Consider the following 47,980-nt stretch of genomic DNA (forward strand, 5'->3'; position numbering starts at 1 on the left):
AAAGAACTCGCTTCGCTCAGACACCTTTTTCCTGGCAGAAAAAATAACCCCACCCCCCAAATCGGCTTTTCGAGCCCTTGCAGAAGCCTGCCCGGGGAAACTAACGGGTTAGGCCACGGCTGATTCCTTGTTGGTGGCAGGGATTTCCACGCGGACGTTGTTGCCGTCCAACAAGACCGGGTACGTTTTCACGGCTACCGCCTCGTCTTCCAAGCACTGACCGGTTTCCAGGTTGAAGTGCTGTTTGTACAGCGGTGAAGCCACCACCGGCTGCCCTTTCAGATCCCCGGTAATCCCCCGCGCCAGCACGTTCTTACCGGTAAACGGATCGGTATGACTGATCGCAAACAACGCCGGCAACCGATGCGGCAGATAAAACACCGCCACCGGCCCGTCTTCCGTCCAGACCGCAACGCCGGACTCGGGCACAAGGTCATCAACGGTACAAACAACGTCCCAGGAAGTGCGTGCTTTCATAACGTTCTCCAATGTTGTTCAGGTTCGCCAAAGGCGTTAACTCGTAATGTGATAAGCATTTAACCAGCGATAACGGGTGATTCAATGAGCGTGGGGGTCGATATTTTTTCCCGCCAGGAAAAAGGTGTCCGAGCGCAGCGAGTTCTTTTTCCCAAGGGAAAAAATATAGACCCCCGCGCTCCACCCCAAGCCACCAGTCCTAAGCAGGCTCCCCCTCAAGCAGAGGCCGACGCTGCTCCCGTTCGGTAGTCCACTCCTGAACCGGATCCTTCTTCTCCGGAGCATTCACAAACTCCCGGAACCGCTTCCGCTTCTCAGGATCCTCAACCGCCGTCTTCCACTCGCACTGATAGGTATCCACCAGATCCGCCATGTGATGCTCCAGCTCCTGACCAATACCCAGGCTGTCCTCCAGGACCACCTGCTTCAGATAGTCCAGGCCACCTTCCAGGTTCTCCATCCACACACTGGTGCGTTGCAGACGGTCCGCGGTGCGCACGTAGAACATCAACACCCGGTCGATAGCGCTGATCAGTTCCTCGTCGGACAAATCCGTGGCAAACAAATCCGCGTGGCGCGGACGCATGCCGCCGTTGCCGCATACGTACAGGTTCCAGCCGTTCTCGGTGGCGATCACGCCGATGTCCTTACTCTGGGCTTCCGCACATTCGCGGGTGCAGCCGGACACCGCCATCTTGAGCTTATGGGGGGAACGCAGGCCCTTGTAGCGGTTCTCCAGAAAAATCGCCATGTCCACACTGTCCTGCACGCCGTAGCGGCACCAGGTGCTGCCGACGCAGGACTTCACCGTACGCAGGGACTTGCCGTAGGCGTGGCCGGTTTCGAAGCCGGCGGCGATGAGTTTTTCCCAGATTTCGGGCAGTTCGCTCAGGGTGGCGCCGAACAGGTCCACCCGTTGACCGCCCGTGATCTTGGTGTACAGGTTGTATTCCTTGGCCACTTCACCCAGCACAATCAGCTTGTCCGGGGTGATTTCGCCGCCCGGCACCCGAGGCACGATGGAGTAGGTACCGTTCTTCTGCATATTGGCCATGAAGGTATCGTTGGTGTCCTGCAGGGGCACGTGGTCGGTGGCCAGGATGTGCTCGTTCCAGCAGGTGGCAAGGATGGACGCGACGGCCGGTTTGCAGATATCGCAGCCATGACCCTTGCCGTGATCACGGATCAATGTCCGGAAGGTGCGGATGCCATTGACCTTCACGATATTGAACAGGTCCTGGCGGCTGTACGGGAAGTGCTCACAGATGTCCTTGCTGACTTCCACGCCGCGTTTTTCCAGTTCGCTGTCCACCACGTTTTTCAGCAGTGCCGCGCAGCCACCACAGCCGGTGCTGGCCTTGGTTTCTGCCTTAACACCAGCAAGGTCGGTACAGCCGGCATCGATCACGCCGCAGATATCGCCCTTGGACACGTTGTGGCAGGAGCAGATCGAGGCGGTTTCCGGCAGGGCATCCGGGCCCAGCGCGGGAGCACCGCCCTGGTTTTCCGGCAGAATCAGGGTCTCCGGGTTCTCCGGCAGCTCAATGCCGTTCAACGCATATTGCAGCAGGGTGTCGTAGTGGCTGTTGTCGCCCACCAGGATGGCGCCCAGCAGGGTCTTGCCATCTGCGCTGATCACCATGCGGCGGTAGTGGCCGGCCTGCTCATCGTTAAAGCGAATGTTGCGGGCGCCCGGCGTCTGGGCATGGGCATCGCCGATCGAGCCGACATCCACACCCAACAGCTTGAGCTTGGTGCTCATGTCGGCGCCGGTAAAGGCGGCCTCACGGTCACCATTCAGCACGGAGGCCAGGGTGCGGGCCATGGTGTAGCCCGGTGCCACCAGGCCAAAAATCTTCTCACTCCACAGCGCGCACTCGCCAATGGCGTGGATGTGGGGGTCGGAGGTGGTGCACTGGTCGTTGATGACAATGCCACCGCGTTCACCCATGGCCAGTTCGCTGGAACGGGCCAGGGCGTCCTGGGGGCGGATGCCGGCGGAGAACACGATCAGGTCGGTTTCCAAATGGGTATCGTCACTGAAATTCATCCGCAGGCGGGCTTCTTCGCCTTCAACGATTTCAGTGGTGGCTTTCTCAGTATGAACCTGCACCCCGAGCTCTTCGATTTTATGCTTTAGCAGGGCGCCGCCGTCAGCGTCGAGCTGTACCGGCATCAGCCGGGGTGCAAATTCCACCACGTGGGCGTCCAGGCCCAGGCTCTTGAGGGCATTCGCTGCTTCCAGACCCAGCAGGCCACCGCCCACCACTACGCCGGTTTTAACACCGTCGGCGCTGGCACGGATGCTGTCCAGGTCTTCCAGGGTGCGATACACGAGGCAGTGGGGGTTCTCGTTGCCCTTGATGGGCGGCACGAACGGATAGGAACCGGTGGCCAGCACCAGTTCGTCGTAGGCGTAATCGCCCATCGGTGTGGTAATGGTTTGATTGGCGCGGTCGATGCCGGTTACCTGTTCGCCCAGACGCAGGTCGATGTGGTTCTCGGCGTACCAGTCGGTGGTGCCCATGGCCAGGTCGACATGGGTGGAACCACCAAAGTACTCGGACAGGTGAACCCGGTCATACGCCAGCAGTTTTTCTTCACCAAACACCTTGATGTCGAAATCGGCCGCTGCCGGGGTTTCCACCAACTGCTCCAGGAAGTGGTGGCCGACCATGCCGTTGCCAATCACGATCAGGGTTTTCTTGCTCATGGTAATTCCTCTCTCTGTTCCCGGCCGCTTTACGCGGCTTCGCAGTAGTGCTTGCCAAAGGCCAGATGGGCCCGGTAAGGGCTGATGTCATCGGCCTGTTGAATGCGTTCGCTGTACCAGGGGCCGTCGCTGGTTTCACCGAAGAGCACGGCGCCTGTGAGTCTTTGGTCGCGAATCAGCAGGCGGCAGTAGCGATTGGTGTCGTAGTCCTGCCAGACCACGGATTCGGTCTCAGCGTCCGCGTCGGTCTGGCCGCAGGAAAATATCGGGATGCCGCTGATTTTCAGGCGCGTCGGGATGATGGATGGCTCAAACGTCGCCTGGCTGTTCTCGTCGCACAGCACCTGTGCCAGCACGTCCGCCTGTTGATAGCCGGGCTCCACCAGCCCGAAGGTCTGGCTGCCGACCTGGCAGCATTCGCCTAGTGCATGGATGTATTGGTCGCTGGTTTGCAGCTGCGGATTCACCCGGATGGCGCGTTCACAATCCAGCCCCGCTTCCAGAGCGAGTTCCGTGTTCGGGGTAATGCCCGCGGCGATCACCACCAGGTCGGTGCTGATCAGGGTTTCGTCGTCCAGCTGCACGGCACGGACCACATTGCGACCGAGCAGGGCCACGGGAGATGTTTGCGTGCGAATGGTCAGCCCGCGTTTGGTCAGGGCCTCTTCCAGCAGGGCGCCGCCGGCCGGGTCGAGTTGCCGGTTGAGAAGATGGCCGCTACGGTGCAGTACGGTCACCGCCATACCCCGGCTGCGCAGGCCTTCAGCCGCCTCCAGACCCAGGAAACCACCACCGATGACCACCGCGCGGCGATGGCGTTGGCTGATGTTGATCAGACGGCGGGTATCCTGCAGGTCGCGGAAGCCCATCACACCGTCCAACTCCTCACCCTTCAGGCCAAGACTGGCGGAGCGGGAACCGGTGGCCAGAACCAGGCTGGTGTAGTGTTGAGTCCGCCCGCTGGCAGTGGTAACCGTGTGCTCTTCCCGGTTAATGGCGGTAACGGGATCTCCCTGATGCAAGGTGATGTTGTTGTGCTGATACCAGTCCGGTTGCTGCAATTGCAGACTGTCTTCGTTGGCATCGCCGGCCAGCAGGGCCGAAAGCTGGATGCGGTTGTAGGCAGGGCTTGCCTCGCCATTGAACACCACAATGCGTGCAAAAGGCCGATGCGGTTGAACAACCAGTTTTTCGAGCAGACGCTGGGCCACCATGCCGTGTCCGCAGATAACGAGAGTCTGTTCTGCCTTTGCGCTCATGATGGTGATGCCCTTCTTGTGTCCAAAACGAAAAAAGCCGGAGCATCTGATTCCCGAAGGAACTCGATGGTCCGGCGCCAATGCCAACAACAATGATCTGATGGTCCGGCCGATCCTTAGCCGGGACATTCTTCCCTGTATCTACAGTAGCGAACGCCGTGCCAAAATTATTAGTCCTTTATTTACAGTAAGTTGAAAGATGTCGCTTTGAGCTTGGCCCGAAAACTGTGCGCTCTGACAGGGCGACGTGCACCGGATGAGTGCTTCTGAAGGGCGCGAGCTTCTCCGTTTGATTTCATGCAATGCGGCGAACGGGGCTCTCAGAATGCTCGTTATCGACATCCGGTGAGCTGTCTTCCTGCGACGCCGCTTCGGCTTCAGCGGTGGGCTTATCCTGTTCATCCTCGCCTTTGCCGGGGAAGCGCTGTTTTTCATACAGGAAGGACAATACCGCCTGACGGTAGCGCACATATTCTGGATGGTCGGCCAGGGTGACCCGGTTGCGGGGGCGCTCCAGCTCAATGCGCAACTCTTCCCCGATGGTGGCAGCCGGCCCGTTGGTCATCATCACAATGCGGTCCGACAGCAGCACGGCCTCGTCCACATCGTGGGTAATCATGATCACCGTGCTGTTCAGGTCCTGCTGAATTTTCATCAGCGAATCCTGCAGGTGGGCACGCGTCAGCGCGTCCAGCGCGCCAAAAGGCTCGTCCATCAACAGTACGCTGGGCTTCATCGACAGTGCCCGGGCAATCCCCACCCGCTGGGCCATACCCCCAGAGATCTCTCCGGGGCGTTTATCCAAGGCGTGGTCCATGTTGACCAGCTTGAGGTTGTGAAGAATCCATTCCTTTCGCTCAGCTCTGCTCATGGATTTGCGGAATACCTGCTGCACAGCCAGTTCAACGTTCTCGTAAACCGTCAGCCAGGGCATTAACGAGTGATTCTGAAACACCACCGCCCGTTCCGGCCCCGGTGTGTTCACCTCATGCCCGTCCAGTACGCAGCCACCGCGGGTAGCCTGGAGCAGGCCGGCCACAATATTCAGCACAGTGGACTTGCCGCAACCGGAGTGGCCAATCAGGGAAACGAATTCCCCTTTTCGGATCTTCAGGTCGACGTTTTCCAGTGCTACGAATGGCCCATCTTTTGTATCAAAGGCCATCTGCACATTGGTCAATTCAAGATGCGACTTACTCATGTTCTTTCTCCTCTGGTTTCGGAGTACGAGCTGGCAGGGAGGGTGGTCCGGGGCACGCTGTGAATACGTCCCTGTACGCTCGACAAAAACATCCATGTTTTTGACGTCCCCGGACCACCCTCCCTGCCAGCTCTATGCCGAGTTTTATTCGTTCCAGGCTACTTTTTTCTGAATCAGTAGCATGATTCGATCAAGAAGGAAGCCAATAAAACCGATGGCCAGTACCGCCACCATTATTCGGCTCAGGGATTCACTGCTGCCATTCTGGAATTCGTCCCAGACAAATTTTCCGAGGCCGGGGCTCTGAGCCAGCATTTCGGCCGCTATGAGAACCATCCAGGCGATGCCCAGGGACACTCTCAGGCCGGTGAAGATCATCGGAACAGATGACGGCAACACGACCTTGCGAACGTGAGTCCAGAACGACAGTTGCAGCACTTTTGAAACGTTTAAAAGATCGGGATTTACCGCTGAAACCCCAACGCTCGTGTTAATCAGCGTTGGCCACAGGCTGCACAGGGTGACTGTGATCATCGAGGTCAGGAATGACTTCTCGAACATCGGGTCATCACTCACGTACGTAGCGGAGACCACCATCGTGACCAGCGGCAGCCAGGCCAGTGGCGATACCGGCTTGAAAATCTGGATCAGAGGATTGATGGCCGCCGAGAAGTGGCGGTTCAGGCCGATAATGATGCCTAGAGGCACGGCAATAAGGGTTGCCAGTACAAAGCCGGCCAACACCGTACCCAGGCTGGTAAAGATCTGGTCGATGAACGTGGGTGCGCCGGGATAGTCGCGGATTTTCACCTCCGCGTCCGGGTTCTCCGCCAGGATGCGTTCGTTGCGATCCTCCTGCATGGTGACAAACTGCGCCGCCCGGTCCCGCTGGTTGCTGTGCTCCTGCCACAACTGCCCAGACTGCTCCAGCACATCGGCGGGGCCCGGGAAGGCCCCCAGCGATGTTTGCACCTGGGGCGCGGCCAGATGCCAGAAGCCGAGGAACAGCGCGATACCGATAGCTGGCAGCAGCAACTGGCGGAAGGTTTCGGCCAGGTTCTGGCCGGACAGCTTTTCCGTCAACGCACGGAGCCAGCGTTGGCCTGATGATAACGAGTCGGTCTGGCTGAGCGTGGTCATGTGATGTCTCCTGACACTCAAGTCTTAAGGGGTTTGCGAGCCTTTCAGGCCAATCTCAAAGCTGTCGATGTAGGCGTTCGGTTCCCTCGGAGTGAAGGCCACGCCGTCGATCAGCTCGCCCTGGTGCGGGCGCGCAAAGTTTTCCGCATCCAGGTCCGGGAAATCCTCTGCCTTGAGCGTGCCGTCCTCGATCAGGGTTCGGGCCGCTTCCTTGTAGATATCCGCGCGATAGACCTTGGCTGCGGTTTCCATATACCAGTCGTCGGACTTCGGCTCGGCAATCTGCCCCCAGCGGCGCATCTGGCTCAGATACCAGATGGCATCGGAGGGATACGGGTAGGTGGCGTAGTAGCGAAAGAACACGTTGAAGTCCGGCACCTTGCGGACATCGCCTTTCTCGTACTCGAAGGTGCCGGTCATGGAGTTAGCGATCACTTCCTCGTCGGCGCCCACGTAGCTTGAGCGGGACAGGATTTTCACCGCCTCTTCACGGTTGGCGTTGTCATTTTCATCCAGCCAGTGGGCGGCGCGGATCAGTGCACGAAGCAGCCTGAGATGGGTGTTGGGATACTGTTCTGCCCAGGCTTCAGTAACACCGAATACTTTCTCAGGGTTGTTGGGCCAGATTTCGTAGTCGGTGATGACCGGCACGCCGATGCCTTTGAACACTGCTTGCTGGTTCCAGGGTTCGCCCACGCAATAGCCCTGAATGGTGCCGGCTTCCATGGTGGCCGGCATTTGCGGTGGCGGCGTGACCGACAGGTGAACGTCGGCGTCTATGTTGCCGCTGGTGTCACCACGCTGGGGAGCGTAATAGCCTGGGTTCAGGCCGCCTGCAGCGAGCCAGTAACGAAGCTCGTAGTTGTGGGTGGACACCGGGAAAACCATGCCCATGCGAAAACGCTCGCCCTTGTCACGGTACTGGTCGATGACCGGTTTCAGAGCAGTGGCGCTGATGGGATGAGCGGGATTGCCGTCGCTGCCGTCTTCAATGTGTGGGCGCATTTGCTCCCATACGTCGTTCGATACGGTAATGCCGTTGCCGTTCAGGTCCATGCTGAACGCGGTGATGATGTCCGCCTGGGTGCCGTAACCAATGGTCGCACCAAGTGGCTGGCCTGCCAGCATGTGGGCGCCATCAAGGGTGCCGGTCACCACGCCGTCAAGCAGAACTTTCCAGTTGGCCTGGGCTTCCAGTTCCACGAACAGGCCTTCATCCAGGAAAAATCCCTGTTCCCAGGCAATGGCCAGTGGCGCCATGTCCGTCAGTTTGATGAAGCCGAGCTTCAAGTCTGGCTTTTCGGCCGGGCCGATGTCGGCGTGTGCTGAGCACGCCGCCGTCAAGATCAAGAATGTCGCTGCCAGTGTTCTCAGTTGCATGGTGCTCTCCCGGAGTATTATTCAGACAAAAAAAAGCCTGCCCCCCGTTTCCGGGACGCAGGCCTCAATGCCTGATGTTCTGTCAGTTTTCGTCACTGCCGTTTACCCGCGCAGTGAATGCGAGATCGTCCATGTTGACAAAGCAGTCTGCGTGCCATGTTTTTAAATTATTGATATTTATAAATAATAATGAATGAGCACAAAAATGAGTGTTATTGAGGGCGGGATTTCGTGGCTGTTTTAGTGCGTGACGCTTCTTTATTGGGCGTAGCCATGGGGTTGTCGGCCAGCCAGTCGTGGAGGTGCTCTCCCAACAGGCGGTCGCTGGCAACATCCACGGGGCCGTAGCGCCCCGACAGGGTAAAGGGGAGTTGGTGCCGGCCCTCGGTCTTGCTGTCGATAACCGGTGCGTCAATGCCCATGGAAGCTGCGGCGTTGCGGAACAGATCCGGCCTGACGACCTGACGAACCATGGCGCCGTCCACCGGGCCGAGTTGCCCTCGGAGCGTCAGGCGGGTTGCCAGCCAATGGGCTTGTGACAGCCAGGGGAAGTTGGCGGAGTGGCGAAAAAAGTGTTGATGCAATCGCGGATGGAACAGACTGTACGGGTGGTTATCCAGCACGTTGATCTGTTCACCCAGATACTCGGGCCTGGCCAGGATGTCCCGTAGCAGGCGATGGTTGTGAGGGTTATCCAGCCACTGACAGGCTGCAAGCAGTGCCCGCAACAGGTGCCGGTGCATCACGTCGTGCTGCTCCGTCCAGTCGGAGCGCATACCCAGAACCTTTTCAGGGGCGTTCTGCCAGATCTGGTGGCCGGAATGGAGAATATGCCCCAGCTTCTCGTACTCCAGCAAGCTGTTCCAGGGCTCACCGACGCAGCAGCCTTCGATGGTATTTGATCGAAACGCGTCCACCATCTGTATCGGGGATACGGGGATGATCTGCACGTGCTTTTCCGCGTCTGATCCGGCAGAGGCCAGCCAGTCCCGGAGCTGAAGGTCATGGCTGGACCAGGGCGCCACGGAGGCCAATCGTATTGGCTCGCCTCTGCCCCTGGCCACGCGTATCAGCGCGCGAGCGGTGGCAATGGGGTTCTCCAGATCCGTGGCTGAATGGGTCAGTTCGTGATGCAGCCGAGCGCTGAGGGTAATCCCGTTGCCGTTGCGGCTCAGCACCATGCCGACCACAACGGGCACTTTGGGGCGGTCGGTCGCCAGGGACATACTCAGCGGCATCGGCGCCAGCATGTGGCCGCCGTCCAGCAGGCCAAAACTGACCTTGTCGCGCAATGATGCCCAGGAGCCTTCACGCACCAGTTCCACGTCCAACCCTTCGGCATCAAACAGCCCCAGCTCTCGCGCAACAATCAATGGTGCGCTATCGAGCAGCGGCACAAAGCCGAGGCGGACATTGAATCCGGGATGCTTGTGAAGCGGGGTTGGACGAACCATGGATGCTCCCTAACAGCGTTGATCAGGATGCTTTCTGGATGGCACCGGCCGAGCCCTGGCTGTGTCGTTCCAACAGCTTGATAACGCGCCCCGCCATCACCGCCAGGCGTTCGCTGTGCTCCATGGCAGAGCTGCGCAGCATACGATAGGCCGTTTCCTCGTCGCAGTTTTCATGCCGCATGATCAGCCCTTTGGCTTTCTCAATAACCTTGCGGTCTTCCAGTGCCGAGCGGGTTTCCTCCAGCTCTGCCCTCAGTGCCTGAAAGGATTCGAACTGCGCTACGGCTGAGTCAATGATCGAGCGAACCCGGTCCGGCTGTATGCCGTCGACAACGTAGGCGCTGACCCCCGCCTTCACTGCGGCATGGATGGTGGCGCGATCACCGGGCTGGTCGGCGAAGAAAACGATGGGCCGGGGTGCGTGAGTGTTGAGGGTGCTCATGTTCTCCAGGGTATCCCGGTCGGGCGAGTCCATATCAATGATCACCATGTCCGGCTGGTCGCGGGCAACCGCTGCGGTCAGGCCGGTAGCATCCGGGCGCTGGCGAATGACTTCATGGCCCTCATGTCTGAGCGCCTGGCAAACCTGGCTTGCCCGTTCGGGGTCCTTGTCGATCAGAAGGATGCGAAGGGGTTCTGGCGAATTCATGATGGTTTCCTCGATGTACAGGCATTGGATGCCTTTCTCTTTAACGCTGTCAGCAAAACGGTTCCATCAGTGTCAGTGCAATAAATTTGCCAGGGTCACGGGAAGTGCCTTGCGAGCAGGGGAATAGCCGTTTCTCAAGGTCATGGGCAAATATTTTTATTCGTTAACTGTGCGCTCTGATTGGGCGTTTTTGAGCGTTTTGCACTGTTATGACTCCTGGCACGGGGGTATTGAGCGGTCCCAGAGTTTGCTGAAACACCTGCTGGCCGGTTTTCTCCGGGAGTGGCCCTGGATTTGCACGGGCTTTGGGAAACGTTTGTAGCGAAAGCTGACACGCCAACCATAAACTGCCAGGCCCGGGGTTACTTGATCCCGGTACTGAATGCTGGCAACGAAGCCCGCATGCCCGGTTCCTGCCTGTTCAGGGAGTTCCGGACATTGCGGGCTTTTTTGTGCGTGTAACACTCAGGAGACACCGTGGACTTACTCAACACTACTGGCCCGGACCCGGTTCATACCACCTGCCCCTATTGCGGGGTAGGCTGTGGCGTGATGGCCTATTCCGACGGCGGTACACCGGTGGCCGGGGACAAAGACCACCCTGCGAACAAGGGGCGTCTGTGTGTGAAAGGTGCCAGTCTTCACGAAACCACCGGCCAGGAAGACGGACGGTTGCTGTTCCCGATTGTCAGGGGGCGCCGCAGCGAATGGGAGCAGGCGCTGGACGAGGTGGCGCATGCGATACAGGACAGCGTCAAGACTCACGGCCCACAGTCGGTGGCCTTTTACCTGTCGGGCCAGTTGCTGACCGAGGACTACTACGTCGCCAACAAGCTGGCCAAAGGGTTCATTCGCACACCTCATGTAGATACCAACTCCCGGCTTTGCATGTCGTCGGCTGTGGCTGCTCACAAACGGGCCTTTGGGGCGGACGTGGTTCCGGGTTGCTATGAGGACCTGGAGCTGGCTGACCTGCTGGTTCTGGCTGGCAGTAACGCCGCGTGGGCGCATCCGGTGCTTTACCAGCGTATGAAGGCCAGCGCGCGGGATGGGCGTCGAGTGGTTGTTATTGATCCACGCCGCACCGCCACCAGTGAACTGGCGGACCTTCACCTGGCGTTGCGGCCAGGTACGGATACGGTATTGTTCAACGGTTTGCTGAGTTGGCTCGCCGATCACGGTGGCCTGGATCAGGCCTACATTGATGCGCACTGCCAGGGTTTCGATAACGCATTGGCAAGTGCACGGGCGGCGGCCCCAAGCGTCGAATCGGTCGCAGAGCAGTGTGATCTTGCGCCGGAGGATGTCGAAACCTTTTATGCCTGGTTTGCTCAGACGCCGCGCACCGTCACCGGCTTTTCCCAGGGCATAAACCAGTCGATTGCCGGCACCGATAAAGGCAATGCGATTATTAACAGTCACCTGGCGACAGGCCGGGTGGGTAAGCCCGGAGCGGGGCCCTTCTCCCTGACCGGCCAGCCCAATGCCATGGGTGGACGGGAAGTGGGCGGGCTGGCCAATACCCTGGCCGCTCACATGGATTACGACAGCCCGGGGGCCCGATCACGAGTGGCGGATTTCTGGGGTACCGGTGTGGTGGCCGATGGTCCGGGCTACAAGGCCGTGGACATGTTTGAGGCGGTTCACCGTGGTGATATCCGGGTGATCTGGATCATGGGAACCAACCCGGCGGTCAGTCTGCCGGATTCGGCCCGGGTTCGGGAGGCCTTGGCGCGTTGTCCCACCGTGATTGTTTCAGACTGCGTCGCCCACACCGATACCACGGACCTCGCGGACATCCTCCTACCCGCCGCTGGCTGGGGGGAAAAGGATGGCACCGTCACCAATTCGGAACGCCGTATTTCGCGGCAGCGTTGCTTCCTACCGCTGCCCGCGGAAGTAAAACCGGACTGGTGGATCATGAGTTCCGTGGCCGGGAAACTGGGGTTTGGCGAGGCATTTAACTATAAGCGGCCCGCGGATATCTTTCGTGAACACGCGGCCCTGTCTGCCCATGAGAACAATGGTGAGCGCCTGTTTAACCTTGCCGGCTTGGTGAACCTGTCGGATCCCGGCTATGACACGTTGCAGCCGGTGCAATGGCCAATTCTGGGTAGCACCGGTCCTGGAGTAGTCGATTCGGCACGACTGTTTGCTGACGGCCGTTTTGTCACCGACAATCAGCGCGCCCGATTTGTTGCCATCGAAACCCGATTGGCCGCCCAACAAACCAGTGACGACTACCCCATGGTGGTCAATACCGGCCGTATACGGGACCAGTGGCACACCATGACCCGAACCGCCAACACCCCACGATTACTGACCCACCGCTCAGAGCCCTATGTCGACGTGCATCCCGACGACATGGTTGCGCACCAGCTGAAGGAGGGGCATCTGGCGCGGTTGAGCCTTGGTGACGGCGGTTACGTGGGGCGAGTCCGAAAAAGCCCCGAACAGCGGCGCGGCGAGGTGTTTATACCTATCCACTGGAACCGCCAGTTTGCGTCCAGTGGGGTTGCAACACTGCTGACCGAGTCAGTGACAGACCCTGTTTCGGGCCAGCCGGAGGCCAAACACGGTCGAGCCGACATTACGCCATTCCGCGCCCGTTGGCATGCACGATTGCTGGTCAGGCGCAATCGGCCCCGGCGCTGGCAGGCCGACTACTGGTGCCAGGTGCCACTGCATTACTGCGACAGTTGGTGGCTGGCCGGGCGACAGCCGGTTGACTGGCCGGCGTCGATGACAGAGTGGCTGGGCGGAAAAGCGCATCTGGTAATGGCCGATGTGTCGCAGGGGCGGTTTCGCGCCGCCCGGCTGGTCAACGGGCAGCTGGAAGCGGTGTTGATGGTCGACAGCGATCCGGCGTTGATACCGGAGACCAGTTGGCTGGATCGCTGTTTTGCCGAAACAGAACTTTGCGACTCCAGCCGTCGGGCGCTGTTGGCTGCACGGGACGTCGACGTGGAAGATCCGGGCGCCATGATCTGTAGCTGTTTTCAGGTTGGGGAAAACCAGATAGCCGGTGCCATTGCTGAAGGGGCGCAGTCGATAGAAGCCCTGGGTCATAGCCTGAAGTGCGGCACCAATTGCGGGTCCTGCATTCCGGAGTTGCGCGACCTGCTTGCGGTATCAGTCCGCGAGAGCGCGTAACAGAACCAGGGGGACCCGGTATCGCAAGCCACGGCTGCGCCCGGTGCCCTCCACGGTGCAGGTTTTCCGGTTCACCCGGATGATCCGACCTTCCAGCTCACGTTTGCCGGCGCCAAAGCTCACCGCATCCCCGATCGTCCAGTTCGCTATGAGTTGGCGTGTATCTGGCGCCTCAATGGGATCGTCGGGCACGGAAAGCCCTGCCTTTTCGGCCTGGGTGGCGAGATGACGCCTGGCTGCCTCAGCACCGCCGCTGGCGTGGAGCTCGTCCAGTATCTGGTAGAAATGCTGATTATGGACGGAGTCCCGGTAGCGCTGGCCTGACACATGCTGGAGTAAGTGCGCGAATTCGTGGCAACAGGTGTGCGCCAGCAGGTTCAATGTGGTGACCGTACCCCCGAAATACTCTCTCTGGCGAATCTCCCGCCCGGATAGCCAGCCGCCAACGGCATCAGGCTGGTGTTTGTCCATAATCATGCGCTTGCCGTAGGTGATCTGGTGCTGTTTCAGGCGTGGGTCAAAACGATGGTATGTGGCCTGGCCCGAGCCGACACGGCATAGCAGGGTAGTGGCGGGGAGTTGATCGCGAACCCATTGTCGGGCGGGTGACCATAGTATGGCGTGCGTTGTATCGCACATTAGTTGGCCAATACTGCGAGCCATGGGTGCTTCAATAGTCATCGATCAGGCGCATGTGGAGGTGGCGGGAAACACTCATGCCCTGATGATACCGGGTGTTGGTCTTGCCGTAAAAACAACAACGGCCAGCAAAGGCTGGCCGTTGTGACTTCGTGGACCGGAGGCTTAGCCTTCGATCGGCGAACGCCAGTCGTCCGCACCGGAAGTACCGGCAACAGCGTGCTCCCAGGTTACCTTGCGGTAGGACAGAGACGCGGTTACCAGCTGGGTGAAGTCAGCGCTGGCGGCATCCTGGCAGTGCGGCATGTTGCACTGGATGTCGATGATGGTGGCATCTTCCAGGATGGTGGAGAAGAAGTGCTCCTGCTTGCCTTCAACAGAGGTGCGGTACCACTTCAGCTCAACCTTCGGCAGCATTTCGCCAGAAGCCAGGGCGTTGTACATAAGCGGGGTTGCTTTGTTCAGCGCAGAGGTGAACTTGAACGGCTTGTGAACGCGCTGACCGGAAGGCTGACCGGACTGGGGATCGGTCGGAACGGTGACAACGTGGCTAAATTCCTGAACCAGCACTTCGTCTTCGTGACCTTCAACGTAGATGTTGCCTACGGAGTCGGAGGTGAATGCGCCGGCGGTGATGTTGCCCTGAGTTTGGCCTTCGATGCTGATATAACAAGGAGTTGGCATAGTCTGCTCCATGACGTGTGAATGAGTAAGTGTCCTCGGGATCTCCCTGGACACTTAACACATAACAAAGGCCGTGCCAGAAACATAAATGTCTTTAATAACAATAAGTAACGGTTTCCAGGTTGATAGTCTACGGCTGGGCCAGGCAATCAGTTGCTGGCTTTAGGGCGAGATCTTGCTGGTCGAGCGAAAAATTGCTCAACATTGCTCAACGTAGGTTGAAATTAATCGGCAGGGTATAGGTGAAGGTCTGGCCTTTCATGGAGTCGGGTACTTCCGGCAGTGGTTCGGCGTCCTTGAGCATGTCCAGCGCAGCATCATCGAGCAATGCATGGCTTGAGGAGGCGTGCAAAGAGTGGTCTACCAGAGTGCCATCACGGCTGAACTCGAAAACCACCACCGGAGCGCCTTCCTGGCCAAGACGACGGGCACGACGTGGGTATTCGTAGTAGCGCCCCAGATGCCGGCTCAGTTCCGTGAGGTAGCGGTCCACATCGGAGGACTGTCCGGCAGTGAGTTCAACCTGCTGGCTGAGGCTTTCTTCTTCAGCAGTTTCAGCAGTGTTTTCGGATACTTGCTCCGTGCTCGTGTCGCTTTCAGTCGCATCAACCTGGGGCTCAGGCTCTGTTACTTCGGGTTGCGGTGTCGGCTCAGGTTCGGGTTGTGGCTCGGGTTCCGGTTCCGGCACAATTTCTGGCTCTGGCTCTGGCTCTGGCTCTGGCTCTGGCTCTGGCTCTGGCTCTGGCTCTGGCTCTGGCTCTGGCTCTGGTTTCGGAGTTGGCTCGGGGGGCTGGGGTTCGGGCGTTTCGGGCGCCGGTTTGCCGGCCAGGGAAATCTTGATAGCAGGCGCGGAATTAACGGCGGCGTTTCCGAGCGGTTTCAGTTCAGGAATTCGCTCGGGCGTGGCGATTACCACCACAATGGCAGTGATAACAACGGAAACGAGCAGAAGAAGGCAACGGACGGTCTTGCTGGCACCCATCAACTGGCGGGCTCCGTCAGCAGGATGACTTCCTGATAGCCGCTGTCCTCCAGCACACGAAGCAGCGACTCCAGATCAGACATGGCAATCTCGCGTTCAGCGGCGATTTTCAACGGGGATTCTTCATCCGGCGCTGGCAATGCCTTGGACAGGTCATCCGTCGTTACGGTGCGGCCGTCGACTTGCCACTCGCCTTTTGCAGTGACGGTCAGATCGGCATAGGGCTGCTCATTACCGGCTTGTTGCCCGGTGCCCGGTAGCTCTGGCAACGGGGTGTCTGACAGTTGGCCTGCCACGATAAAGAACATCAGCAGCAGGAATACCAGATTGATGAGCGGCAGGAGAGCGTCCTCGAGACGCTCCATCAATGATTTGCCCGAGGTAACGGGCGGCGGTACCAGATCCGTCATGGCTGCTCCGCAGCGTCAGGGGTGCGCTTCCAGTGCGTGGTAACGCCACTGTCAGTGAGCTGGCTGTAGGCCTGGGTGAAATGGGTCAGTTGGGTGGCAGACTCTGTGGCGAGGTTGATTTCGCTGACGCCGCCGGCCCGGAGCTGCTGGACCAGACCGTCCACTCCATAGGTTTCTCCCTGCCAGCGAGCTTGGCCATCACGCTGAATGACCACTTCGGGGATCGGCTCTCCGGTGACGGAACTGGTGTCGCCCGTGCTGTTGCTAAGCTCCATGAAACTGACCGGCAGCAAACGGCTGGTGAGCATGAAGAACACCAGCAGAATGAAGACCACATCGATCAGTGGGGTGATGCGGATTGGGATCGGGCGTGCCGGGCGTGGTTCAACCAGTTGCATTGGCCAGGCGACCCTGATGCTCGTCCCCGGAATACTCCACAACGCGCCCGGTCCTGGTGCCGGTGGCCGGTGCCGACTCATCGTGGGTCTCCAACGCCGATTCGCTTTCCGTTGTGGCGACGGGGACCGAGAGAATGGTAACCAGTGCGCTATTGATGGTTTTCTGGATACGCCGCAGGCGGAATTCAATCCAGGCGGCCAGTGCGGCAAACGGAATGGCGATAACCAGGCCGGCCGCAGTTGTGGTGAGTGCTTCGTAGATGCCGCCGCTTAGCTGGGAGGCATTGGCGCGCCCTTCGGTGGCGGCCATGGCTCCAAACGCCTCCATCATGCCCAGAACGGTGCCTAAAAGGCCCAGCAACGGTGCCAGCGCGGCAATCACTTCGATGATTTTGAGCGGTGCCTCGAACGGCTCGAGGGCTTCATGGGCGTCCCTGGCGACGGACTCCCGAATCTGCTGGGGATCGGTGCCGGCATTGCGGGCGTTCATGGTGTTGACGATCAAGTGGTGCAGTGGGTTCAGTCGGGCGCATCGGCTTGCGGACCGTTGCAGGTCCTCCGACACGTTGTCGCCAGGCCTTTGTTGCCATTTTGTAATGGCCTTTTTAAGTTTGGCAGTAAACCTGGGGGCAAAAAAAGTGCCGAATAACATGAGGTAAAGAAAGGTGACAACACCTGCCAGGGCAATCGCCAGCAACACAATCATGACGGGGCCGCCCATTTCCAGCAGCTGACTGACCGGGCCGGCGCTGATTCCGGTGGCGTCGGCGAGCAGGGACTCGGACATTGGGGAAACCTCAGTTAAGAAAACAGGTCTAAATAGTAACGATTATCATTGAAATTGCAAGTTCTGTAACCTGCTGAAACCCGAGTCTCTGTTAGACTTACCAATATTAAATCCTCCAGTAATCGACACGTTATCCAGTGAAAAACAGATATTTAGCATTAAGGGGCGTCAACCCGAACCTATCCTGCGTCCATGAAGCGGGAGCCACTCCGCTGTGATGATAAGACGCTGGCTAGCAAGCCTGGTTAATCGTGCTGTTGCCTTTGTCATCCTGGCCATCGTGCTGGCTGCTCTGGCGGTGGCCGTGGTCAGTTCTCTGGTGGGACGCTCGGAACTGGCGGGGCAGACAAGGGAGCAGGTGGAGACCATCGCGGAACTGGTTGCCGGCGATCTTGATGCACGCCTGGCCCAGCGCCGGGATACCCTGACCCATGTCGCGGAAGGATTCACCATGGAAGAGGTGGTGCTGCGTTCCCGCTCCCGCCTTCTCATCCGTCGCGAGATTGCGCTGCAACATATGTTCGACGGGATCTACGTATTTGATGCCAGTGGCAAGGTCATTGCCGAGTATCCGCAAAGCTTCGAGCAGACGGGGTTGGATGTCAGCGGCCGTGAGTATTTTCGACAGACCTCAAGCCAACTCACCTCCATTATCAGTGACCCTTATGTGTCGAATTACCTGGAGCGGCCCGCCGTTATGATGACGGCGCCGATTTTCGATCATCGTCAACGGTTTATCGGTGTGCTGGGAGGGGCGATTTTTCTCGACGGCGACAACTTCATGGAAGACACCAGCGGTGTGAGTATCGGCAAAACCGGCTATGTCAGCATTGCCACACGTACCGGTGTAACCCTGGGCCACGGCCGTACCGGTGAAACCATGGTGCCGCTCAGGCTTGAAAACGAGGCTCACAAGAAGGCGATGGCGGGCTTCGAAGGCACTGTGCAGACGCTTGACCAGGAAGGCACCGAAACCATCACCTCGGTGCGCCAGATGTCACAGGTGCCCTGGTTTGTGGCCGCGGTGTGGCCGGTGAATGAGGCCTATGCGCCGCTCAGCCGGTTGACGGACAGCTTTGCGCAGACTCTCCTGATCGTGATTCTGATTGTGGCGCCCTTGGCGCTGGTGGTGTTTCGTCGGTTGATGGCGCCCATGCGAAATCTGGGGTTCCAGATCAGCGAGCGCCACCTGGGGATACGGACCGAGCCGGTGGACGTTCTGGGAGGCACGGAAATCCGTCAGGTTGCGGAGACCTTCAACACCGTGATGGAAGAGCGTGACGAAGTGCTGTCCTCCCTGGCCGAGCGCGAGGCGTTTTTCCGCTCGCTCACCCAGAGTGCGCCGATTGGCATTATCCAGACCGATGTTCTGGGCAGGATTGAGTTCGTGAACCCGGCGTTTGAGCGGATCATCGGGGTCAGCTCCAGTGACCTCCAGCATACCCCCCTGATTCAAGGTGTATACGAAGAGGATCAGGCTGGCACGGTTGAAGCGTGGCGAGAGGCTCTGCGCAGCAAAACAGTGTTCCGAGGGCGATTCCGCCTGAAAAGCCGCTCCGGAGGTGGCGTGGTGTGGGCGGATGCCATGACGGCGGTGATTGAGACGGAGGAGCGTTCACTGGGTACCATCACCGTAGTCAGGGACATCACCCACGAACTGGAGATCGAGGCGGAACTGGCCGAGCAACAGAAACGCGCGGACAGTATTCTGGGCGTATTGCAGGAAGGCGTATTGATGGTGGATGCCGAAGGCATTATCCGGTACTCCAACCAGGCCGCGTCCGGGTTCCTTGGATTGGCCGAAAACGGCGAGCGGCAGAACTTTTTCACGCTGGTATCGATTGAAGACGAGAACCATCGCTGGGAGGCTGACGATTTTCTGCGCAGTGCCGATGTGGATAGCCTGTATGCCACCCTGCGAAACAGGGCGGGCCAACTCTTCGATATAGACCTGGCAATGCTTCATCTTCGCCGGGAAAGCCATAATCACCGTATGGTATTCGTGATCCGGGACGACAGCGCCCGCCGTCGCGAAGAAGAGCGATTGTCCTGGGAAGCGACCCACGACAGCCTGACGGGCTTGCTCAATCGTCGGGCGTTCAATTCTTCCCTGGTCAAATGCCTGACGGATACCAACAAGAAAACGGCGGCCAGCGTTCTGATGCTGATCGACCTGGACTACTTCAAGCCCGTCAACGACGAAGGCGGGCACTTGCTGGGAGATGATTTGCTGGGGCGACTATCGGACCTGCTCACGCAGTCCGTGCGCCAGTCGGACACGGTGGCACGTCTTGGTGGCGATGAATTCGGTATTATCCTGCCTGCCTGTGGTCAGCCGCGCGCTGTCGAGCTTGCCGAGAAAATCCGAGCCGGTATTGAAGCCCTGCGCATAGAGCAGGACGGCAGGACGTTTGGAGTGACTGCCAGCATCGGCCTGACCGAGATGGGTGTTGCGGATACAGGGCCCCGGGAAGTCGTTGCGCGTGCTGACGAAGGCACATACGCCGCCAAGGCCCAGGGGCGAAATCGTGTGGTGACGGTGCCCTTACCGTCACGGCAGAAGCCGGATTGATCACCACCACCCCGCAGAGCTGCCCGCCTGCCACAGCAAGCGCAGAGCGAGCAGGGTCAGAAGAACGTTGAACACGCGGCTGAAGTGCCGATTGCTCAGGGACTTGAGCACGTGGAGCCCCAGCCAGGTGCCGGCAAAACCAAAGCCGATCATGGCCAGTATGAACATCAGCCAGTCGCGGAAAACGAAACCAGCGAGTCCAAAAACCAACGCCTTGGGTGCGTGCTGGAGCGTCATCGCCGTGGCGAATGTCGCGACGGTGGTGAAACGCTCGGTGTGCATCTGCTTGATGAAGGAGGCCACCAGGGGACCGGTTGCGCCCACAAACAGGGAAATGAAACTGGTTAACGCAGAGGCAAGAAAGATCCCGATGCTGCCGAAGGCTCCCTTTGGCAGAGCGGGGCCCCAGCACAGGTAAAGCACGAAAGCGCCAATGGTCAGTTGCCACAGATAGGGCGGCAGGTCGATCAGCAACCAGGCGCCAAGCCCCGCTCCGACCAGTACCCCTGGTGCGAAGGCTGCAATGGCTTTCCAGTCGGTGTGCTGCCAGGTCAGTGTGGCTCGCCCGGCGTTGGAACCCAACTGGATCATACCGTGAACCGGTATGATCGCCGCCGGTGGTATCCAGAACGCCATCAATACCAGCAGCAGAACCCCGCCCCCGGCGCCAAGGCTGGCGGTAATCATCGACGTAATGACAGAGCTCAGCAGCAGGAAAACGGCCGTTGCGGTGTTCAGGCCTTCCGGGATGAACGTCAGTTCCAAGGCGGGCTCCGGGTTTATTGGCAGAAGCGGGTATCAGCGAGTCGCGCGGTTTTACACAGCGCCTCGGTGGCGAGTTGAACATCCGCCACATAATACAGCGAAGCGAGCCCGAAGCGATCCCGCCCCAAATTGTGGAACACCATGCCAAAGGCAATGTCTCCCGCACTGAATCGCTCATGCTCCTGGGCAAAATAAATCGCAGGCTTCGACAGTGTCTCATCCTCCAGCAGGGACTGAACGCGGCTGGCACCGCCGTGATAAGCCTGGACCAGAAGCAGCGTAAAAAGCTGATCCCCTTTATCATCGGGCAGGTGACCGAAGCGCGCCTCGAAGGGCGGCCTGAGGTTGCGGGCATTCTGATCCATCAGTTTGAGGGCGCAGTCAATCTGTGCCAATCGATGCCAGTGGTTGGCGGGTTTGATCCGGCAGTCTTTGAGCGCCGAGGGTGAGAGCTGAAGGATGCCTTTGGCGTTGGCGGCAGAGTGCGCCCTTTGCTGGCCGCTGCTCTCGATCAATACCTGGCCGCCGAGGTACTTGGGCAGGCTCACCGGCAGATCGAGGCGTTGCTGCTGCTCACGCAGGCTATAAACGTACATCAGTGCCTCGTGGAGTGGCTGTGGTGCTTCCTGAGAGGCGAACGACAGATCGTCCCAGGCACCCCAAATCAGTTCCGAAGGCAGGGTGCCAAGGTAGCGTGCCACGGCTTCATCCAGGTTGACGTGCGGCTGTCGACAGGACAGGGCGAAGGGGTATCCGGTCCTGTCGGGGCCGCCCGGGGTCCAGTCGTCAGCGCGGCCAGTGGCTGCCAGAGAGGCTCTGGTATCATTCAGGCGAACCTGGGTGGCCTCACGGTCGGAGCCATCGTCGATATAGCCAAGGAACTGGCCGCGCATATCGAACAGAATGTGCCGATCGGGCATAGAGCAATAACCGGACTCCTTCAGTACCCAGCGGCGGATGGTTGTGATGTTCTGGTATACCCCCTGACTTGACCAGTAGGGTGAGCTGCGAACAACGCTGGTCCAGTTCTCGGCAGGTTCCGGCGGTTTTTTACTCGCTTGCGAAGTGGACGCGATAACAGATGTGACTATTATAACGACAGCAAGAAAGTGACGCTTAAAGCTCATGTTCATAAATACCGGTTTCCCCAATCTCCCGAAAACAGAATAACAAACGGAATCGATCATGAAGCAATCCGAATACCTCCGATACGACGCGGTAGCGCTTGCCGACCTGATTCGCCGCGGAGAAGTCGCGGCCAGTGACATCTGTGAGGCCGCTATTGAGCGTGCGGCCACGGTGAATGGCAAGCTCAACGCCATCTGCCACCCCCAGTTCTCCGATGCACTGAACCAGGCGCCTACACCGGATAGTACCTTCTCGGGCGTTCCCATGCTGCTTAAAGATCTGGCCCAGGAACAGCAAGGCCAGCCCTGTACCTACGGCAGCCGGGGGTTGAAGAAAAACATCGCATCCCGGGATTCGGAGTTTGTACGCCGTGCACGGGCTGCAGGCCTGGTATTCCTGGGCCGCACCGCAACGCCAGAGTTCGGGCTGAAGGCAGTCACCGAATCGAAACTCTGGGGAGCCTGCCGTAATCCATGGGATACGGATCGGACGCCGGGTGGTTCCAGCGGCGGCTCCGGTGCTGCGGTGGCGGCGGGTATCGTACCCATGGCGGGAGCCAATGACGGTGGCGGCTCGATTCGCATTCCGGCGGCCTACAACGGACTGTTCGGGCTGAAACCGTCGCGCGGTCGTATTTCCTCCGGCCCTTCGGTGGGTGAGGCATGGACGGGCGCCTCGACCGATCACGTGGTCACCCGCACGGTTCGAGACAGCGCCGCCATGCTGGACGTGCTGGCTGGCCCCGCGGTGGGAGATCCCTTTACAATTGCACCGCCGGCCGCCCCCTATGCCAAGCTGATGCAGCGGGCGCCACGTAGCCTCAAGATTGGTGTATTTACGTCGTCGCCCTACGAAACCGACGTGGCAAGGGAGTGTGTGGATGCCGTTGAGGAGACGGCGCGCACTCTGGAAAACCTGGGGCACCGGGTGGAGTATGCGCGTCCGGAATTCGACGGCATGGCCCTCGCCCGCTGTTATCTGGGGCTGTATTTCGGGGAAGTGTCTACGCTGATGGACCGCGCGAAAGCCGAGTTTGGTGCCCGCGATGACGACTTCGAACTGGATACCCGTCTGATCGGTATGTTGGGGCGGACCATGCCTCTACCGGACTACGTGCGCCGTCGCCAGCAGTGGAACGATTTTGCTCGCGCCCTGGGGGCGTTTTTTGAAGGTTACGACATGTACCTGTGCCCGACGGCTGGCCAGTTGCCGGCGAAGATTGGCGAGTTGGATACCCCATCCCATCTGCAGGTGGCTGCCCGGCTGATGTTGCTGCTGAAAGCCGGCAAGTTGGTACACCGCAGTGGGCAAGTCGACCAGATGGCTATGGAAAGCCTCGCCCGCACGCCCTTTACCCAGCTTGCCAACCTTACCGGTACACCTGCGATGTCTGTCCCGCTCGCCTGGACAGCCGCCGGATTGCCGGTGGGAGTGCAGTTCGGCGCTCCGCACGGAGACGAAGGCACCCTACTTCAGCTGGCGGCACAACTGGAAGAGGCCAACCCCTGGTTTGGGCGCTACGAACTGCTGGAAGCAATGATCTGACGCCATGCACTGAAACAATAAATAACGCATTGTGATCCGGGATCACCGTATCCACGTTTATCTTTATGGCAGGAACAGGCTATGCTGTGAGTCAGGAAGAGCCCATTCTTCCTGAACGACCCTGATGGCATCGAGGAGGCGAGCGTATTATGAACCAACCGATGGCAATCGACGAACTGGTGTCTGTAGCACAGGCCGAGGCCATGGGGGAGCTTGATGCCCCAATGATGGCGATCGTACTGTCCAGCGAACAAAGCTACGACTTGCCCATTAACTCTCTTGAAACCGATGCCGACAAGGCCCGCTGGGGACTGATCCTGCGCGCGGCCCGAGAGCATGTGGAAGCCGATGCGGTTGCCGTGCTGTACCCGGCGTGGACCACCATCCGCAGCAAGAAACCGGCGAAAGCCGAAGCAGGGTCAGAGGACACCCAGTCAGTGGCAGATAGCGACGAAGAGCAGCCTGCGCGTGGTGAGGATCCGGCAGAGCCCATCGACACACTGTTTGTGCAGTTGCACACCCGCGACCGCATCTACTGGCGTGGCTTTGAGCAGATCCGTGATCCCAAGCACCAGCGCATTATCGGCTTCCGACGGATCAAGGCCTTGTCCACCGAATACGGTCGTGACGAAGCACCGTCAGTAACCTCCTGGCTGAACACCCTGTTTGAGCCGCTGCCTGATGAAGGCGAGGAAACCGAGGTGGATATGGAACTGGCGGATCTGCTGGATGAACCGGAGGTCAGCGCCGCTCTGTATCCACGCCAACTCCGTGCCCTGCACTGATTAATATGCCATTGGGAGCCCCGGTGTCGAAAGGCACCGGGGCCAGGCTCAGATGGCCATTGCCCTCTCGGCTACCCAGTAAAGGCTGATTGCGCCTACGGCAATCAGTGTCAGCGGAACGACTGCCCTGCCGTAAAGGTGTGTTTTACCCCAGAGGTAAAGCAGCGGGAAGGCAATAACCAGCAGGCCCAAGTGCCCGAGCTCTACGCCAATATTGAAGCCGGCGAGGGCCACGACGGTCTGGGAAACACCGCTGGTGAGATCCCCCAGAACGCTGGCGAACCCGAATCCGTGTATCAGCCCGAACCCAAAGGCCAGCTTCCAGGTTTTCCTGCCCAGTATCGGCCACATCACGTTCATGGCGGCCACCGCTATGGACAGGGCGATGATGGTCTCCACCCAGGCGATGGGCAGACGAACAATGCCAAGGGCTGCCAGTGCCAGGGTTACGGAATGGGCCGCCGTGAACGCGGTCACGATCCCCGTCAGTTCCCATAGCCGCTGCTTCAGCCCCACCGGCGTGCTGCCATCGTTTTTTCTCAGTGTGGCCGGCAGCATCAGCACCAGAAGAAACAGTATGTGGTCGAGGCCGATGAGCAGATGGATGACACCTTCGTAAAGGAAGGTTCCGAACAGCTGCAGGCTTCCTGGTGCGTCTCCGGCGGAGAGCGCCAGTTGGCGACTGTCAGGGCCTACTACCCCCAGCGTGCTGGTGCCGCCGCTTTCAAGGCTTATCAGGCCGCGATGGAGCGGGTCCTGTGAGAACAGAAGGTTGTATGTCAGGGTGTCGGGCGTGGCGCCATCGGGGCAGCTAATGGTGTAGAGACCGGCGGCATAGGGGCCGTCGCTATGGCTGGCAAGCCCCCATTGCTGGCCGGTCAGGCGGCAATCGGCCTGGGCGCTGGACAAGGTTACGCCCTGCTCTACCCATCGAGTAATCTGGTCCCGGCCAGCACGGAGCTCCGCACCACTGAGCTGGCGATCCCCGTTCCGGTCCAGCGGCAAGGCCACCGAGACGTCCCGGAGTGCCACATCGATCCGTATCTCGCCCCGGTCCTGGTTCAGGTAGATGAAGCTGTCGCTGGCTTTGTGGGCCCATGCCGTTCCGGAGATCAGGGTCAGCAGGACCATGGATACCACCAGGTTGCCCCATTGTTTCATACCCCTCATGATTCAGCCTCCGGGTAGCGTGCATCGGTCTGCCCCTGCTCTTTTAGCCAGGTTCTCACCTTCCGGACTGGTTCGTTGTCACCCGCCGCATCGGCGGCACGCAGTAGCAGCCGGGTATCAAGAGGCTCGCGTTGGCTGCGCCAGTTGTCCGCCGCAAAGGTCAATGCGGTCTCGGCATCGCCTTCCACGTCCAGTTGGAAACGCGCCATGTCTCGCTGGTGCAGCAGGTTTCCGCGCCAACGAGCCTCTGCGAAGCGCTCCCTGAGGCTTTCGGCCAACGTCTCTGCAGTCGGGTGCCCTGACTCAGCCATGGCAATAGCCCGAATAACGGCCAGCGAATCCACTTGTTCATAGTCGTCGGTCAGGGCCAGTACCTTGTCATTCTGGTTTCGGCCCAGATACCAGTCTGCCAGTTGGGTGCGGGTATAGAGATCGTCGGGGGCGATGCTGAGCACCGTTTGCCAGTGATCCTCCGCAGCGGGGCTACCTATCTGCGCGGCGATATCCCCCAGGGTTCCCTCCGCCCAAAGCCGACTGGTGACATCGGCATCGGTTGCGTCTGTTCGTCGTTGGAGTTTCTGGTAGGCCGCTTCGGGGCTACCCGTGCGGGCATCAACCTGAGCCGTGCAGCTGTCGGCAATCAATCCGGGGTAGGATTGTTGCAACTGGGCGCAGTGCTTTCGTGCGTCTTCATAATTGCCCTGAACGATTTCCAGGTTGGCCAACAGCAACCGAGCCTGGTTTTTCTGGAGTGTGGCGCTGGATCGGGCTACGACGGTTTCCAGGTCTTTCCTGGCACTGTCAAAGCGGTGGAGGCTCTGGTCCAGTGTTGCCCTGAGGGTAAGCAGCCGGTCGGTCATTTCTCCGGACCATCGCTGCAACATCCCGTCGGCATAGCCCAGGAAACGGGGGTCTCCGGTGCTTCTGGCACGGGAGATCTGATTTTGTACGGTGTCTGCCAACTGCTCGGGCGAATCCGGTAATTCGGACGTGGTCAGTGCCGGCTCTGGCAGTTCAACAAGAATATCGGTGTCGGAAAAATCTGTCTCGATAGGTCCGGGTGCAGCGGTTGCGACGTTTGGAAAACCGGCCATCAACCACAGCCCGACACAAAAAGCCCCGCCCCGAAGGGCAGGGAATGTGCTTGCCGGCTTCAGGCGTACTGAAGGCCGGCAAGGGGTCCTATTGGATGAACAGATCGTCGAAGGCCTGTTCATTATTCTGGTCATTGAAGCTGAACTCCTTGTCGTTGATCTGAACGGCTTCACGGGTGTCGTCGGTGTTTGCGATCTCAGCCTTCACAAAGGTTGAGAAATCCACCGCCGGATCTGGCCTGTCACCGCCACCGCCGCCGCTACTGCTGGAGCCGTCGAAACACCCCGCCAGTGCCAGGGTTATCAGGCCCGTTCCGGCTAACTTCATAGTGAGTTTCATGATTCACTCCTTATGAGTTGGGTGAGCCGGCCAGCGGAGTTGCCAGATATGGGAACACTTCCTGGAGCTCAGCTGGGTCAAGTTGCACACCGTCGGTAAACGGGGCGTCCTTGTTCGGGGCATCAGTGGTCAATGCGCCCATGACTACACGCAGGGCAATATCCACGGTGTCATCCACCGGGCGACGGCCATTCGGGAAGCCGGCGTTGTCACCACCGAGAACACCCAGGTCATTTTGCGAGGCTGCAGGTGTGGCTGCGATTTCCGGGTTCAGTCGCAGCATTTCTGACGTTTGCACGCCTACCGGCATGTTTACATCGGGTACGCCGGTCAGGAACGCTGTTACCAGATCGGTCCGCGGGAAGTTATTCGGTGCCTCAGCGCCTGCGCTGCTGAACAATATTTCCAGCAGTTCGGGCAGGGTCGGATGAGTCACGTAGGTAGCGAACTGGCCATCGTTCATGGGCTCGCTGGCGTTGAACCGGTCCTTGTCTTTCAGGCCGATCACGACTTCGTTTACCAGCGGCATACCGAGACGTGATACCTGGGTCCATGCGCCGCCTTCAACGGTTGCACCTTTGCCATCAACGGTCGGTTGCGGATTGATGACTCGGGCCTGGCGAACGCTGGCGGTCGTCCAGCCGCCGATGACGGGCTGATCCATTCCGGTGACTGCGGTGCCGGTCAGGCACTCGGTCGGTACTTCCAGGGCGAAGGAGGTCACGTTCTTGTCTGCAAGATCACCGGCACCTTCGCCGTCACGTGGGCCGAGCGGGTTGGTGTTGACCAGGTCGAAGATCTCGCCAAGGTTGACCGCGAAAGCTTCCTTGCGTTGACCCACGAAGACCTGCCCGTTGGTGGCGCAGCCTGGAATGCCAATCTCGAAGATGTGCTGGTTGGCGTAAGCTTGGTATCCGCCGGGAAACGATTTTTCGCCGATGTTGTCCAGTGGCTTGTCGAAGGTGGCGGTGCCATCCGTGACGTTGGTCGCGGTCTCGACAGTACCGGTACGACGGTCGCCCCGAATAACCGATACAGTATAGTCTTGGCTGAACTGTACGTTCGCTTCGTCGCTGGCATCACCGATGTTTTTGAGCGGTACGGACACCATTCTTTGGTCGCCGTCGGGGCCGACCGGCAACTGTTTATCCTCTAGGTTATCCGAGAACTGAAAGCGGAACGTGAGGTTTTCCTGTGCGTTGCCGCTGTTGTCGATGTGGATTTCATAAACCGCGTCTTCATCCAGATCGAAGTAGTTGGGACCGCCATACGCATCCTGCAGTGGCAGGTAATTCGCGATCAGGGTGACGAAATCCGCACGTCCCGTCTCGTAACTGCGGAACATGTAGAAATCGGTCCCGTCCACCTTGGGTACTTCAGTGATAAAGGGTGCTTCGCGGTGGCTTGAGGCGTTTGCTGCGCCGGCACTGATACAGAGTCCGGCAACCGCAATGGCGAGGCCGGAGCGTTTTAGTAAAGTATTCATTCCGTTTTCCTCTTCTATTGTTGGTGTTGCAAAGGGGGTTACGGAGCGATTAGAGAAAAGGATGCAGTTCTCACCAAAAAAAATTGAAAGCGTCTTATCCGGAAGCAGGCTGACTTAGTACGAATAGTGAGTGCATCACGTTCAGCCAACTTGTGAGGCGTGTGTCAGGTGGCGGGGCTGGCGGTCCAACACAGCGTTATTCTTCAAGTCGACCCAGAGCGACTATGCTTCATGGTGTTTGTTTGATTTCAGGGCCAACAACATGCTCCATCGCACCCAATGGGTTTCCGACGCCATTGCCCGCATTGATGCGGATTTCAATCGTTCTGCAGACACCCATCTGATCAAGCTGGACCTGCCGGGCCTGCGTGACGTTGATATCTATCTCAAGGATGAGTCGACCCACCCGACCGGCAGCCTCAAACATCGGCTGGCACGCTCACTGTTTCTGTTCGGGCTCTGTAATGGCTGGATTACGCCAGGCACCCCGATCATCGAGGCCTCGAGTGGATCGACAGCGGTCTCCGAGGCCTATTTTGCCAAGCTCCTCGGGCTGCGTTTTATCGCAGTCATGCCCCGAACGACGTCGGCACAGAAAATTGCCAAAATCGAGTTCTATGGGGGCGAGTGTCACCTGGTGGAGAATGGCAGTGAGATCTACGCTGAATCTCAGCGTCTGGCCCGTGAGCTCGGTGTTCTATGACGCCTTCGCTAGCGGGCGGTCTGATATTGTCGGCCAGTGCGGTTCGCGCATTGAGGGTATTGGTCGCCCCAGGGTTGAGCCCTCTTTCAGCCCGACGGTGATTGAGCGCATGGTTCGCGTACCCGATGCCGCCAGTTTTGCCGCGCTTCGGTATCTGGAGCGTCATCTTGGCCGGCGTTGTGGCGGCTCTACCGGTACCAATCTGATTGCCACACTGAGCCTCGCCAGTGAAATGCAAAGTGCCCGAGAGGGCGGGTCGGTTGTCACGCTTCTGTGCGATGGTGGCGACCGTTACACCGACACCTATTTCAATCCCGCGTGGCTTGCCAACCAGGGCCTGGAGTTAACCAAGTGGGAAAAAGCGCTGGACGATTTTGACCAAAGCGGCGTGTTTGAGCCCGATCTGATGACCTGCATGCATCCTGATGGGCATTCTGAACGTAAGGTCGACTAATACCTGTAGAACAAAACAAGGGATCGTATAGATGGTAACCAGCAACTCTGAGCAGGATGATCTGATGGGACTGCTGATCGCAGTGTCCCGGGAAGACCGACTGGCCTTTCAGCGGCTGTATGAAAAAATTTCCGGCAGGATGTTCGGGCTTTGCCTGAAACTGGCCAGTCAGCGAGATCTGGCGGAAGAGGCCGTTCAGGATGCCTTTGTGCAGATATGGCACCACGCCGGTGAATATCACAGTGAGCGTGGCGCTCCCCTGAGCTGGATGCTGACGATTGCCCGTTATCGCACACTCGATCTTATGAGGAATCGGAAATCGCGGCCGACGTCCGGCGATGCCCACCTTGAGCGTGTTGCCGATGAACGTGACGGCCCGTTGGACGAATCACTTCGCGTCGCGGGCAGCGCCGAGCTTCGCGGGTGCCTGGATGAACTCTCAGAGACGCAGCGGGACAGTATCCTGTTGTCTTATTATCGGGGGTTTACCCACGATGAGCTTTCCGAGGCCCTGAGTTCTCCCATTGGAACCGTAAAAAGCTGGATTCGGCGCGGATTAATGGCTTTGAAGAGGTGTCTGGAACGATGAAAAAGACACCGGAAAGAATAGAAGCATTGGCAGCGGAATACGTGCTTGGCTCCCTTCATGGGGCAGCCCGTCGGCGTTTCGAGCGCTGGATGATGGAGTCGGTTCGAGTCCGCCAGGAAGTCTGGTTCTGGGAAGAGAAGCTGGGGCACCTGGGCGCACGCATTGAGGAAGAACAGCCTCCGGCGTCGGTCTGGGCTGGCATCGAACGCCGACTTTGGCCCCGGGAGGATAAACCCGGGTCGGCAGTTGCGGCCAATGATGCGTCCGGCCGTTGGTTCTGGCCTGGCTGGAGCATGCTGGCAACGGCTGCGGCGCTGGTGCTGGCCGTTGTCCTGGTGCAACAGCCAGAGCCAGAGGTGGATGACCGTCTTTCCGGCGCCATCGTACAGGCGGACGTGAGCGATCCCCTATGGTTGGTCAGTGAGTCATCGCTCGACAGGCAATTGAAACTGCGTCCCGTTGCCGCGACGGCGGCCCAGCAGGGCAAGGATTACGAATTGTGGATCGTGCCGGCGGATGGCCAGCCCCTGTCGCTCGGGGTTATTCCGGTGGGTGGAACCTATCAGGTAACTCTGGATGATGAGGCGCGTGCGCTTCTCAGCAATAGCCGAACACTGGCGATCAGCCTGGAGCCGGTGGGAGGCTCTCCCACCGGCCAGCCGACCGGGCCGATCCTACACGTTGCGAAATTGTATGAACTCTAATCGTTGAGTGCGGATGAATGGCTCGGCAAACTAATGGCTCGATAGCAGCGTGATGCACAGCTGGGCGTTCTGGACAAAGTGTCCGAACGCCGTCAGCTGATCGTCGGAGGGCACATAGTCCGCCGCCGCGTTGTCCGCGTAAAACAGGCCAACCAGTCGCCCCTTCGCTTTCAGGGGGCCGATCAGCGCCGGCACGTTCCCCAGCCAGCGATCATAGGCAACCCCTTCGGTTTTCGATTTTGGCAGATAGACACTGCAATCAGCGTGGGGTAAGAGCGCCCCGAGAGGACCGGTGCCATCCTTGCGGATGGTGAAGTTGTCCTTCCAGGCTTCGGTGCCCCTGCCCCCCAGCTTGCGCGGTACCAGTTCAAGCCCGCTGCGGTCGCTCATCAGCAACACAACCCGCTGCATGCCGATTGCCCGGTGAATGCCCTCGATGACCAGCTGACAGACTTCGTTGATGTCCGGTTTGTCGGTAAGGCTGTGGGTAAGATCGCGGAGAATCTGTAACTGCAGGTTGGGGTCCACCTCTGGTGCGCGCACCGCCTCCTCGCCGGAGCTGCCCTGGCTGCCAGGCATCAGCGCGGTCACCTGGGGAATACCCAGCGACACCGCGACCCGCGCGGCTTCTCCGGCATTCACCTTGAGCTGGTCCCGAACGGCTGCAGGGTTCTCTCCGATGTCCTGCCCCAGGGCTTCCATGACCTTTTCCATGTCGTCGCCGCGCCAGCCATTCTCGGACAGTCTTGCCATCTCAACGGAGTGGCGCACCAGGCTGGCGGCCTTCGAATTGGCCTGCCCGGGCGCAACCACCTCGCGAATAAAGGGGCCGAGTGACCAGGCGTCCACCAGGCCACGGGTAATTTCGGTAAAGGTGGTGTGGAGCGCGGCTTTCTGGGCTTCCAGTGTCGGCTCCCCCTCGCGCAGCCGGGATTCCAGTTCACTGGCCTGCTCGGTCTCGCAGGACCAAAAAGCCAACTCGCCAATGTTCATCAGCAGGGCCCCGATGAACACTTCCTCCAGGGCGTGCTCGTTGCGCTTTGGCAGCAGGCAGCGGGCCTGGACGGCGGCGTGGATGGCGCGGGCCAGGCAGCGAAGCAGGTGTGGGCGGTCGTTGCGTTTGAGCAGGGAGTCTACGATCAGGGACGAGATGGCCATGGACTTCACGGCGTCGAAGCCGATCAGGGTGATGGCGCGGCTTACGGTGCTTACCTGGGTGCGAGTCTGGTTGTAGAACACCGTATTGGACAGCCGAAGCACCTGGGAAGTGAGCTGGGCGTCGTTGAGAATAACGTTTGCAAGCTCGTTAACCGTGCTGTTACTGCTGTCAGTCAGTTCACCAATTCTGCGAAGAGTGTTTGCCAGTACCGGCAGTTCCACTTTGCTGAGGTAGGTCACCCATGCCTGGGTCGAGTTCATCCTTGAGGGCGGAGTCTCGGTTTTTGTGGTCAAAATTGCGCGCGCCTCGGGATTGTTAGTCATGTTCTTGTAATGAATCAGTCTAGTTCAGTCGTGGTCTTCGTGTCAGGTGGCAAATGGTGTAAGGGGATTTACCAAGGTGGCGGATTCGGGTTTGCCATCGGTTTGGTTTATAATCGCGCGTTTTACCTCTGCACCCACAAGGCGCTGACAAAGCGTTCACAAGGCAACGTTGTGATTGTATTTGACCAGGTACAGAAGTCCTACCAGGTAGGTGGGCGGGCGATCCCCGCGCTGCACCCCACCAGTATGACCATCGACACCGGCGAGGTGTTTGGCATCGTCGGCCATTCCGGCGCGGGCAAGTCCACCCTCGTGCGCCTGATCAATCTTCTGGAGCCACCCACCGGTGGTCGCATCCTGATTGATGATGAAAATATCACCGGCTACAACGCCAGCGAGCTACGGGCCTTCCGTCGCAAGGTGGGCATGATATTCCAGCACTTTAATCTGCTGTCCTCGAAAACGGTGGCGGACAACATTGCCTTCCCCATGAAACTCGCGGGCATTTATTCCCGCACCGAGATTCGTGACCGGGTGGACGAGTTGCTGAAACGGGTCAGCCTGGTGGATCAGGCCAATAAGTACCCATCGCAGCTCTCGGGTGGACAGAAGCAGCGTGTTGGCATCGCCCGCGCCCTGGCCTGCCGCCCGACGATCCTGCTTTGCGACGAAGCCACCAGCGCCCTCGACCCGCAAACCACCCAATCGGTCCTGAAGTTGCTGGCGGACATCAACCGCGAACTCGGCCTGACCATCGTACTGATCACCCATGAGATGGACGTGGTACGCCGTGTCTGTGACCGGGTAGCGGTGATGGATGCCGGCGAAGTCGTCGAAATGGGCGCGGTCAGTGATGTCTTCCTGCACCCGAAGCACCCGACCACCCGGGACTTCGTCTTCGAGAGCGAAAGCATCGACCATGAGGAAATGCAGCAGGACCTGCAGCACGCCAAAGGCCGCATTCTGCGTCTCACCTTCCGTGGCGAATCCACCTACACGCCACTGCTGGGCAGCGTGGCGCGGGAATCCGGCGTGGATTTCAGTATCCTCTCCGGCCGGATTGACCACATCAAGGACACGCCCTACGGCCAGCTGACCCTCTCGCTGGTGGGCGGCAATCTCGATACCGCCATGCAAGCCTTTGAGGCGGCGGACGTTCACGTGGAGGTGCTGCGCTGATGGAAGCCTTGATGGGAGACCTGTTGAGCAACGTGGACTGGACCGAGATCGGCTGGGCCAGTTGGGACACCCTGGTGATGGTGGGCATGTCGCTGCTGTTCAGCGTGCTGATCGGCCTGCCGGTAGGCGTGCTGCTGTTCCTGTTTGGCAAGCGCCAACTGCTGGAACAGCCCATCGCTTATGCGGTGCTGTCCTTTGTGGTGAACGTGCTGCGTTCCGTACCGTTTATTATCCTGCTGATCGTGATGATCCCGTTCACAGTGATGTTGATCGGTACATCTCTTGGCGTGGCCGGCGCGATTCCGCCACTGGTGGCCGGTGGTGCTCCTTTCTTTGCCCGTTTGGTCGAAACGTCGTTGCGCGAAGTGGATAGGGGAATCATCGAGGCTACCCAGGCCATGGGCGCGACTGTAAAACAAATTGTATTCGGAGCCTTGTTGCCGGAGGCCCTGCCGGGCATCATCGCCGGTATTACGGTTACCGCGATTACGTTGGTGTCCTACGCTGCCATGTCCGGCGTAGTCGGCGGTGGCGGTCTTGGCGACCTGGCGATCCGCTTCGGTTACCAACGATTCCAGACTGACGTAATGGTGATTACAGTGGCGCTGTTGGTCATTTTTGTACAATTGCTCCAGATGGCGGGCGACCGTCTCGTTCTGTATTTCAGCCGCAAATAGGCTCAGTTTGGGTGCAAGCCCATGGCGGGAAAGCCCTTCCGAAAAACGCCCGTAAGTACGTCCCTGTAGGGCTCGGTCGCGCCATCCCTGGCGCTCCACGTTTTCGGAAGGGCTTTCCCGCCACGGGCCCGGAGTCTTTGCTGGCTTCCGAGGTCTGAATGATATTTTAAACAACAGGAGAACGTGCTTATGAACTTCAAAAAGACCCTGGTGGCAGTGGCTGCCATTGCGACATTCTCTTCCGCAGCCCTTGCGGAAAAGCTTTCCGTGGCGGCAACGCCGGTACCTCACGCCGAGATCCTGGAATTTGTTAAGCCCAAGCTGGCGGAGCAGGGCGTGGAGCTGGATGTGAAGGTGTTTACCGATTATGTCCAGCCTAACGTGCAGGTGGATCAGAAGCGGATGGACGCGAACTTCTTCCAACATCAGCCGTACCTCGACGAATTCAACGATGGCCGTGGTACCAACCTGGTCAGCGTAGTGGGTGTCCACGTTGAGCCGTTTGGTGCCTACTCAAGCCGGATCGACTCTCTGAAAGCGCTTGAAGACGGGGCCACAGTGGCGATCCCCAACGATCCCACCAACGGTGGCCGTGCATTGCTTCTGCTGCAGAAAGCCGGTCTGATCACCCTGAAGGACGGCAGCAAGATCACCGCTACGCCGCGTGATATCGCTGATAACCCGAAAGACCTGGAATTCAAGGAACTGGAGGCTGCTACCCTGCCGCGTATCCTGAACCAGGTGGATCTGGCGCTCATTAACACCAACTACGCGTTGGAAGCCGGCCTTAATCCGACGGAAGATGCGCTGGTTATTGAGGGGGCTGAATCGCCGTACGTGAACATTCTGGTGGCTCATGAAAGCCGCGCCAACGATGAGGCAATCCAGAAGCTGGCGAAGGTGCTGACAACGGATGACGTCAAGGCGTTTATCAAGAAGCAGTACGAGGGAGCCGTGGTTCCGGCATTCTGAGGCCAGGAACGATAGGCATAAAAAAGCCGGGCATCAGCCCGGCTTTTTCGTTTCAGCGGATTGCGCGTTCAGCGCTTAATCGCCACTCCAGTTCGATCCCGGGTCCGGCGTCATCCGCAGGTAGGACTTCACCGCCCGATAGCCTTTCGGGAAACGTTCTTTTATTTCATCCTCATCCTGCAGGGACGGCACGATCACCACGTCGCCGCCGGGTTCCCAGTTGCCTGGTGTTGCCACTTTGTGAATGTCGGTCATCTGCAGCGAGTCTACAACCCGCAGCACTTCGTTGAAGTTGCGACCGGTGCTGGCCGGGTAGGTGATCATCAAGCGGATTTTCTTATTCGGGTCGATCACGAACAGCGATCGCACGGTCAGCGTCTCACTGGCGCTGGGGTGGATCATGTCGTAAAGGTTAGACACCTTGCGATCGTGGTCGGCAATGATCGGAAAGTTAACGGCACAACCCTGGGTTTCGTTGATGTCCTTGATCCAATCCTTGTGGGAATCGACCGGGTCCACACTCAGAGCGATTGCCTTGACGTCACGCTTGGCGAATTCGTCTTTCAGCTTGGCCGTCAGGCCGAGCTCGGTGGTGCACACCGGCGTAAAATCGGCAGGGTGCGAGAACAGTATGCCCCAGCTGTTGCCCAGCCATTGGTGAAAGTCGATCCTGCCTTCACTGGAATCCTGCTCAAAATCCGGTGCGGTATCTCCCAGACGTAAACTCATCGCGTTTCCTCCTTTGATGATACGAAAGCCCGGCCAGACGAAGCGCCGGCACAAAATTCAGTCTATACGATAAACAGTGGAGGCGGATGGGAGAAAACCAAGGGGTCTTGATTTGCCTCATCCGACTCCACTTACGTATCAGCTAACGCCGACTGACCGCTCTTTCTCGAAATGCTCACGGGTGAGCTTGAACACCACCGGGCTCAGTAGCAGCAAGGCCACGAGGTTTGGCAGCGCCATCATGGCGTTGAGCGTGTCGGCGATCAGCCAGATCAGGCCAAGGTTGATGGTGGCACCGACCGGTATCGCCAGTATCCAGATCACGCGGTACGGCACGATGGCTTTGACGCCGAACAGGAACTCAATGCAGCGTTCGCCGTAAAACGACCAACCGATAATCGTGGTAAAGGCAAAAATCGCCAGGGAGATGGCGACAACGTAATTGCCAAACCCGGGCAGTCCGGTTTCAAAGGCCAGTGAGGTCAGTGCCGCACCGGTCTCACCTGACGTCCAGGCGCCAGAGCTGATGATGACAAGGCCGGTGATGCTGCACACGATGATCGTGTCGATGAACGTGCCCAGCATGGCGACCATGCCCTGGTTGATCGGGTTCTTGGTCTGGGCTGCCGCGTGGGCGATAGGGGCGGAACCGAGACCTGCCTCATTGGAGAAAATGCCGCGGGCCACACCAAAGCGGACAGCGGCCCAGACGGCGGCGCCGGCAAAGCCACCTTCGGCGGCAACCGGACTGAACGCGTGTGTAAATACCATGGCGATGGCGTTCGGAATCTGCTCGGCGTTAATGGCCAGTACCATCAGGCCAACCAGGATATAGGCGATGGCCATAAAGGGCACCAACGTGCTCGCCACCTGCCCGATGCGTTTGATGCCACCGATCAGCACAAGGCCTACCAGTACCATCAACACAAGGCCGGTCACCCAGTGCGGCAGGTTGAAGTTGGTTTCCAGAACATCGGCCACCGAGTTGGCCTGCACGGTGTTGCCAATGCCAAACGCGGCCACAGCGGCGAAGATGGCAAACAGCACGCCCAGCCAGGCCCATTTTTTACCCAGGCCGTTGCGAATGTAGTACATCGGGCCACCCGTGTAGGCGCCGCGTTCGTCCACTTCCCGGAAGCGTACCGCCAGTACCGCCTCGGAATATTTGGTCGCCATACCCACGAGGGCGGTCAGCCACATCCAGAACAGCGCTCCGGGGCCGCCCAGGAATACCGCGGTGGCAACGCCAGCAATATTACCGGTGCCAACGGTAGCCGACAGCGCGGTCATCAGGGCCTGGAATGGAGGAATCTCGCCCTCTGATTCGGCCCCGGTACGGCCTTTCCACATCAGTTGGAAACCGGCTCGCAGTTTCAATACCGGCATCAGCTTCAGGCCAATGCTCAGAAACAGGCCGACACCAAGAATCATCACCAGCATGGGCGGGCCCCAGACCAGTGCGTTAATGCTGCTAATAAACGACTCAAAGGCTTCCATGGGAATCTCCCTGTGTTTGTGCCTTGGTATTGAGGAGCTTCCGCGACACCGGCGATATGGATCTGAGTAGTACAGATCTGAGCTCGGCGGAAGCGTATAACTCATTGAGTTTATATACTTATTTCCATCTGTAAATATTCGCTGCAAAGAATTCGCTGTTCTGACGCGACGTGGGTCTGCAAAGCTATTGGATTCGTAGCCTCTCGGGTTAAGCTGTGGACTGGTTATCTCAGGAGTCCCTCAATGCCGGAAACCCTAAGCCACTCTGATTGGAGTTCTGCCGATACGTCGGTCAACGCCATGCCCGAGACCCTTCACGTCCAGGCAGGCGAGCTGTCGTTCTGTGTAGAAACCCGGGGAGATCCCGCCGGGGAGCCAGTGATCTTCGTGATGGGATTGGGGGCGCAGATGACGCTCTGGCCGGAGGCGTTGCTGGACCAGTATGTTCGTGAAGGCTTCCGGGTAATCCGGTTTGATAATCGCGACATCGGGCTGTCATCGCACCTGAAGGATCGCCTGGAGGGTCATCCGGTTGCGGTCATGGCAAGGCACCGGATGGGCCTGCCGATCGCCGCGCCCTATACCCTGCATGACATGGCGGACGATGTCTGTAAGGTGATGGACGCCTTCAGCCTGACCTGCGCTCACCTGGTGGGTGTTTCCATGGGCGGCATGATCAGCCAGTTGGTGGCTGCGAATCGCCCCGAACGCGTGCGCTCGGCAACCCTTATCATGACCTCCACCAACAGCCCGCGCCTGCCGATGCCAAAATCAAAGCTGATCTGGCGCCTGGCAGGTATTGGCGCGAAGGGGCATGATGAAGCCGCAGTTGTCGCACGCTCCCTGGACTTCTGGAAGGCGATTCAGAGTCCGGGCTACCCACCTCGCGAACAGGAAGTGAGGGACCGGATCGTACGGGAGTTCCGGCGCAGCTATCATCCCGCCGGCATTCTCCGCCAGACCCGTGCCATCCTTGCCACTGGCAGCCTGTCATCAGCCACACGGCGCATACGGGTGCCGGTATCCGTGATTCATGGCAAGGCCGACCCGCTGGTGCGGCCGGTGGCTGCGGAGCAGTTGGGATACCTGATGCCTCATGCCCGCGTTGAGATGATTGACGGAATGGGGCACGATCTTCCGGAACCTCTGTTGTCGCGGTTTGCCCAGATCGGCTTTGAAACCATGGCGCAACAGCCGAGGCAGGGCAACGGCTGACGGCCGGTGCCCGCAGAAAGAGATGGCCGGTTGCGGGTTTATACTTCCAGTTTTCGCCCCCATTGCCTATGTTTAAAGAGGGACGAATCCAGAATATGACTGGTCAGGGAGTCTGCCAATGCAATCGCTAAAAGTATCCGATGTCATGTGGAACCACATCGAGCCCATTCGTCGTGGAACGCCCTTAACCAAAGTGGTCAAAACACTGCTTCACAACCACGTCACTGGGCTGCCGGTCGTGGATGACCACCGCAAGGTGATCGGGTTTGTTTCCGAACAGGACTGCATCCACGCCCTGCTGGTGAGCAACTACCACCACGAAGGCGACCCGATCGTGGACGACGTTATGTTTCGCAATCCGGTCACCATATCCCCGGAAATGTCTGTTGTGGATCTGGCCCAGAACCTGGGCGCAGGCAAGCCCAAGGTCTACCCGGTGGTTGACCATGATCGTTTGATCGGTATTGTGACCCGCACTGCCATCCTGGCAGAGTTTGCAAAGGCCGGTTATGGCATAGAAGTACCGAAATACGCGTAGTCAGAAGACTGTGAATTTTCCGACTGAGAGGTTCCCATGCAACTGCTCTCCACCAACGTCTGTTTTGGCGGCGAACACCGGCGCTACCAGCACCACTCGGCAGCCCTGGACTGCGATATGGAGTTTGCGGTGTACCTTCCTCCTGTTGCCGTGGGCAGCAACCCTCAAAAAGTGCCGGTTCTTTACTGGCTGTCGGGACTGACCTGTACCGACCAGAATTTCATGCAGAAGGCCGGGGCCCAGAAAAAAGCGGCGCAGTTGGGCATCGCCATTGTGTGCCCTGACACCAGCCCCCGTGGTCTGGACCTGCCCGGTGAACATGACAGTTACGATTTCGGTAGTGGTGCCGGTTTTTACCTGAACGCCACACGCCAACCCTGGGCCCCTCACTATCGAATGTACGATTATGTGGTGAAGGAATTGCCGCAACTGGTGGAAGGCCACTTGCCGGTGACAGAGGATCGCAGTATCAGTGGTCATTCCATGGGTGGTCACGGGGCACTGATCGCGGCGCTGAAGAATCCCGGGCAGTACAGATCCGTGTCTGCTTTTGCGCCGATTGCCAACCCCAGCGAGTGCCCCTGGGGTCAAAAAGCCTTCAGCGGTTATCTGGGGGACGACCCGAAAACCTGGGAAGAGTGGGATGCGACGCTGTTGATTCCCGGCGCCAGCGAACGCTTACCGCTGCTGGTGGACCAGGGTACAGCGGATGACTTCCTTGAAAGTCAGCTCAATCCCGAGGCGCTGGTCGAGGCATGTGAGAAGGTGCATCACCACATCAATCTGAGAATGCACCGGGGTTATGATCACAGCTACTTCTTCATCGCCTCGTTCATCGATGACCATCTGGAGCATCACGCCCAGGCGTTGGGCTTGAGATAATACAGAGCGCGTAGAGCGTTAGTGGAAACCCCAGAGTAGCCCGAAGTCCATGGAGGGCATCACTTCGGGCTGTTCAACGTCGATAATATTGAAATCCGGCTGGCTGCAATCCCGCTCAAAGGTGCCGCTGTAACGATTGCCCCTGGGACCAATGATGGCTTTGGCAAACGGGCCACGGTGACGGTGCGGGCGCCGGACAATCACCGCCACTTCGTTGTTGGCGAGCCTCACCAGAGTTCCTGGCGGATGATCGGTCAGAATGGCCAGCAGAGCCCGCGGAATGGCAGGGCGTAGTTTGCCGTCGGCCAGCGAAGCGATCAGTTTGCGGGCCTCGGTTATGTTCATTCGTTCGCGATAAGCCCGCTTCGTTATCATTGCCACATAGCGTTCCGCCAGCGCCAGGATTTCCGCCTCACCCCGTATGTCGGTACCACTCAACCCATGGGGATAGCCCGAACCGTCCGCCTGTTCGTGGTGCTGCGCAATGATTTTGAGTAGCAGTGGGCTGGTGATGTCGGCCTCTTTGAGTGCCTGAACGCTGCGTTCGGGGTGTTTGCGTATCACCGCGCGCTGCTCGTCGGTCAATACCCGGTTGGAAGCATTGAGTTTGTCGGCCACCGGCACCAGAGCCAGGTTTGCCATTAGCGCAGCACTGATCAGTACGGCGATCCGCTTGTCATCGAGGCCGAACCGGCGTGCAGTAAACTGACAGAGAACGGCATAGAACAGTATCTGTTCATGGATGGTGGGCTCGATCGAGTACAGGTGCACCAGTGCCAGGCTGGCCTCCGGGGATTCCTGGCACATCTGGTCAATCATTCGTGACAGGCCAAGTACCCGTTGGCGGGCACTGTCATCCTGGTTAGTAATGGCGTTTAGCGAGGATTCCAGGGTTTGCAGTAATACGGGATAATCCGCAAACGGGTTGCGGAGACGGATATCTTCCTGAATATCCTCGTCGGGGCGCTCAATCACCCGGGGCTGGAACAGGCCACGCTCGAACAACTGCTCCAGCTGAATGTCATTCTGTATGACGTAGCCCTGTCTCAGCAGAACATTGCCATCGGCGTCATAGACCGTCCAGGGCAAGGGCTTTCCAATGGTCAATGCGCCGGGTGCGATACGAAGAAGGTTCTGCACTCAATGGCTTCCTGGTGCTTATTATAATAATGCTTAAGTTTACCCCTTAAGCCGATACCAACTCCAGTTGTTGAACGGTCGGGAATGGGACGTTTGCGGTGATATGGGAATCTGCGTCCTTTGATTTAACAAAGTATTTCATTTGTGCGTTTGTTAAATTTCGTTGCGTTCAGCTTCCGTAATCGGATCTTGCGCTATGATAGTTTGCTAATAAGACCTTGGTAGGAATGTACTGTCACTATGCTCTATCGTCTGAAAACAGATTTCAGGCTGTCCATCATCACGTTGTTGGCCATCAGTGCCATTCTGGGGATAACCCCCTTTGCGGTGATGCGGTTTGTCCAGGGCAACGTGCTGGCCGGGGTGGTCGATCTGGGTATTATGCTGGCGATCACCGCCGGAATGATTTACGCCTGGATAACAGGCGATACCGCTCGCAGTGGTTTTGCAATGGCCCTGGTGGCCTGCGGCGGGGCGGTGACAGTCGGAGCGTTGGTCGGAGAGCCTGGGCTGTTCTGGTTATATCCGTGCCTGGTGACAAGCTTCTTCCTGACGGAACCCCGCTACGCAATTTTTATCAATCTGGCCGCCGTTGTTGCCTTGATGGTGCATGGCGTGGCCTTCAGTTCTCTTGTCCAGATGTGGACCTTCGCCGCCACGGCTATGGTCGTCAGCTGCTGCGCCTATGTGTTTGCCCATCGCAACGAGAACCAGCGGGAGCGCTTGGAACACCTGGCCACAATCGACCCCCTGACGGGCGTCAAAAACCGCCGCTCCATGGATCAGGAGCTGGCAATGGCCGTTGCCAGCGCTTCCAGAAACGGCATCTCCTACGCCCTGGTGTTGCTGGATATCGACTACTTCAAGAAGATCAACGACGAGTATGGGCACAACGTAGGGGATGACGTGCTGGTGGAAATGGTGGCGTTGATCGAACAGAACATCCGCAAGTCCGATCAACTGTTCCGCTTTGGCGGTGAAGAGTTTGTATTGCTGATGCCCGGGGTGGATTCAACCGGGTTGAAGGCGGTCATGCACAACCTGCAGCACATCATGCACAAGTTCCTGCGTCACCCCGGGGGGCAGGTTACCGCCTCCTTTGGCGTTGCCCTGCTCCAGGCTGGCGAAAAACCTGATGATTGGCTGGCGCGGGCGGATGAAGCACTTTATGAAGCAAAGGACACCGGGCGCGACCGTATTGTCTACGCGGACGACATGGTCGCCAGCCCTGCGTGATCGCCCCGGCAAGACTACTCTGGTTTTGGCGAGTACAGAAATAATCGCAGCCCCAACAGGATACTGGCGGACGCCAGCCCACAGGTAAGCCCCACCCAAAAACCAGCGGCCCCCATGGCAGGCAGCAACCAGTCGGTAAAGGTCAGCACCCACCCCAGCGGCAATCCAACGCCCCAGAACGAAAACAGCATGATGAGCATGGGAATGCTGGTGTCTTTGTAGCCCCGCAAGGCGCTGATGCAGGTCACCTGAATCACATCGGCAATCTGGAAGAAGGCCGCATACACCAGCAGTGTCACCGTCACGGCCTGAACGTCCTGCTCACCGGTGTAGAGCGCTGCAATTCCTTCTGCGAACACAAACAGCAGCACGGCAAATACCAGCGCCACCGCTGACGCCAGAATCAGCGAACTGCGGGCGATGAGCCGGGCAGTATCCGGCGCCTTGGCACCCACCAGGAAACTCACCCGCAGGGTCAGCGCCATTCCGATACTCAGCGGCAGCATGAACACCAGCGATACCACGTTCAGCGCGATCTGGTGCCCCGCCACAATCACTGGCCCCAGCGGTGCCAGGAACAGGGCTATGACCGAGAACATGCTGGCTTCCACAAAGATGGTAAAACCAATGGGGATGCCCAGGCGCAGGATATAGCGGATGCCCGCTGCGTCCGGTTTGGCCCAGTCTGCCAGCAGGTGAAAACGGCGATACACCGCACTGCGGTTCAGGTAGATCAGCAACGCCAGGGCCGCAACGCCGTTGGAGATGGAGGTGGCCCACCCACAGCCGATGCCGCCCATGGCCGGGAGGCCGAGTTTGCCGTAAATGAAGATGTAGTTCAGGGGCAGGTTGATCAGGGTTCCCAGCACCGAGAAGGCCATAATCACCCGGGTATGGCCCAGCCCGTCCGTCAGCCCTCGCAGTGCCATGATCATCAACATCGCAGGAATGCCCCAGGCGAAGGCGTCCAGGTAGCCCTGGGTGATGCGGGCGGTGTTGGTTTCCAGATTCAGGGCATCCAGCACCGGGTGCACGTTGGTCAGCAGCAGGATCATGATCACCGTGCCGCCGGCTGCGATATAAAGCCCCTGCCAGGTCGCGGGCATGATTTTCTCGGTGGTGCGCGCCCCGTTATAACCGGAAATGATCGGCTGCAGGGCCCCCAGGAGGCCCATGAAAAAGAGGAACACCGGCATCCACAGACTACTGCCAATGCCCACGGCCGCCAGGTCTTCGGCACTGGCGTGGCCTGCCATCACGGTATCAATGACCCCGTTGGCCATCTGCGCCACCTGGGCAATCAGGATCGGTCCGCCCAGGACGGCCAGCGTGCGCCACTCGGTCAGTGTGCGCTGGACCAGAGGCTGGCGGACTTCTGGTAATGGCTGGTGGGTTTCGTCCATGGAATCGTGAGCCCGGGCCGGAGAGATAAATTGGAAACTGTCAGGTGCGCTGGATGGTACCCCATTCTCCACTCCGGATGTCATAGGGTGTTTCCGTGGCACTGTGTACAACCCAGTGCAGTAGCGGGTAAAGTGCCGCCTTCCAATGTTTCAGGTGCGGGTAATATGGGTCTTCTGATTTTCGTAACAGTCCTGTGGGCGTTTTCGTTCAGCCTGATTGGCGAATTTCTGGCCGGGCGTGTGGACAGCGATTTCGCGGTGTTGACCCGTGTGGTGCTTGCCGCCCTGGTGTTTCTGCCGCTGACCCGCTGGCGTGGGGTTCCCGGAGGCTTGAAGCTGGGTGTACTGGTCACCGGTATGCTGCAGTTCGGTGTGACCTATTTGTGCCTGTACCGCTCGTTCAGCTACCTGACCGTGCCGGAAGTTCTGCTGTTTACCATTTTCACGCCACTGTACGTTACCCTGATCGATGACGCCCTGTACCGGCGCTTTTCGCCGATTGCATTGGTTGCCGCAGCCGTGGCAACGCTGGGTGCAGGGATTATCCGTTACGACGGCCTGAGCCAGGGCTTTATCACTGGCTTCCTGCTGTTGCAGGTGGCCAATTTCACCTTTGCGGCGGGCCAGGTCGGCTATAAGCACACCATGATGCGCTTCCCGACGGAACTGCCGGCCTACCGTACGTTTGGTTATTTCTTTTTCGGGGCACTGATCATTGCCCTGCCATCCTTCCTGATCTTTGGCGATGCCAGTCGTCTGCCCACGACCTCGTTGCAGTGGGGCATCCTCGCCTGGTTGGGCCTGGCAGCGTCCGGTATCGGGCTGTTCCTGTGGAACCGGGGGGCATGCCATGTGGATGCCGGCACTCTGGCAATCATGAACAACATGTTGGTGCCCGCCGGGTTGCTGGTCAATCTGGTGATCTGGAACCGGGATGCCGACCTGTTGCGACTGGCCATAGGAGGCGGTGTTATCGCCCTGTCGCTGTGGTTGAATGCGCGCTTTCATCCGCGGGCAAGGCTGGCGGTGTAACGGTACTCCCCGTTGTCTGTAAACGGTCGTCCCGGTTCACTCTGACATCCTCTGGATATCGGATATTTCACAATGTTTGCTGACGGCGTCTACGCTTAGAGTTGCCATAATTGCCAAACCAAATGTGGAATGGCCATGTCAGGGAGACAGCCTGTAATGCGAAAAAACCTTCCGGTTACCCAGCGTGAAGTCCGAATGGCCGAAAGCGGTCGACTGATTACCACCACCGATTCAAGAGGCGTCATTACGTACTGCAATGACGAGTTCGTCGACATTAGCGGTTTCTCTCGAGAGGAGTTGGTCGGCCAGCCCCACAACGTAATCCGTCATCCGGATATGCCGTCGGCTGTATTTCAGGGAATGTGGGAGTACCTCAAGGCCGGAAAACCCTGGATGGGGGTGGTCAAGAACCGCACCAAGAGCGGTGACCACTATTGGGTGAGCGCTTACGTGACCCCGATTCTTGAAAACGGAAAAATGATTGGCTTCGAGTCGGTACGAGTCTCGCCAACCCGTGAGCAAGTGGCGCGGGCTGAAAAACTCTATCCGAAGCTGTCTGCCGGCAAGGCGGTCGTCAGTGTCCAAAGTCGGATTGCATCTGTCTTGCGGTCAGGATGGCCCTTTGCCCTGTCGTTGGTCCTGAGCCTGGTGGCGTTGACCATGCTGGGCAATTCCGGGATGGCCATCGGCGTGATCGTGGTAGCTCATGTGTTGGCAGCGGGGCTGACCCTCAGGTCCATAACCGCCCGCCTGCAGAGCCTGCTTGACCTGCGCCCTGACGCCTTCCGTGATGCCGTTGTGGCACGGACCTACAGTGATGAAAGCGGCCTGTTCTCGCAGATGGCCATGCTGATCATGAGCGAGAAAGCGAGGATTCGTACCGCCCTGGCCCGTATTGATGACCAGGCGGAGCTACTGTATGAGCATGCCAGGGCGAGCCACCGTTACATCAGCGAGGGCGCCGAGTCGATTGCCAAACAGCGGGCCGAGACCGACCAGACCGCATCGGCCGTTAACGAAATGACGGTGTCGATCCAGGAAGTGACTGAAACCGTGAATGGCAACGCCAAAGTGGCGGAAGAAGCCAACCGGATGGCGGCCACCGGCAGCAAGCGCAGCGGTGAGGCCCTGACGGCCATCGAACAGCTGGTCACCCGGGTGAACGGCATTGGCACGGCCATCCAGAAACTGGGTGCCTCAACAGAAAGCATTGGTGAGGCCGCCAGCCTGATCTCAGACATTGCTGAACAAACCAATTTGCTGGCACTGAATGCGGCCATCGAAGCCGCCCGTGCTGGCGAGCAGGGTCGAGGGTTCGCCGTGGTGGCGGACGAGGTCCGGTCGTTGGCCCGCCGCACCCGGGATTCCACAGTACGTATACAGCAGGTCATTGACGACTTCCGTAGCCAGGTGGAACAAGCCGTTCAGGCCACCCGTGAAGGGGAGCAGGATGCAGGCAAGGGCCTGGAGAAGGTGCGGGAGGCAGAAACGTCCTTGCAGGAAATCGTGTCTTCGATCCATGATATTTCCGACAGCTTCATCAGCATGTCGGCGGCCTTTGAGGAGCAGAGCCAGGTATCCGAGGAGATCAACCATCAGGTGGTCAATATTGCCGAACTGGCCGATCACAGTACCCAGCAGGCGGATTCCGCCAAGGACAGCAGTAACAGTCTGAGCCAGATGTCCCGCGGGCTGAAAGATCTGGTCTCCCGGTTCGTGAGTAAAAACGGCTAGTTATCGGCCGGCCCCGGAGATGTTTACGTCCCGGTGCCGGCCCTGGCTGGCATCCTGCGCATACTGCTGGCAAAATCCCGCCCCATCTGCTGAAGCAGGCCTTCGGCATACCTCTTCTAATCGATTCATCAGCCAAAAGCACAGGATGAAACAATGACTGGTTCCAAATCTACCCCGGCCCATCGTGGGCTATGGTCCTCCCGGATGGCCTTTATCCTGGCCGCGACCGGTTCGGCCGTCGGGCTGGGCAATATCTGGAAATTTCCCTATGTCACCGGCGAAAATGGTGGTGGCGCTTTCGTACTGGTATACCTGCTGTGTATCGCCATCGTCGGTATCCCCATCATGATGGCGGAGGTTTATATCGGCCGTAGTGGCCGACATAATCCGATCACCAGTTTCCGCCTGGTGGCCGAGCGCAACCTGGCGTCACCGGTATGGCGGATCTCTGCCATTGTGGGTGTGCTGGCAGCGTTCATTATCCTGTCGTTCTATTCTGTCATCGGGGGCTGGGCGGCGTCCTACGTTGGCCACGCGGCCATGGGCGATTTTACCGGCCAGAGCGCGGACGCCATCGGTGAGCTGTTCGGCGGCCTGCTGGCCAGCCCGGTTACACTGTTGATCTGGCACACCATCTTTATGGCATTGGTGATTTTCGTGGTGGCCCGTGGCCTCAAATCCGGCCTGGAGCGAGCCGTCACCATCCTGATGCCCGCCCTGTTCGTGTTGCTGCTGGTTGCGGTGGGCTATGCCACTACCACCGGCCACTTCGGTGCTGCTGTCGCCTTCCTGTTTACCCCTGATTTTGGCGCCCTGACCATGGATGGCGTACTGGTAGCGTTGGGCCATGCGTTTTTCACCCTGAGCCTGGGTATGGCCATCATGATGGCCTACGGTTCCTATCTGGGAGACGATGTGTCGGTCGGGCGGACTGCAGTGACCGTGTCCATCATGGATACCGTGGTGGCGCTGATGGCCGGCCTGGCGATTTTCCCGGTGGTCTTTGCCAATGGCCTGGAAGCCGGTGCGGGCCCCGGCCTGATTTTCCAGACCCTGCCATTGGCCTTCGGCCAGATGCCGATGGGCAGCATATTTGGTGCCCTGTTCTTTGTGCTGCTGTTGTTCGCGGCCTGGACCTCCGCTATTTCACTGCTGGAGCCAGTGGTTGAATGGCTGGAAGACAAACTGATCGTTGGCCGTGTGGGAAGCACGGTGGTGGTGGGGGTTGCCTGCTGGCTGCTGGGTATTGCGTCCATCCTGTCCCTGAACGAGTGGTCTGGTTTCGCGCCCCTGGGCATGTTCGAGCGTTTCGAGGGCAACACCATCTTCGATCTGCTCGACTTCTTTACCGCCAACGTGATGCTGCCGCTGTCCGGCCTGCTGACGGCCCTGTTTGTCGGCTGGTGCGTGGCGAAAGAGTCGTTGCAGAGCAATTTGGCCCTTTCCGGAGGCAGCTTTGCGCTCTGGTACAACCTGGTTCGCTTCGTAACACCGGTGGCGGTTGCGATCGTGTTTGTCTACAACCTGATGTCGTAAAGGCCGTCAGGGGATTGAAAGAAACCCGGCCCACGCGGCCGGGTTTTTTTGTTGTGCGCCAGGCATG

General features: G+C 58.9%; 41 protein-coding genes and 1 pseudogene. 17 read left to right on the forward strand and 25 right to left on the reverse strand.

Features of this window, described 5'->3' with window-relative positions:
* Positions 1–108 precede the first annotated feature (108 nt).
* The 8 genes from nirD to B3M52_RS01205 form a co-directional block, all read right to left on the reverse strand.
* Positions 109–477: a nitrite reductase small subunit NirD gene (nirD, locus tag B3M52_RS01170; protein ID WP_036201963.1), complete on the reverse strand. Its 369-nt coding sequence runs from the start codon at positions 475–477 to the stop codon at positions 109–111.
* A 199-nt stretch (positions 478–676) separates the two neighbouring features.
* Positions 677–3,190 (reverse strand): nitrite reductase large subunit NirB, encoded by a 2,514-nt coding sequence (gene nirB / locus B3M52_RS01175; RefSeq protein ID WP_075196316.1) that lies wholly within the window; start codon positions 3,188–3,190, stop codon positions 677–679.
* A gap of 29 nt (positions 3,191–3,219) precedes the next feature.
* The gene (locus B3M52_RS01180) at positions 3,220–4,449 is read right to left on the reverse strand and encodes an NAD(P)/FAD-dependent oxidoreductase (protein ID WP_075196315.1); all 1,230 of its coding nucleotides are present in this window, start codon (positions 4,447–4,449) and stop codon (positions 3,220–3,222) included.
* 295 nt (positions 4,450–4,744) lie between these two features.
* Positions 4,745–5,614, reverse strand: a complete 870-nt coding sequence (locus B3M52_RS01185) for an ABC transporter ATP-binding protein (RefSeq protein ID WP_227662383.1) — start codon at positions 5,612–5,614, stop codon at positions 4,745–4,747.
* Between the two features lie 180 nt (positions 5,615–5,794).
* Positions 5,795–6,790, reverse strand: a complete 996-nt coding sequence (locus B3M52_RS01190) for an ABC transporter permease (protein ID WP_075196314.1) — start codon at positions 6,788–6,790, stop codon at positions 5,795–5,797.
* A 24-nt stretch (positions 6,791–6,814) separates the two neighbouring features.
* A complete protein-coding gene (locus B3M52_RS01195) occupies positions 6,815–8,170 on the reverse strand; it encodes a CmpA/NrtA family ABC transporter substrate-binding protein (RefSeq protein WP_075196313.1) in 1,356 nt (451 codons plus the stop codon).
* Positions 8,171–8,382: 212 nt separating this feature from the next.
* A complete protein-coding gene (locus B3M52_RS01200) occupies positions 8,383–9,624 on the reverse strand; it encodes a CmpA/NrtA family ABC transporter substrate-binding protein (RefSeq protein ID WP_075196312.1) in 1,242 nt (413 codons plus the stop codon).
* 22 nt (positions 9,625–9,646) lie between these two features.
* Positions 9,647–10,273: an ANTAR domain-containing response regulator gene (locus B3M52_RS01205; protein WP_036201980.1), complete on the reverse strand. Its 627-nt coding sequence runs from the start codon at positions 10,271–10,273 to the stop codon at positions 9,647–9,649.
* 477 nt (positions 10,274–10,750) lie between these two features.
* Here B3M52_RS01205 and B3M52_RS01210 point away from each other — a divergent pair, with 477 nt between their 5' ends.
* Complete coding sequence (locus B3M52_RS01210) at positions 10,751–13,426, forward strand: nitrate reductase (protein WP_075196311.1); 2,676 nt, start codon at positions 10,751–10,753, stop codon at positions 13,424–13,426.
* On the opposite strand, the gene B3M52_RS01215 is transcribed toward B3M52_RS01210, so the two are convergent.
* The 6 genes from B3M52_RS01215 to B3M52_RS01240 form a co-directional block, all read right to left on the reverse strand.
* Positions 13,406–14,107 (reverse strand): hypothetical protein, encoded by a 702-nt coding sequence (locus tag B3M52_RS01215; protein ID WP_075196310.1) that lies wholly within the window; start codon positions 14,105–14,107, stop codon positions 13,406–13,408. The two genes, B3M52_RS01210 and B3M52_RS01215, sit on opposite strands and share 21 nt — an antisense overlap.
* Before the next feature lie 123 nt (positions 14,108–14,230).
* Positions 14,231–14,749: an Hcp family type VI secretion system effector gene (locus B3M52_RS01220; protein ID WP_007155157.1), complete on the reverse strand. Its 519-nt coding sequence runs from the start codon at positions 14,747–14,749 to the stop codon at positions 14,231–14,233.
* Between the two features lie 208 nt (positions 14,750–14,957).
* Positions 14,958–15,731: an energy transducer TonB gene (locus tag B3M52_RS01225; RefSeq protein WP_286748563.1), complete on the reverse strand. Its 774-nt coding sequence runs from the start codon at positions 15,729–15,731 to the stop codon at positions 14,958–14,960.
* On the reverse strand, positions 15,731–16,141 hold the full coding sequence (locus B3M52_RS01230; protein ID WP_075196308.1) for an ExbD/TolR family protein: 411 nt from the start codon (positions 16,139–16,141) through the stop codon (positions 15,731–15,733). Before B3M52_RS01230 ends, B3M52_RS01225 begins: the two co-directional genes overlap by 1 nt.
* Positions 16,138–16,539, reverse strand: a complete 402-nt coding sequence (locus tag B3M52_RS01235; protein ID WP_075196307.1) for an ExbD/TolR family protein — start codon at positions 16,537–16,539, stop codon at positions 16,138–16,140. Before B3M52_RS01235 ends, B3M52_RS01230 begins: the two co-directional genes overlap by 4 nt.
* Positions 16,526–17,326 (reverse strand): MotA/TolQ/ExbB proton channel family protein, encoded by an 801-nt coding sequence (locus B3M52_RS01240; RefSeq protein WP_075196306.1) that lies wholly within the window; start codon positions 17,324–17,326, stop codon positions 16,526–16,528. The genes B3M52_RS01235 and B3M52_RS01240 overlap by 14 nt, the downstream gene beginning before the upstream one ends.
* A 217-nt stretch (positions 17,327–17,543) precedes the next feature.
* Here B3M52_RS01240 and B3M52_RS01245 point away from each other — a divergent pair, with 217 nt between their 5' ends.
* Complete coding sequence (locus B3M52_RS01245) at positions 17,544–19,898, forward strand: sensor domain-containing diguanylate cyclase (RefSeq protein ID WP_075196305.1); 2,355 nt, start codon at positions 17,544–17,546, stop codon at positions 19,896–19,898.
* Here B3M52_RS01245 and B3M52_RS01250 read toward each other — a convergent pair whose 3' ends face one another.
* Positions 19,899–20,663, reverse strand: a complete 765-nt coding sequence (locus B3M52_RS01250) for a sulfite exporter TauE/SafE family protein (protein WP_041335677.1) — start codon at positions 20,661–20,663, stop codon at positions 19,899–19,901.
* 14 nt (positions 20,664–20,677) lie between these two features.
* Positions 20,678–21,583, reverse strand: coding sequence for a hypothetical protein (locus tag B3M52_RS01255; protein ID WP_226909971.1), 906 nt, complete (start codon positions 21,581–21,583; stop codon positions 20,678–20,680).
* Positions 21,584–21,848: 265 nt separating this feature from the next.
* Here B3M52_RS01255 and B3M52_RS01260 point away from each other — a divergent pair, with 265 nt between their 5' ends.
* Both B3M52_RS01260 and B3M52_RS01265 read left to right on the forward strand, forming a co-directional pair.
* The gene (locus tag B3M52_RS01260) at positions 21,849–23,336 is read left to right on the forward strand and encodes an amidase (RefSeq protein WP_075196304.1); all 1,488 of its coding nucleotides are present in this window, start codon (positions 21,849–21,851) and stop codon (positions 23,334–23,336) included.
* Positions 23,337–23,485: 149 nt separating this feature from the next.
* Positions 23,486–24,121 carry a hypothetical protein gene (locus tag B3M52_RS01265; RefSeq protein ID WP_036202020.1) on the forward strand — a complete coding sequence of 212 codons (636 nt, stop codon included), beginning with the start codon at positions 23,486–23,488 and terminating at the stop codon, positions 24,119–24,121.
* 48 nt (positions 24,122–24,169) lie between these two features.
* Here B3M52_RS01265 and B3M52_RS01270 read toward each other — a convergent pair whose 3' ends face one another.
* The 4 genes from B3M52_RS01270 to B3M52_RS01285 all read right to left on the reverse strand — a co-directional run bounded on the left by B3M52_RS01270 (position 24,170) and on the right by B3M52_RS01285 (position 28,211).
* Positions 24,170–25,291: a HupE/UreJ family protein gene (locus B3M52_RS01270; RefSeq protein ID WP_075196303.1), complete on the reverse strand. Its 1,122-nt coding sequence runs from the start codon at positions 25,289–25,291 to the stop codon at positions 24,170–24,172.
* Entirely contained in the window at positions 25,288–26,385 is a 1,098-nt protein-coding gene (locus B3M52_RS01275) for a tetratricopeptide repeat protein (protein ID WP_075196302.1), read from the reverse strand. The genes B3M52_RS01270 and B3M52_RS01275 overlap by 4 nt, the downstream gene beginning before the upstream one ends.
* Before the next feature lie 88 nt (positions 26,386–26,473).
* On the reverse strand, positions 26,474–26,725 hold the full coding sequence (locus tag B3M52_RS01280) for a hypothetical protein (protein WP_041335685.1): 252 nt from the start codon (positions 26,723–26,725) through the stop codon (positions 26,474–26,476).
* A 10-nt stretch (positions 26,726–26,735) separates the two neighbouring features.
* Complete coding sequence (locus tag B3M52_RS01285; RefSeq protein ID WP_036202030.1) at positions 26,736–28,211, reverse strand: DUF4331 domain-containing protein; 1,476 nt, start codon at positions 28,209–28,211, stop codon at positions 26,736–26,738.
* Between the two features lie 262 nt (positions 28,212–28,473).
* On the opposite strand from B3M52_RS01285, the pseudogene B3M52_RS01290 reads away from it, so the two are divergent.
* The 3 genes and pseudogenes from B3M52_RS01290 (at position 28,474) to B3M52_RS01300 (ending at position 30,661) form a co-directional block, all read left to right on the forward strand.
* Positions 28,474–29,368, forward strand: a pseudogene (locus tag B3M52_RS01290) (PLP-dependent cysteine synthase family protein).
* Positions 29,369–29,399: 31 nt separating this feature from the next.
* Positions 29,400–29,957, forward strand: a complete 558-nt coding sequence (locus B3M52_RS01295) for a sigma-70 family RNA polymerase sigma factor (RefSeq protein ID WP_041335689.1) — start codon at positions 29,400–29,402, stop codon at positions 29,955–29,957.
* Positions 29,954–30,661 (forward strand): anti-sigma factor, encoded by a 708-nt coding sequence (locus tag B3M52_RS01300; protein ID WP_075196301.1) that lies wholly within the window; start codon positions 29,954–29,956, stop codon positions 30,659–30,661. Before B3M52_RS01295 ends, B3M52_RS01300 begins: the two co-directional genes overlap by 4 nt.
* A gap of 30 nt (positions 30,662–30,691) precedes the next feature.
* Here the strand turns inward: B3M52_RS01300 and B3M52_RS01305 are convergent, their stop codons facing one another.
* Positions 30,692–32,113: an HDOD domain-containing protein gene (locus tag B3M52_RS01305; RefSeq protein WP_036205527.1), complete on the reverse strand. Its 1,422-nt coding sequence runs from the start codon at positions 32,111–32,113 to the stop codon at positions 30,692–30,694.
* A 201-nt stretch (positions 32,114–32,314) separates the two neighbouring features.
* On the opposite strand from B3M52_RS01305, the gene B3M52_RS01310 reads away from it, so the two are divergent.
* The 3 genes from B3M52_RS01310 to B3M52_RS01320 all read left to right on the forward strand — a co-directional run bounded on the left by B3M52_RS01310 (position 32,315) and on the right by B3M52_RS01320 (position 34,971).
* The gene (locus tag B3M52_RS01310; protein ID WP_007155139.1) at positions 32,315–33,322 is read left to right on the forward strand and encodes a methionine ABC transporter ATP-binding protein; all 1,008 of its coding nucleotides are present in this window, start codon (positions 32,315–32,317) and stop codon (positions 33,320–33,322) included.
* The gene (locus B3M52_RS01315; protein WP_007155138.1) at positions 33,322–33,999 is read left to right on the forward strand and encodes a methionine ABC transporter permease; all 678 of its coding nucleotides are present in this window, start codon (positions 33,322–33,324) and stop codon (positions 33,997–33,999) included. The genes B3M52_RS01310 and B3M52_RS01315 overlap by 1 nt, the downstream gene beginning before the upstream one ends.
* Before the next feature lie 189 nt (positions 34,000–34,188).
* Entirely contained in the window at positions 34,189–34,971 is a 783-nt protein-coding gene (locus B3M52_RS01320) for a MetQ/NlpA family ABC transporter substrate-binding protein (protein ID WP_075196300.1), read from the forward strand.
* A gap of 75 nt (positions 34,972–35,046) precedes the next feature.
* Here the strand turns inward: B3M52_RS01320 and B3M52_RS01325 are convergent, their stop codons facing one another.
* Both B3M52_RS01325 and B3M52_RS01330 read right to left on the reverse strand, forming a co-directional pair.
* A complete protein-coding gene (locus B3M52_RS01325) occupies positions 35,047–35,700 on the reverse strand; it encodes a peroxiredoxin (protein WP_041335694.1) in 654 nt (217 codons plus the stop codon).
* A 138-nt stretch (positions 35,701–35,838) separates the two neighbouring features.
* Positions 35,839–37,197: an alanine/glycine:cation symporter family protein gene (locus tag B3M52_RS01330; protein ID WP_036202046.1), complete on the reverse strand. Its 1,359-nt coding sequence runs from the start codon at positions 37,195–37,197 to the stop codon at positions 35,839–35,841.
* A 243-nt stretch (positions 37,198–37,440) separates the two neighbouring features.
* Between B3M52_RS01330 and B3M52_RS01335 the strand changes: the two genes are divergently transcribed.
* From B3M52_RS01335 to fghA, 3 genes are all read left to right on the forward strand, one after another.
* Positions 37,441–38,412: an alpha/beta fold hydrolase gene (locus B3M52_RS01335; RefSeq protein ID WP_083637254.1), complete on the forward strand. Its 972-nt coding sequence runs from the start codon at positions 37,441–37,443 to the stop codon at positions 38,410–38,412.
* A 118-nt stretch (positions 38,413–38,530) separates the two neighbouring features.
* Positions 38,531–38,950 (forward strand): CBS domain-containing protein, encoded by a 420-nt coding sequence (locus tag B3M52_RS01340; RefSeq protein WP_036202051.1) that lies wholly within the window; start codon positions 38,531–38,533, stop codon positions 38,948–38,950.
* A gap of 36 nt (positions 38,951–38,986) precedes the next feature.
* Positions 38,987–39,832 carry an S-formylglutathione hydrolase gene (gene fghA, locus B3M52_RS01345; RefSeq protein ID WP_036202054.1) on the forward strand — a complete coding sequence of 282 codons (846 nt, stop codon included), beginning with the start codon at positions 38,987–38,989 and terminating at the stop codon, positions 39,830–39,832.
* 18 nt (positions 39,833–39,850) lie between these two features.
* Here fghA and B3M52_RS01350 read toward each other — a convergent pair whose 3' ends face one another.
* A complete protein-coding gene (locus B3M52_RS01350; protein ID WP_075196299.1) occupies positions 39,851–40,972 on the reverse strand; it encodes an HD-GYP domain-containing protein in 1,122 nt (373 codons plus the stop codon).
* A 240-nt stretch (positions 40,973–41,212) separates the two neighbouring features.
* Between B3M52_RS01350 and B3M52_RS01355 the strand changes: the two genes are divergently transcribed.
* Positions 41,213–42,208 (forward strand): GGDEF domain-containing protein, encoded by a 996-nt coding sequence (locus B3M52_RS01355; protein ID WP_036202060.1) that lies wholly within the window; start codon positions 41,213–41,215, stop codon positions 42,206–42,208.
* A gap of 14 nt (positions 42,209–42,222) precedes the next feature.
* Here the strand turns inward: B3M52_RS01355 and B3M52_RS01360 are convergent, their stop codons facing one another.
* Complete coding sequence (locus B3M52_RS01360) at positions 42,223–43,611, reverse strand: MATE family efflux transporter (protein WP_036205529.1); 1,389 nt, start codon at positions 43,609–43,611, stop codon at positions 42,223–42,225.
* Between the two features lie 165 nt (positions 43,612–43,776).
* On the opposite strand from B3M52_RS01360, the gene B3M52_RS01365 reads away from it, so the two are divergent.
* The 3 genes from B3M52_RS01365 (at position 43,777) to B3M52_RS01375 (ending at position 47,913) form a co-directional block, all read left to right on the forward strand.
* Positions 43,777–44,643: an EamA family transporter gene (locus B3M52_RS01365; protein WP_041335698.1), complete on the forward strand. Its 867-nt coding sequence runs from the start codon at positions 43,777–43,779 to the stop codon at positions 44,641–44,643.
* Positions 44,644–44,799: 156 nt separating this feature from the next.
* A complete protein-coding gene (locus B3M52_RS01370; protein WP_036202065.1) occupies positions 44,800–46,377 on the forward strand; it encodes a methyl-accepting chemotaxis protein in 1,578 nt (525 codons plus the stop codon).
* Positions 46,378–46,530: 153 nt separating this feature from the next.
* Positions 46,531–47,913: a sodium-dependent transporter gene (locus B3M52_RS01375; protein ID WP_036202075.1), complete on the forward strand. Its 1,383-nt coding sequence runs from the start codon at positions 46,531–46,533 to the stop codon at positions 47,911–47,913.
* Positions 47,914–47,980 lie beyond the last annotated feature (67 nt).

It is taken from the genome of Marinobacter sp. UBA2688 (assembly GCF_002352785.1).
Taxonomy (GTDB): Bacteria; Pseudomonadota; Gammaproteobacteria; order Pseudomonadales; family Oleiphilaceae; genus Marinobacter; species Marinobacter salarius.

Bases quoted from the DNA above. Each gene is read 5' to 3' on its own strand.
- B3M52_RS01190 (WP_075196314.1), bottom strand. From the start codon at position 6,790: ATGACCACGCTCAGCCAGACCGACTCGTTATCATCAGGCCAACGCTGG.
- B3M52_RS01235 (WP_075196307.1), bottom strand. From the start codon at position 16,539: ATGCAACTGGTTGAACCACGCCCGGCACGCCCGATCCCAATCCGCATC.
- B3M52_RS01195 (WP_075196313.1), bottom strand. From the start codon at position 8,170: ATGCAACTGAGAACACTGGCAGCGACATTCTTGATCTTGACGGCGGCG.
- B3M52_RS01260 (WP_075196304.1), top strand. From the start codon at position 21,849: ATGAAGCAATCCGAATACCTCCGATACGACGCGGTAGCGCTTGCCGAC.
- B3M52_RS01215 (WP_075196310.1), bottom strand. From the start codon at position 14,107: ATGACTATTGAAGCACCCATGGCTCGCAGTATTGGCCAACTAATGTGC.
- B3M52_RS01315 (WP_007155138.1), top strand. From the start codon at position 33,322: ATGGAAGCCTTGATGGGAGACCTGTTGAGCAACGTGGACTGGACCGAG.
- B3M52_RS01255 (WP_226909971.1), bottom strand. From the start codon at position 21,583: ATGCCCGATCGGCACATTCTGTTCGATATGCGCGGCCAGTTCCTTGGC.
- B3M52_RS01270 (WP_075196303.1), bottom strand. From the start codon at position 25,291: ATGAGGGGTATGAAACAATGGGGCAACCTGGTGGTATCCATGGTCCTG.
- B3M52_RS01180 (WP_075196315.1), bottom strand. From the start codon at position 4,449: ATGAGCGCAAAGGCAGAACAGACTCTCGTTATCTGCGGACACGGCATG.
- B3M52_RS01275 (WP_075196302.1), bottom strand. From the start codon at position 26,385: ATGGCCGGTTTTCCAAACGTCGCAACCGCTGCACCCGGACCTATCGAG.
- B3M52_RS01300 (WP_075196301.1), top strand. From the start codon at position 29,954: ATGAAAAAGACACCGGAAAGAATAGAAGCATTGGCAGCGGAATACGTG.
- fghA (WP_036202054.1), top strand. From the start codon at position 38,987: ATGCAACTGCTCTCCACCAACGTCTGTTTTGGCGGCGAACACCGGCGC.
- B3M52_RS01370 (WP_036202065.1), top strand. From the start codon at position 44,800: ATGCGAAAAAACCTTCCGGTTACCCAGCGTGAAGTCCGAATGGCCGAA.
- B3M52_RS01205 (WP_036201980.1), bottom strand. From the start codon at position 10,273: ATGAATTCGCCAGAACCCCTTCGCATCCTTCTGATCGACAAGGACCCC.
- B3M52_RS01200 (WP_075196312.1), bottom strand. From the start codon at position 9,624: ATGGTTCGTCCAACCCCGCTTCACAAGCATCCCGGATTCAATGTCCGC.
- B3M52_RS01340 (WP_036202051.1), top strand. From the start codon at position 38,531: ATGCAATCGCTAAAAGTATCCGATGTCATGTGGAACCACATCGAGCCC.
- nirD (WP_036201963.1), bottom strand. From the start codon at position 477: ATGAAAGCACGCACTTCCTGGGACGTTGTTTGTACCGTTGATGACCTT.
- B3M52_RS01375 (WP_036202075.1), top strand. From the start codon at position 46,531: ATGACTGGTTCCAAATCTACCCCGGCCCATCGTGGGCTATGGTCCTCC.
- B3M52_RS01355 (WP_036202060.1), top strand. From the start codon at position 41,213: ATGCTCTATCGTCTGAAAACAGATTTCAGGCTGTCCATCATCACGTTG.
- B3M52_RS01225 (WP_286748563.1), bottom strand. From the start codon at position 15,731: ATGGGTGCCAGCAAGACCGTCCGTTGCCTTCTTCTGCTCGTTTCCGTT.
- nirB (WP_075196316.1), bottom strand. From the start codon at position 3,190: ATGAGCAAGAAAACCCTGATCGTGATTGGCAACGGCATGGTCGGCCAC.
- B3M52_RS01330 (WP_036202046.1), bottom strand. From the start codon at position 37,197: ATGGAAGCCTTTGAGTCGTTTATTAGCAGCATTAACGCACTGGTCTGG.
- B3M52_RS01295 (WP_041335689.1), top strand. From the start codon at position 29,400: ATGGTAACCAGCAACTCTGAGCAGGATGATCTGATGGGACTGCTGATC.
- B3M52_RS01230 (WP_075196308.1), bottom strand. From the start codon at position 16,141: ATGACGGATCTGGTACCGCCGCCCGTTACCTCGGGCAAATCATTGATG.
- B3M52_RS01365 (WP_041335698.1), top strand. From the start codon at position 43,777: ATGGGTCTTCTGATTTTCGTAACAGTCCTGTGGGCGTTTTCGTTCAGC.
- B3M52_RS01220 (WP_007155157.1), bottom strand. From the start codon at position 14,749: ATGCCAACTCCTTGTTATATCAGCATCGAAGGCCAAACTCAGGGCAAC.
- B3M52_RS01240 (WP_075196306.1), bottom strand. From the start codon at position 17,326: ATGTCCGAGTCCCTGCTCGCCGACGCCACCGGAATCAGCGCCGGCCCG.
- B3M52_RS01185 (WP_227662383.1), bottom strand. From the start codon at position 5,614: ATGGCCTTTGATACAAAAGATGGGCCATTCGTAGCACTGGAAAACGTC.
- B3M52_RS01320 (WP_075196300.1), top strand. From the start codon at position 34,189: ATGAACTTCAAAAAGACCCTGGTGGCAGTGGCTGCCATTGCGACATTC.
- B3M52_RS01335 (WP_083637254.1), top strand. From the start codon at position 37,441: ATGCCGGAAACCCTAAGCCACTCTGATTGGAGTTCTGCCGATACGTCG.
- B3M52_RS01280 (WP_041335685.1), bottom strand. From the start codon at position 26,725: ATGAAACTCACTATGAAGTTAGCCGGAACGGGCCTGATAACCCTGGCA.
- B3M52_RS01265 (WP_036202020.1), top strand. From the start codon at position 23,486: ATGAACCAACCGATGGCAATCGACGAACTGGTGTCTGTAGCACAGGCC.
- B3M52_RS01360 (WP_036205529.1), bottom strand. From the start codon at position 43,611: ATGGACGAAACCCACCAGCCATTACCAGAAGTCCGCCAGCCTCTGGTC.
- B3M52_RS01245 (WP_075196305.1), top strand. From the start codon at position 17,544: ATGATAAGACGCTGGCTAGCAAGCCTGGTTAATCGTGCTGTTGCCTTT.
- B3M52_RS01325 (WP_041335694.1), bottom strand. From the start codon at position 35,700: ATGAGTTTACGTCTGGGAGATACCGCACCGGATTTTGAGCAGGATTCC.
- B3M52_RS01285 (WP_036202030.1), bottom strand. From the start codon at position 28,211: ATGAATACTTTACTAAAACGCTCCGGCCTCGCCATTGCGGTTGCCGGA.